55 protein-coding genes and 1 tRNA gene (2 of these 56 cut by a window edge) are annotated in these 55,518 nt (G+C 61.5%); 26 read left to right on the top strand and 30 right to left on the bottom strand.

The window, feature by feature from the left end; all coding sequences use genetic code 11:
- Positions 1–1,314, top strand: the 3' portion of a protein-coding gene (locus ABJO61_RS10745; protein WP_348328333.1) for an acyl-CoA dehydrogenase C-terminal domain-containing protein. 537 nt of this gene lie to the left of the window's left edge; only the last 1,314 of its 1,851 coding nucleotides appear in the window; its start codon lies beyond the left edge, outside the window; it ends in the stop codon at positions 1,312–1,314.
- A gap of 137 nt (positions 1,315–1,451) precedes the next feature.
- The gene (locus ABJO61_RS10740) at positions 1,452–2,219 is read left to right on the top strand and encodes an SDR family oxidoreductase (protein WP_348328330.1); all 768 of its coding nucleotides are present in this window, start codon (positions 1,452–1,454) and stop codon (positions 2,217–2,219) included.
- Positions 2,220–2,422: 203 nt separating this feature from the next.
- Here ABJO61_RS10740 and ABJO61_RS10735 read toward each other — a convergent pair whose 3' ends face one another.
- The 4 genes from ABJO61_RS10735 to ABJO61_RS10720 form a co-directional block, all read right to left on the bottom strand.
- Positions 2,423–3,505 (bottom strand): alpha/beta hydrolase, encoded by a 1,083-nt coding sequence (locus ABJO61_RS10735; RefSeq protein WP_348328327.1) that lies wholly within the window; start codon positions 3,503–3,505, stop codon positions 2,423–2,425.
- 177 nt (positions 3,506–3,682) lie between these two features.
- Entirely contained in the window at positions 3,683–4,399 is a 717-nt protein-coding gene (locus ABJO61_RS10730) for a type 1 glutamine amidotransferase domain-containing protein (protein WP_348328324.1), read from the bottom strand.
- A 318-nt stretch (positions 4,400–4,717) separates the two neighbouring features.
- Complete coding sequence (locus ABJO61_RS10725; RefSeq protein ID WP_348328321.1) at positions 4,718–5,623, bottom strand: alpha/beta hydrolase; 906 nt, start codon at positions 5,621–5,623, stop codon at positions 4,718–4,720.
- 5 nt (positions 5,624–5,628) lie between these two features.
- Complete coding sequence (locus ABJO61_RS10720; RefSeq protein ID WP_348328318.1) at positions 5,629–6,534, bottom strand: alpha/beta hydrolase; 906 nt, start codon at positions 6,532–6,534, stop codon at positions 5,629–5,631.
- A gap of 147 nt (positions 6,535–6,681) precedes the next feature.
- Here ABJO61_RS10720 and ABJO61_RS10715 point away from each other — a divergent pair, with 147 nt between their 5' ends.
- Positions 6,682–7,329, top strand: coding sequence for a DsbA family protein (locus ABJO61_RS10715; RefSeq protein WP_348328315.1), 648 nt, complete (start codon positions 6,682–6,684; stop codon positions 7,327–7,329).
- A 147-nt stretch (positions 7,330–7,476) separates the two neighbouring features.
- Here ABJO61_RS10715 and ABJO61_RS10710 read toward each other — a convergent pair whose 3' ends face one another.
- Positions 7,477–8,289: a LuxR C-terminal-related transcriptional regulator gene (locus tag ABJO61_RS10710; RefSeq protein ID WP_348328312.1), complete on the bottom strand. Its 813-nt coding sequence runs from the start codon at positions 8,287–8,289 to the stop codon at positions 7,477–7,479.
- Between the two features lie 158 nt (positions 8,290–8,447).
- Here ABJO61_RS10710 and ABJO61_RS10705 point away from each other — a divergent pair, with 158 nt between their 5' ends.
- The 3 genes from ABJO61_RS10705 to ABJO61_RS10695 are packed head-to-tail and all read left to right on the top strand — an operon-like array spanning position 8,448 to position 12,829.
- Entirely contained in the window at positions 8,448–10,163 is a 1,716-nt protein-coding gene (locus ABJO61_RS10705) for a glycerol-3-phosphate dehydrogenase/oxidase (RefSeq protein ID WP_348328309.1), read from the top strand.
- Between the two features lie 13 nt (positions 10,164–10,176).
- The gene (locus ABJO61_RS10700; protein ID WP_348328306.1) at positions 10,177–11,139 is read left to right on the top strand and encodes a diacylglycerol kinase family protein; all 963 of its coding nucleotides are present in this window, start codon (positions 10,177–10,179) and stop codon (positions 11,137–11,139) included.
- Between the two features lie 19 nt (positions 11,140–11,158).
- Positions 11,159–12,829 (top strand): FAD-binding oxidoreductase, encoded by a 1,671-nt coding sequence (locus ABJO61_RS10695; protein ID WP_348328303.1) that lies wholly within the window; start codon positions 11,159–11,161, stop codon positions 12,827–12,829.
- Between the two features lie 7 nt (positions 12,830–12,836).
- Here ABJO61_RS10695 and ABJO61_RS10690 read toward each other — a convergent pair whose 3' ends face one another.
- From ABJO61_RS10690 to ABJO61_RS10680, 3 genes are read right to left on the bottom strand one after another with little or no spacing between them, the layout of a single operon-like run.
- A complete protein-coding gene (locus ABJO61_RS10690; RefSeq protein WP_293341795.1) occupies positions 12,837–13,712 on the bottom strand; it encodes a hypothetical protein in 876 nt (291 codons plus the stop codon).
- A gap of 25 nt (positions 13,713–13,737) precedes the next feature.
- Positions 13,738–15,384, bottom strand: a complete 1,647-nt coding sequence (locus ABJO61_RS10685) for a SulP family inorganic anion transporter (protein ID WP_348328299.1) — start codon at positions 15,382–15,384, stop codon at positions 13,738–13,740.
- Positions 15,385–15,440: 56 nt separating this feature from the next.
- A complete protein-coding gene (locus ABJO61_RS10680; protein WP_348328296.1) occupies positions 15,441–17,027 on the bottom strand; it encodes an AMP-binding protein in 1,587 nt (528 codons plus the stop codon).
- A gap of 149 nt (positions 17,028–17,176) precedes the next feature.
- Here ABJO61_RS10680 and ABJO61_RS10675 point away from each other — a divergent pair, with 149 nt between their 5' ends.
- The gene (locus tag ABJO61_RS10675; RefSeq protein WP_348328293.1) at positions 17,177–17,956 is read left to right on the top strand and encodes a TIGR01458 family HAD-type hydrolase; all 780 of its coding nucleotides are present in this window, start codon (positions 17,177–17,179) and stop codon (positions 17,954–17,956) included.
- On the opposite strand, the gene ABJO61_RS10670 is transcribed toward ABJO61_RS10675, so the two are convergent.
- From ABJO61_RS10670 to ABJO61_RS10645, 6 genes are all read right to left on the bottom strand, one after another.
- Complete coding sequence (locus tag ABJO61_RS10670; protein WP_348328289.1) at positions 17,953–18,894, bottom strand: alpha/beta hydrolase; 942 nt, start codon at positions 18,892–18,894, stop codon at positions 17,953–17,955. The two genes, ABJO61_RS10675 and ABJO61_RS10670, sit on opposite strands and share 4 nt — an antisense overlap.
- Positions 18,895–19,022: 128 nt before the next feature.
- Complete coding sequence (locus ABJO61_RS10665) at positions 19,023–19,229, bottom strand: hypothetical protein (protein ID WP_348328286.1); 207 nt, start codon at positions 19,227–19,229, stop codon at positions 19,023–19,025.
- A 178-nt stretch (positions 19,230–19,407) separates the two neighbouring features.
- The gene (locus tag ABJO61_RS10660; protein WP_348328283.1) at positions 19,408–20,136 is read right to left on the bottom strand and encodes an SDR family NAD(P)-dependent oxidoreductase; all 729 of its coding nucleotides are present in this window, start codon (positions 20,134–20,136) and stop codon (positions 19,408–19,410) included.
- Between the two features lie 73 nt (positions 20,137–20,209).
- Positions 20,210–20,752 (bottom strand): DUF924 family protein, encoded by a 543-nt coding sequence (locus ABJO61_RS10655; RefSeq protein WP_348328280.1) that lies wholly within the window; start codon positions 20,750–20,752, stop codon positions 20,210–20,212.
- A gap of 9 nt (positions 20,753–20,761) precedes the next feature.
- A complete protein-coding gene (locus ABJO61_RS10650) occupies positions 20,762–22,618 on the bottom strand; it encodes an AMP-binding protein (protein WP_348328277.1) in 1,857 nt (618 codons plus the stop codon).
- An 86-nt stretch (positions 22,619–22,704) separates the two neighbouring features.
- On the bottom strand, positions 22,705–24,276 hold the full coding sequence (locus ABJO61_RS10645) for a fatty acid--CoA ligase (RefSeq protein WP_348328274.1): 1,572 nt from the start codon (positions 24,274–24,276) through the stop codon (positions 22,705–22,707).
- Positions 24,277–24,535: 259 nt separating this feature from the next.
- Here ABJO61_RS10645 and ABJO61_RS10640 point away from each other — a divergent pair, with 259 nt between their 5' ends.
- The 7 genes from ABJO61_RS10640 (at position 24,536) to ABJO61_RS10610 (ending at position 30,432) form a co-directional block, all read left to right on the top strand.
- Positions 24,536–25,087, top strand: coding sequence for a carboxymuconolactone decarboxylase family protein (locus ABJO61_RS10640; RefSeq protein WP_348328271.1), 552 nt, complete (start codon positions 24,536–24,538; stop codon positions 25,085–25,087).
- A 5-nt stretch (positions 25,088–25,092) separates the two neighbouring features.
- Positions 25,093–25,659, top strand: a complete 567-nt coding sequence (locus ABJO61_RS10635) for a carboxymuconolactone decarboxylase family protein (RefSeq protein WP_348328268.1) — start codon at positions 25,093–25,095, stop codon at positions 25,657–25,659.
- Positions 25,652–26,491 carry an SDR family oxidoreductase gene (locus tag ABJO61_RS10630; RefSeq protein WP_348330913.1) on the top strand — a complete coding sequence of 280 codons (840 nt, stop codon included), beginning with the start codon at positions 25,652–25,654 and terminating at the stop codon, positions 26,489–26,491. The genes ABJO61_RS10635 and ABJO61_RS10630 overlap by 8 nt, the downstream gene beginning before the upstream one ends.
- Positions 26,492–26,523: 32 nt before the next feature.
- Positions 26,524–27,504: an MBL fold metallo-hydrolase gene (locus ABJO61_RS10625; protein WP_348328262.1), complete on the top strand. Its 981-nt coding sequence runs from the start codon at positions 26,524–26,526 to the stop codon at positions 27,502–27,504.
- A gap of 121 nt (positions 27,505–27,625) precedes the next feature.
- Positions 27,626–28,411, top strand: coding sequence for a glutathione S-transferase family protein (locus tag ABJO61_RS10620; RefSeq protein ID WP_348328259.1), 786 nt, complete (start codon positions 27,626–27,628; stop codon positions 28,409–28,411).
- Positions 28,412–28,421: 10 nt separating this feature from the next.
- Positions 28,422–29,354 (top strand): glutathione S-transferase family protein, encoded by a 933-nt coding sequence (locus ABJO61_RS10615; RefSeq protein WP_348328256.1) that lies wholly within the window; start codon positions 28,422–28,424, stop codon positions 29,352–29,354.
- A 13-nt stretch (positions 29,355–29,367) separates the two neighbouring features.
- Complete coding sequence (locus tag ABJO61_RS10610; protein ID WP_348328253.1) at positions 29,368–30,432, top strand: beta-N-acetylglucosaminidase domain-containing protein; 1,065 nt, start codon at positions 29,368–29,370, stop codon at positions 30,430–30,432.
- A 5-nt stretch (positions 30,433–30,437) separates the two neighbouring features.
- Here the strand turns inward: ABJO61_RS10610 and ABJO61_RS10605 are convergent, their stop codons facing one another.
- Positions 30,438–31,259 carry an SDR family oxidoreductase gene (locus ABJO61_RS10605; RefSeq protein ID WP_348328596.1) on the bottom strand — a complete coding sequence of 274 codons (822 nt, stop codon included), beginning with the start codon at positions 31,257–31,259 and terminating at the stop codon, positions 30,438–30,440.
- 154 nt (positions 31,260–31,413) lie between these two features.
- On the opposite strand from ABJO61_RS10605, the gene ABJO61_RS10600 reads away from it, so the two are divergent.
- The 3 genes from ABJO61_RS10600 to ABJO61_RS10590 all read left to right on the top strand — a co-directional run bounded on the left by ABJO61_RS10600 (position 31,414) and on the right by ABJO61_RS10590 (position 34,578).
- Positions 31,414–32,043 carry a TetR/AcrR family transcriptional regulator gene (locus ABJO61_RS10600; protein ID WP_348328250.1) on the top strand — a complete coding sequence of 210 codons (630 nt, stop codon included), beginning with the start codon at positions 31,414–31,416 and terminating at the stop codon, positions 32,041–32,043.
- 49 nt (positions 32,044–32,092) lie between these two features.
- Positions 32,093–33,268 carry an LLM class flavin-dependent oxidoreductase gene (locus tag ABJO61_RS10595; RefSeq protein WP_348328247.1) on the top strand — a complete coding sequence of 392 codons (1,176 nt, stop codon included), beginning with the start codon at positions 32,093–32,095 and terminating at the stop codon, positions 33,266–33,268.
- A 92-nt stretch (positions 33,269–33,360) separates the two neighbouring features.
- Positions 33,361–34,578 (top strand): LLM class flavin-dependent oxidoreductase, encoded by a 1,218-nt coding sequence (locus ABJO61_RS10590; RefSeq protein ID WP_348328244.1) that lies wholly within the window; start codon positions 33,361–33,363, stop codon positions 34,576–34,578.
- A 71-nt stretch (positions 34,579–34,649) separates the two neighbouring features.
- Here the strand turns inward: ABJO61_RS10590 and ABJO61_RS10585 are convergent, their stop codons facing one another.
- Positions 34,650–36,452, bottom strand: a complete 1,803-nt coding sequence (locus tag ABJO61_RS10585) for a long-chain-acyl-CoA synthetase (RefSeq protein ID WP_348328241.1) — start codon at positions 36,450–36,452, stop codon at positions 34,650–34,652.
- 211 nt (positions 36,453–36,663) lie between these two features.
- Here ABJO61_RS10585 and ABJO61_RS10580 point away from each other — a divergent pair, with 211 nt between their 5' ends.
- Positions 36,664–36,954 carry a sulfurtransferase TusA family protein gene (locus ABJO61_RS10580; protein ID WP_348328238.1) on the top strand — a complete coding sequence of 97 codons (291 nt, stop codon included), beginning with the start codon at positions 36,664–36,666 and terminating at the stop codon, positions 36,952–36,954.
- A 54-nt stretch (positions 36,955–37,008) separates the two neighbouring features.
- Here ABJO61_RS10580 and ABJO61_RS10575 read toward each other — a convergent pair whose 3' ends face one another.
- The 3 genes from ABJO61_RS10575 to ABJO61_RS10565 all read right to left on the bottom strand — a co-directional run bounded on the left by ABJO61_RS10575 (position 37,009) and on the right by ABJO61_RS10565 (position 38,852).
- Positions 37,009–37,605 (bottom strand): GNAT family N-acetyltransferase, encoded by a 597-nt coding sequence (locus ABJO61_RS10575; protein WP_348330910.1) that lies wholly within the window; start codon positions 37,603–37,605, stop codon positions 37,009–37,011.
- Positions 37,602–37,970, bottom strand: a complete 369-nt coding sequence (locus ABJO61_RS10570) for an ArsC family reductase (protein ID WP_348328232.1) — start codon at positions 37,968–37,970, stop codon at positions 37,602–37,604. Before ABJO61_RS10570 ends, ABJO61_RS10575 begins: the two co-directional genes overlap by 4 nt.
- Before the next feature lie 78 nt (positions 37,971–38,048).
- On the bottom strand, positions 38,049–38,852 hold the full coding sequence (locus ABJO61_RS10565; protein ID WP_348328229.1) for a Coq4 family protein: 804 nt from the start codon (positions 38,850–38,852) through the stop codon (positions 38,049–38,051).
- A 109-nt stretch (positions 38,853–38,961) separates the two neighbouring features.
- Here ABJO61_RS10565 and ABJO61_RS10560 point away from each other — a divergent pair, with 109 nt between their 5' ends.
- A complete protein-coding gene (locus tag ABJO61_RS10560) occupies positions 38,962–39,645 on the top strand; it encodes a TetR/AcrR family transcriptional regulator (protein ID WP_348328226.1) in 684 nt (227 codons plus the stop codon).
- Here ABJO61_RS10560 and ABJO61_RS10555 read toward each other — a convergent pair.
- Genes ABJO61_RS10555 through ABJO61_RS10545 form a run of 3 tightly spaced genes read right to left on the bottom strand, consistent with a single transcriptional unit; the run spans position 39,642 to position 42,440 of the window.
- Positions 39,642–40,271, bottom strand: a complete 630-nt coding sequence (locus tag ABJO61_RS10555; RefSeq protein WP_348328223.1) for a TetR/AcrR family transcriptional regulator — start codon at positions 40,269–40,271, stop codon at positions 39,642–39,644. The genes ABJO61_RS10560 and ABJO61_RS10555 overlap by 4 nt on opposite strands.
- Positions 40,268–41,035, bottom strand: a complete 768-nt coding sequence (locus ABJO61_RS10550; protein ID WP_348328220.1) for a creatininase family protein — start codon at positions 41,033–41,035, stop codon at positions 40,268–40,270. Before ABJO61_RS10550 ends, ABJO61_RS10555 begins: the two co-directional genes overlap by 4 nt.
- Before the next feature lie 25 nt (positions 41,036–41,060).
- On the bottom strand, positions 41,061–42,440 hold the full coding sequence (locus ABJO61_RS10545; protein WP_348328217.1) for a glutamine synthetase: 1,380 nt from the start codon (positions 42,438–42,440) through the stop codon (positions 41,061–41,063).
- A 222-nt stretch (positions 42,441–42,662) separates the two neighbouring features.
- Between ABJO61_RS10545 and ABJO61_RS10540 the strand changes: the two genes are divergently transcribed.
- Positions 42,663–43,169, top strand: coding sequence for an N-acetyltransferase family protein (locus tag ABJO61_RS10540; protein ID WP_348328214.1), 507 nt, complete (start codon positions 42,663–42,665; stop codon positions 43,167–43,169).
- 4 nt (positions 43,170–43,173) lie between these two features.
- Here the strand turns inward: ABJO61_RS10540 and ABJO61_RS10535 are convergent.
- Positions 43,174–43,259, bottom strand: a tRNA-Leu gene (locus ABJO61_RS10535).
- A 157-nt stretch (positions 43,260–43,416) separates the two neighbouring features.
- Between ABJO61_RS10535 and ABJO61_RS10530 the strand changes: the two genes are divergently transcribed.
- Together ABJO61_RS10530 and ABJO61_RS10525 are read left to right on the top strand one after the other, a co-directional pair.
- Positions 43,417–43,938 carry a disulfide bond formation protein B gene (locus tag ABJO61_RS10530; protein WP_348328212.1) on the top strand — a complete coding sequence of 174 codons (522 nt, stop codon included), beginning with the start codon at positions 43,417–43,419 and terminating at the stop codon, positions 43,936–43,938.
- Complete coding sequence (locus ABJO61_RS10525) at positions 43,938–44,528, top strand: demethoxyubiquinone hydroxylase family protein (RefSeq protein ID WP_348328209.1); 591 nt, start codon at positions 43,938–43,940, stop codon at positions 44,526–44,528. Before ABJO61_RS10530 ends, ABJO61_RS10525 begins: the two co-directional genes overlap by 1 nt.
- Here the strand turns inward: ABJO61_RS10525 and ABJO61_RS10520 are convergent, their stop codons facing one another.
- Positions 44,529–45,089 (bottom strand): HNH endonuclease, encoded by a 561-nt coding sequence (locus tag ABJO61_RS10520; RefSeq protein ID WP_348328206.1) that lies wholly within the window; start codon positions 45,087–45,089, stop codon positions 44,529–44,531.
- A 109-nt stretch (positions 45,090–45,198) separates the two neighbouring features.
- Complete coding sequence (locus ABJO61_RS10515; protein ID WP_348328203.1) at positions 45,199–45,873, bottom strand: prolyl oligopeptidase family serine peptidase; 675 nt, start codon at positions 45,871–45,873, stop codon at positions 45,199–45,201.
- Positions 45,874–45,952: 79 nt separating this feature from the next.
- Between ABJO61_RS10515 and gluQRS the strand changes: the two genes are divergently transcribed.
- Together gluQRS and ABJO61_RS10505 are read left to right on the top strand one after the other, a co-directional pair.
- Entirely contained in the window at positions 45,953–46,858 is a 906-nt protein-coding gene (gluQRS, locus tag ABJO61_RS10510) for a tRNA glutamyl-Q(34) synthetase GluQRS (RefSeq protein WP_348330907.1), read from the top strand.
- 116 nt (positions 46,859–46,974) lie between these two features.
- Positions 46,975–48,030, top strand: coding sequence for an acyltransferase family protein (locus ABJO61_RS10505; protein WP_348328199.1), 1,056 nt, complete (start codon positions 46,975–46,977; stop codon positions 48,028–48,030).
- 3 nt (positions 48,031–48,033) lie between these two features.
- On the opposite strand, the gene ABJO61_RS10500 is transcribed toward ABJO61_RS10505, so the two are convergent.
- From ABJO61_RS10500 to ABJO61_RS10480, 5 genes are all read right to left on the bottom strand, one after another.
- Complete coding sequence (locus ABJO61_RS10500; RefSeq protein WP_348328196.1) at positions 48,034–48,978, bottom strand: AEC family transporter; 945 nt, start codon at positions 48,976–48,978, stop codon at positions 48,034–48,036.
- Between the two features lie 83 nt (positions 48,979–49,061).
- Entirely contained in the window at positions 49,062–49,730 is a 669-nt protein-coding gene (locus tag ABJO61_RS10495) for a hypothetical protein (protein ID WP_348328193.1), read from the bottom strand.
- Between the two features lie 5 nt (positions 49,731–49,735).
- Positions 49,736–50,854: a hypothetical protein gene (locus ABJO61_RS10490; protein ID WP_348328190.1), complete on the bottom strand. Its 1,119-nt coding sequence runs from the start codon at positions 50,852–50,854 to the stop codon at positions 49,736–49,738.
- Complete coding sequence (locus ABJO61_RS10485; RefSeq protein WP_348328187.1) at positions 50,851–51,138, bottom strand: hypothetical protein; 288 nt, start codon at positions 51,136–51,138, stop codon at positions 50,851–50,853. Before ABJO61_RS10485 ends, ABJO61_RS10490 begins: the two co-directional genes overlap by 4 nt.
- A gap of 229 nt (positions 51,139–51,367) precedes the next feature.
- Complete coding sequence (locus tag ABJO61_RS10480) at positions 51,368–53,371, bottom strand: protein meaA (protein WP_348328184.1); 2,004 nt, start codon at positions 53,369–53,371, stop codon at positions 51,368–51,370.
- Positions 53,372–53,563: 192 nt separating this feature from the next.
- Between ABJO61_RS10480 and ABJO61_RS10475 the strand changes: the two genes are divergently transcribed.
- Both ABJO61_RS10475 and ccrA read left to right on the top strand, forming a co-directional pair.
- Complete coding sequence (locus ABJO61_RS10475) at positions 53,564–54,811, top strand: acyl-CoA dehydrogenase family protein (RefSeq protein WP_348328181.1); 1,248 nt, start codon at positions 53,564–53,566, stop codon at positions 54,809–54,811.
- A 282-nt stretch (positions 54,812–55,093) separates the two neighbouring features.
- Positions 55,094–55,518, top strand: the 5' end (the start) of a protein-coding gene (gene ccrA / locus ABJO61_RS10470; protein ID WP_348328178.1) for a crotonyl-CoA carboxylase/reductase. 841 nt of this gene lie beyond the right edge of the window; the window shows 425 of its 1,266 coding nt (coding positions 1–425); the start codon lies at positions 55,094–55,096; the stop codon falls past the right edge of the window.

Raw genomic sequence — 55,518 nt, 5'->3', positions numbered from 1 at the left:
GCCGTGGAGCAGGAAGACGGCACCTATCGCATCACCGGCACGAAGATCTTCATCTCGGGCGGCGACCACGACATGACAGACAACATCATCCACATGGTGATCGCGAAAGTGCCGGACGAGGACGGCAAGCTCGCCAACGATCTCTCGACGGTGAACTTCTTCATGGTGCCGAAGATGCTGGTCGACAAGGAGACCGGCAAGATCACCGACCGGAACGGCGTGACCTGCGGCTCCATCGAAAAGAAGATGGGCATCAAGGGCAACGCCACCGCCGTGCTGAATTTCGACGACGCCGTCGCCTATCGCCTCGGCGGCCGCCCGCCGGAAAAGAAGACGGAGACCGGCGAGGTCAAGAAGTCGAAGTCGGCGGGCATGGCCGGCATGTTCGGCATGATGAACGGCGCGCGCATGGGCGTCGGCATTCAGGGCATCGCGATTGGCGAAGTCGCCTATCAGAACGGCGTTACTTACGCGAACGAGCGCCTTGCGGGGCGCGCGCTGACGGGCGCGAAGAACCCGGACGGCCCGGCGGACCCGATCATGGTGTTCCCGGATGTGCGCCGCCTGCTTCTGTCGTCGCGCTCCTTCGTGGAAGGCGCGCGCGCGCTCGCCATGTATGTCTCCATGCTGTTCTCGCTGCAGATTTTCGGCAAGGACGAGAAGGAACGCGAAGAGGCCGCCGATCTCGCGCAGCTCATGACGCCTGTCATCAAGGCCTTTTTCACCGACCGCGGCTTCCAGGCGGCGAACGACTCGATGCAGGTCTTCGGCGGGCACGGCTATGTGCGCGACCACGGCATGGAGCAGTTCGTGCGCGATGCGCGCATCAACCAGGTCTATGAGGGCGCGAACGGCATTCAGGCGCTCGACCTTGTGGGCCGCAAGATGACGGCGAAGGGCGGCCGCGCGACCATGACCTTCTTCGCGAAGGTGGAAGAGTTCATCAAGGAAAACGAGAACGACGCCGAGATGAAGCCCTTCATCGAGCCGCTCAACGCGGGCTACAAGCGCCTCGGCGAGGCGGCGGGCTGGCTGATGGAGAACGCTCCGAAGAACTACGACAATGCGGGCGCGGCCTCCTACGACATGCTGAATATTTTCGGCACGGTCGCGCTTGGCTGGATGTGGGCGCAGATGGCGAAGGTCTCGCTCGCGAAGATCAAGGCAGGCGAAGGCAACACGGCGTTCTACAAGCGCAAGCTGACGCTGGCGCGCTACTGGATGGAGCGCGAAATGCCGCTGACGAGCGGCTGGCTCGAACGCTCGAAGATGGGCGCGGAAGGCTTCATGGAGCTCGACGCCGCCGCCTTCTGAGGCTTCGCATCACTGAATGCAGGAAGGGCGCTTCGCCATTGTGATTCTGGGGGCGCCCTTTTTGTTTTTGCGCCCTTCCCCTGCGTCATATAGCTTTCGCGGCATATGAAAATCGCTATCCGTCAGGGGAAACGCATATGAAAAATCTCTTCAGCGTCGAGGGCAAGACGGTCCTCATCACCGGCGGCTCGCGCGGCATCGGCGAGATGATCGCGACCGGCTTCGTGGAAAACGGCGCGAAGGTCTATATCACCGCGCGCAAGGCGCAGGCCTGCAACGAACTGGCCGAAGAACTCTCGAAGAAGGGCACCTGCATTTCGCTGCCCTTCGACCTCGGCACACAGGAAGGGATTGCGGGCATCGCCGCCGAACTCGGCAAACGCGAGCCGAAGCTCGACGTGCTCATCAACAATGCGGGCGCGGCCTGGGGCGAGCCCATCGACGAATACACGGAGAGCGGCTGGGACAAGGTGCAGAACATCAACCTGAAGGGCGTGTTCTTCCTGACGCAGAAGATGCTGCCGATGTTGCGCAAGGCCGCGAGTGCGGAAAACCCGGCGCGCATCATCAACACAGCGAGCATCAACGGCATCGAGCCGCCGGACCTCGAAACCTATGCCTATTCCTCGTCCAAGGCGGGCGTCATCATGCTGACGCGGCATCTCGCCAAGCGGCTTGCGCGCGAGCATATCCTCGTGAACGCGATTGCGCCCGGCCCCTTCCCGAGCCAGATGATGAAGGCGACGCTGGAAACATTCGGCGATGCGATCAAGGCGGGCAACCCGCTTGGCCGCATCGGCACGCCGGAAGACGCGGCGGGCGTGGCGATCTTCCTCGCCTCGCGCGCTTCCGCCTATACGACCGGCGCAACCATCCCGGTCGATGGCGGCTCGGCGGAGGTTTGAGGCTGGAAAGGTTTCTCATCCCACCCTCCCCTCGGGGAGGGTCGAAATCAGGGAAGTGCAACGACCTGATTTCGGGGCGGGGGCTGTCCGCCGCTATTTCCCCCGCCCCGAGAAATTCTTCGTATGCTCGAATTTCTCGACCCGCCCCCAAGGGCGGGTGGGAAGTAAGTCATCGCATGTGGCAAATTTCGCTGGGATGACACTCAGTTTTTAAATCTGGAAATGAACAACCGCGCCTTCGTCCACCACTGACGGAGGCGCGTTTCCTTTTGCGGCGTATCGAAGACAGGCGCTTCGGCATCGGGCGCGAGAGCGACGGGCGGCGCATCGGCAATGACCGGCTGCACGAAGGCGGGCTCGGAAAGCGGCGCGGGTCTTTCCACCGGATGCTTCCGGCCCGTCGCACGCTCCGCCGTCTCGACAATGGCATCCGCAATCGCGGGAAGAAGCGGCAGCGGCATCTCATGCCCCATGCCCTGCATGACGCGAAGCTCGCTGCCGGGAATATTCGCCGCCGTGTCGAGCCCCGCCGCGACGGGCACCAGCGGATCGTCCTCGCCATGAATGACGGCCGCAGGCACGGCGATGGTGCGAAGTTTCGCGCGCCGGTCGCCATCCGCCATCACCGCCGCCATCTGCCGCATGACGCCCGCCGGATAATAGGCGCGCGCCGCATCGCGCGTGACCCATTCGCGCAAGGTTTCGCGGTCCGTCGGAAAACCGGGCGAGCCCAGAATTTCATAGGTCTTCACGCCGCGCGCGACGATGGCCTGCGTGTCATGCGCGGGCGGCGCGGGCGACAGGAACAGCGAATAGACGCGGGGCCGCGCGGGCGGGAGCATCGGATTGCCCGAACTCGACATGATGGAGATGAGGGAAAGCGTGCGCTCGGGAAAATCGAAGGCGACATGCTGCGCGATCATGCCGCCCATCGACGCCCCGGCAATATGCGCGCGCTCTATATGGAGCGCGTCGAGAAGCCCCACCGCATCCGCCGCCATATCGCCAAGCGTATAGGGAACGAAGGCGGACTTGCCCTGCATCAGCGAAAGGACGGCATCCGGCCAGACCAGCGCCCGGCCGCGCTCTATATGGGTGGAGAGGCCGCAATCGCGATTGTCGAAGCGGATGACGCGGTAGCCGCGCGCGGCAAGATCGCGGCAAAGCTCGATGGGCCACTGGGTGAGCTGCGCCCCGAGCCCCATGATCAGGAGGATCGTCTCGTCCTTTTCGGAACCGAAGCTCTCATATTCGATCTCGATTCCATTGGCTTGGGCTTTGGGCATGCGCCGGACGCTCCGTTACCGCACATCCTCCCTTTGAAGAGTATGGGGATTCGGGAACGCGGTGCCAAGGTGCCCCCTCACCCTTCCCACCACCGCTACGCGGCGGTGGGCCCCTTCCCTCTCCCCTGTGGGGAGAGGGTGATCCGAGCGATAGCGAGGATCGGGTGAGGGGTCGTCTTACTCCGCCGCCTTGCTCTGGAGCGCATGAAGCGCCATGAGCATGCCCTTGGCGACACCTTGCGCCGAGGCGGGGTTCTGACCCGTGACGAGACGGCCATCGCGAATGACCTTCTCCTCGAAAGGCGGAGACTTTTCGAAGCGCGCGCCGAGGCCGCGAAGTTCCGTCTCGAGCAGGAAGGGCACGACCTTGTCCTTGCCGGCCTTCTTTTCTTCCTCGTCGGTGAAGCAGTTGACGAGACGGTCCTTCACCAGCGGCGCACCGTCGGCGTCATGCGCGCCGAGAAGCCCGGCGGGCCCGTGGCAGACCGCGCCGACCACACCGCCCTTGTCATAGACTTCGGAGACGAGGCGGATCAGCGCGTCGTTCTCCGGCATGTCCCACATGGTGCCGTGACCGCCGGGCAGATAGACCGCGTCGAAATCCTTGGCGTTGAGTTCGGCGACGGGCACCGTGTTGTTGAGCGCCTTCACGGCCTCTGCATCGTCAAGGAAGCGGCGAACGGAAGCGGCCCGCTCTTCTTCCTTGTCGGGGAGGCTGCCGGGATCGGCCGGCGGCTCGCCGCCCTGAATGGAACCGAGCGTCACCTCCGCGCCGTTATCGGCGAAGACATAATAGGGCGTCGTCAGCTCTTCGTAGTGGAACCCGGTCTTGTCGCCCGTATCGCCGAGCTTGCCGTGGGAAGTTGCAACGATTGCAATGCGTTGTTTCGCCATCTCCGCTCTCCTTTCTTCTTCGGAAAGCGTCTCGCGAGCTACGCGAAACGCGAAAGCCCCCTTCCCTCCTGAGATAGGTTTAACGAGACGGAGAAAAACCCGTTCCATCGATAAAGGGTGCAGTTTCGCATAATGCCTGCCAGCACAACGCTCACGTGCCACCCTCCCCTCGGGCAGGGTCGAAATTCGTGAAGTGAGAACGAAATGAATTTCGGGGCGGAGGCTGGACATCACCGCACCCCCGCCCCGAGAAATTCTCCGCATGCTCGAATTTCTCGACCCGCCCCCAGGGGCGGGTGAGAAAAGCTGCCGCGAAGTTTACTCCGCCGCCTGCTGGCGCTCCGCCGCGCGGGCGTGGCTCGCGATGAGGTCGACATATTGCCCGCAAAGCTCGACCGGCAGGTCATGGCCCATGCCTTCGATCACGACATGCTTCGCGCCGGGGACAGACTTCGCCGTGTCCTCACCGCCGGACGGCGGAACAAGCGGATCGGCATCGCCGTGGATGACGAGGAAGGGCACGCTCACTTGTTTCAATTCATCCACGCGGCTGCCATCGCCGACGATGGCGGCATATTGCCGGATCGCGCCTTCGGGATAGTACATGTGGTCGAATTCGCGCGCGCAACGCTCGTAAAGCGCCTCATCCGTCATCGGGTAGGCCGGGCTCTGATAGACGCGGCGGCCCTTCATGCGATGGCGGATGACATCCTCGCGCTCCTCGGAAGACGGCTGCGCCTGCAACGCCTTCATCGCCTCGTCGCTCGCCTTCGGCAGATCGGGATTGCCGGTGGTCGACATGACCGAGGTGACGGAGAGAAGCCGCTCGGGATGATGGATCGCCATGCGCTGCACGATCATGCCGCCCATCGAAATGCCCATGATATGCGCCCGGCCGATCCCCAGCGCATCCAGAAGGCCGATTCCATCGGCGGCCATGTCGGCAAGCCGGTAGGGAATGGCAGGCTCCCTGCCTTCGCGCACCGCCCTGGCGACATCGGAAATCTGCGGGAGGCCTTTCAGCTTTTCCGATTTGCCGACATCGCGATTGTCATAGCGGATGACGCGGAAGCCCTTGTCGCGGAGCCCGTCCATCAGCTCTTCCGGCCAGCTCAGCATGGTGGAGCTGTAACCATTGACGAAGAGGATGGGCGTCCCGTCTGCCGGGCCGCGATCCTCGTAATTGATGGCGATACCGTTCGCCTTCACGCTCTGCATGTTCATGAGGCTTACTCCGCCGCTTTTGCCGCCGAAGCGCGCTTTGCTGAGGCCTCGATGGCATCGGCAAAGGTGCCGACCAGCGCGAGCGGGAAATCATGCCCCATGCCCGGCACTTCACGAAGCTCCGCACCCGGAATATTCGCCGCCGTGTCGCGCCCGCCCTCGACCGGCACCAGCGGATCGTCCGCGCCATGCAGCACGACCGCGGGGAGCGAGAGCTTCTTCAGCTTTTCGCGGCGGTCGCCATTGGCGACAATGGCCGCCATCTGGCGCGCGGTGCCGACCGGATAGAGCGAGCGGTTGACGTCGCGCGTCACCCACTGGCGAAGCGTTTCCTCGTCCGTGCGGTAGCCGGGGCTGCCGATCGTGTTCCAGGCAAGCATGCCGCGTTCGATGGCGGCAGGAATATCGCCTTCGGGCGCGGGCGTCATGAGGACGGCCATCGCTTCCGGCTTGCCCTGCGGCACTTCGGGATTGCCGGTGGTCGACATGATGGAGGTGAGCGAGAGCGCACGTTCGGGATGATTGATCGCGACGAGCTGCGCGATCATGCCGCCCATCGAGGCGCCCGCGATGTGAGCCTTCTTGATGCCCAGCGCATCGAGAAGACCGACCGCATCCTTCGCCATTTCATCGAGCGCATAAGGCGACTGCGCGGGCTTTCCCGCCATCAGCGCGCCGAAGATCGCCGTCATGTCCGGCATGCCGAGATCGTCGAACTTGGTGGAAAGGCCGACATCGCGATTGTCATAGCGGATGACGCGATAGCCGCGCGAGACAAGCTCGTCGCAAAGCTCCACCGGCCACATGGTGAGCTGCGCGCCAAGCCCCATGACGAGCAGGATCGTCTCGCGATCCTCCGGGCCGAAGCTCTCATATTCGATGGTAATGCCGTTCGACTTGACCTGCGGCATGGATGGTCCTCCCTGAGATTGATTGTTTCTTTGACGGCAAGTCTAGCAATGCGCTTGCAACCGGCGCATCCGAAACGATACTAATGAAAAACATTAAAGATCGGCCGGGAGAAACCGGCAAGCTTTAGCTTGAGGAGACAACGCCCCATGACCCTCGAATACGATCTCTTCTGGTCGTTCCGCTCGCCCTATTCCTATCTCGTGACGAAACGTCTCGTCGAATTCGAGCGCGACTATGACGTGAAGGCCAATGTGCGCCCGGTCTATCCGATTGCGGTGCGCATTCCCGGCTTTTTCAAGCAGGTGAACCCGATGTGGCCGCCCTACCTGATCAACGACACGGTGCGGATCGCGCAAATGGAGGGCCTGCCTTACGCCTGGCCCTCGCCCGACCCCATCGTCATGGACCTGGCTTCAGGCGAGGTGCCCGAGGAGCAGCCCTATATTCGCAGGCTCACACGCACAGGCGTGCTGGCGGCCGAACAGGGCAAGGGGCTTCCTTTCCTCTACGAGATTTCCACCGTGATCTTCGGCGGCGTGAAGAACTGGCATGAGGGCGGCCACCTGCGCGACGCGGCGAAGCGCGCCGGGCTCGACATGGATGCGCTCGACGCGCAGGCCGAAAAGGAAACCGGCCGGATCGAGACCGTGATCGCGGAGAACGAGGCGGCGCAGAAGGCGGCGGGCCATTGGGGTGTGCCGCTGATGGTTTACGAGGGCGAACCTTTCTTCGGGCAGGACCGCCTCGACCACCTGAAATGGCGGCTGGAGCAGAAGGGGCTGAAGAAGCGCTAGGCGCCAGCGTCACCCTTCTCATACCCAGAGAAATAGAACGTCATGACCCGGCTTGTCCGGGTCATCCACGTCTTCCTTCTTCATCGCCGCCAAAGACGTGGATGGCCCGCATAAAGCGGGCCATGACGAGTTTGGGGAAAGGCCTTCCTACTCCCTCGTCCCCACAAGCCCGAGCTGCGCGGCGATGGCAACCGCATGGGCGCGTGTGCGCGCACCGAGCTTCGCCACCGCATTATCGAGATGGTAGCGGACCGTCGTCGGCTTGATGCCATTGCGCTCCGCGATCTCGGCTTCTCGCAGACCCTGCGCGGCAAGCGACAGACAATCGCGTTCACGCGGCGTGAGCGCGGCGCTGTCTTCCTCGCGGGGGCGGCTCCGCTTCGCAAGCCGGTCCTGCAATGCAGTGAAAACGTGGCCCGCGAAAAGGAGTTGCGGCGCGGCGGCCTCGATGATCGCTTCGACTTCCTCAAGCGGCTGCGGCCCCGCGAAGCCGAGCATGGCGACGCGGGCAAGAGGGAGCCGCACAGGGACGACGAGGACGGAATTGAAGCCCTGCCCCCGCATCATACCCGCGACCTGCTTCTGCTCGCCGCTATAGGGCCGGCGGTGGCGGCGGTGATCGTCGTAAAGGCTGATCGCAAAGGGCATGTGCTCGAAGCGGCAGCGGATATTGAGCGGCATACGAAGCGCGATGCCCCCCTCCCAAAGGGCCGCGACGATTTCCGGCGGCCAGCCCTGCCGGCGCAGAAAGGCTTCGGCGGCAGGATCGTATAGCGGCGAGGCGACATCGCTGGTCCAGATGGCGCGGGGCATGGCGATGAGGGAGGCAATCTCGCCAAGCGCGGCCTCGGCGGCGGGAAGCGTCGCCGCATGGCAGAGCGCGAGCGCGGCGGCCTGCAATGCCGCTTGGTCGAGGCCCGGTGCGCTTTTACGCTTCGATTTGAGCCGCCCGGCTGCCATTTCCAGATCCTGCAGTTTTCGAGGGGACGCGAGCGGTTTTATATCCGATATTGCAGGGAGAAGGCGAGCCTCCCCGCCTCTGGGCCCTGCTGGACCCTGGGGGAGCGGGGAGCTAGCCTCGCCTTCCCAGTCTGAGGCCAAAAACGGATTTCCGAGAAATGCAGCGCGACCTTGCCGCCATGAGTGCCACCGAATACGACCTCGTGATCGTGGGGGGCGGCATTACCGGCGCGAGCACGGCCTGGGATGCAAGCCTTCGCGGGCTGAAAGTGGCGCTGCTGGAGAAGGACGACTTCGCCCATGCAACGACATCGGGCTCCTCAAAGCTGGTGCATGGCGGGCTTCGCTATCTCGTGAACGGCGAGTTGAAGCTCGTGCGCGAGTCGCTGCGCGAACGGCGCATCTGGGAGAATGTCGCGCCGCATATGGTGCACCCCCTGCCCTTCGTCATTCCGACCTATGGCTGGGGGATGAAGGGGCCGCTGGTGCTGGGCATCGGGCTCGCGCTTTACGATCTGCTCTCCTTCGACCGCAACTGGCTTTCCGACGACGACAAGAAGCTGCCGGGCTTCCGCCGCCTCTCCAAGGGCAAGGCGCTCGATCTCGTGCCCTCGCTCAAGCGCGAGGGGCTGACCGGCGCCATGGTCTATTACGACTGCCAGATGTTCGCGCCCGAGCGGCTCTGCCTCGAATGCATCGAGGGCGCGGTGGAATGCGGCGCGGATGTCGCGAACTACGCGGAAGTGACGGGCTTCACCACGGAAGCGGCGATGGGGCGCGGCGTGAAGGTGACGGGCGTGAGCGTGGCGGACGAGGTGACGGGCGCGACGCACACCATCCGGGGCAAGGTGGTGGTGAACGCGGCCGGCCCCTGGGCCGACAAGACCATGGCCATGGCGGACGAAACGCCCGCGCGGCGGCTCATCCGCTCCAAGGGCATCCACATCATCACGCGCGATCTTTCCGGCGACCACGCGCTCGCGGTCCAGTCCTCCATCGGCGGGCACTTCTTCGTCATTCCCTGGCGCGGCTACACCATCATCGGCACGACCGACACCGTATTCGAGGAAGACCCCGACGAACTCGGCGTGACGGAAAAGGACATCGCGGATTTTCTCGCCGTCGTGAACGATGGACTGCCGGGACTGCACCTCAAGCGCGAGGACGTGATCCACTTCTATGCAGGCATCCGCCCGCTCGTCGACACGACGCCGCAGGAAGTGCCGGGCGCCGAGACGGACGGCGAAAGCACGAAAGAAGCCGAAAAGAAGGACAGCTACAATGCGAGCCGCGCGGCGGAGGTCTATGACCATGCGCCCGAAGAAGCGATAGACGGGCTCATTTCCGCCATTGGCGGCAAGTGGACGACATCGCGCCACCTTGCCGAACAGGTGGTCGACCTCGCGCTCAAGAAACTCGGGCGCGCGGCGAAATGCGAAACGCAATGCACGCCGGTCTATGGCGGCGACATGGCTCGGCTGAAGACATATGTGGCGCGCGCGCAGAAGCGGCATCCGCATCTGGCGCCCGACATCGTGGAAAATCTCGTGAACTTCTATGGCAGCCGCATCGACGAGGTACTGGCGACGGCGGACGAGAAGCCCGGCGAGCGCGAGGCGCTGCTGAAGCGGATCGCACCCGACAACCCTGTGATCGGTGTGCAGGTGGTACATGCCGTGCGGCACGAAATGGCGCTGCATCTCGATGACGTGATCTTCAGGCGCACGGGGCTTGGCACGCTGGGCAATCCGGGCTCGCCCGTGGTGAAGCAGGTGGCGGAGCTGATGGGCCGCGAACTCGGCTGGGACGAGACGGCGCTCGCGAACGAGATTTCCGGCACGGTTCGTCTGTTCGAAACGATACCGGGGAAGTAGGGGAGGAAGGATCATGAGCGGGGGAGGAATGCCGCATGTGGCGGCGGTGGTAAACCCGCGTTCGGGCGGCGGCCGGACGGGCCGCGCCTGGCGCGTCATTTCCGAAACCATCGAAAGGGAGCTGGGGCCGGTGCGTACGCATTTCACCGCTGCCCCCTCGACACCGCATTTCCTGCCCGCCGCCGAGCTGACCTCGCGCGCGCTGAAGGAAGGCGCGCAACTCGTGATCGCGGTGGGCGGCGACGGCACCATCGACGAGGTGGTGAACGGCTTTTTCGAGCATGGGCTCCCGATCAACCCGGAAGCGCATCTCGCGATCCTGAACGCAGGCACGGGCGGCGACTTCCGCCGCACCTTCGACATGCCGGAGGAAACGGCCGAGGGCGTGAAGCGCATCGCAAGCGGCGGCACACGCCGCATCGATATCGGCAAGCTCACCTTCATCGCAGAAGACGGGCGGGAGACCACACGCTACTTCAACAATATCGCGAGCTTCGGCCTGTCCGGCGAGACGGTGCGCGCGGTCAACAATGCAACCTGGCAGAAAAGCTTCGGCGGCAATTTCGCCTTTACCTGGGCAACGCTGATGACGGCATGGCGCCACAAGCCGCGGCCCGTGAAGATCGAAACGGATGAGGGCTTCGAAACGGTCGCGAATATCGGCCTCACCGCCGTCGCGAACGGACGCTATTTCGGCAGCGGGTTGAAAGTGGCGCCCGATGCCGAGCCCGATGACGGATTGTTCGATGTCGTCATCATGCGCGATCTCGGCTTCATGGATCTGGTGAAGGGCGGCGGCGATCTTCGCGAGGGCACACATGTGAACGGCCCGAAGGTAGACGTGGTGCGCGCGCGAAGCGTCACCGCGACGCCGCTCGGCACCGAACCCGTACTTATCGATGTGGATGGCGAAGGGCCGGGGCGTCTTCCCGCGCGCTTCGAGATATTGCCCGGCGCGCTGACGCTGCGCTGCTGAGAGAAGAGGACGAACGAGAATGACCATCGACCGCACCACACTGCGCTGGAACGGCTGGGGCCCGGTGAAGCAGGAGAACCCCCTGCCCGACGATGCGCCGCAATGGGCCTGGATCGAGGAGGCGCTGGGCGTCTCGCGCCTCGCCTCGACGCCGGCCGTGGCACTGCACGACGTCCGGCTGCCGCATTCGCGGCTTTCGGAGGAGCTGCTCGGCAAGCTGCGCAACATTTCGGGCGACAACCAGGTGCGGACCGACGATTACGAACGCGCCTTTCATGCACGCGGCAAGAGCTATCACGACCTGCTCTATCTTCGCGCGGGCAAGCTCGACATGGCGCCGGACGCGGTCGTCTATCCCCGCAGCGCCGACGAAGTGCTCGCCATCGTGAAGCTCTGCGCGGAGGAAGAGATCGCGCTCATCCCCTTTGGCGGCGGCTCGTCCGTGGTGGGCGGCGTCAACGCCATGCCGAAATCGCTCGGCGGCGCGGTGCTGACGCTCGACACGACGCTAATGACGCGCATCATCCAGATCGACAAGGTATCGATGACGGCGCGGATCGAGGCGGGCATCTATGGGCCGCATCTCGAAGAGCAATTGCAGAGCCATGGCGTGACGCTCGGCCATTATCCGCAGAGCTTCCAGCTTTCGACGCTGGGCGGCTGGATCGCGGCACGCGGCGCGGGCCAGCAGTCGAACCGCTACGGCAAGGCGGAGAAATGGCTCGTCTCGGCGAAGCTCGCAACGCCGAAGGGCTTCTGGACGACGGAGGCGACACCCGCTTCCGCCGCGGGGCCGAACCTCAACCAGCTCGTCGCCGGATCGGAAGGCACGCTCGGCGTCATCGTGGAGGCGACGGTGAAGATCCATGACCTGCCGGAGCGGAAGGACTATCGCGGCTATCTCTTCAAGACCTTCGCACAGGGCGTCGAGGCCGCGCGCCGCATCAACCACGCGGAAATCCCCGTTGCCATGGTGCGGCTGTCGGATGCGCCGGAAACCTATTTCTTCCAGGCGCTTTCATCGTCCGGGTCGGGCGGACTGAAATCGAAGCTGCAGCGCATGTACCTCAAGATGAAGGGCTTCAACGATGCGCCCTGCGTCATGCTGATCGGCCATGAAGGCGAGAAGGAAACGGTGATCTGGGCGCAGGAGCAGACGGAAGCGGTCTGCAAGCGGCTCGGCGCGCTGGCGCTGGGCACAGGGCCCGGCAAACGCTGGTATCACGGCCGCTTCAACGGACCTGCCGTGCGCGACCCGATGATGGATCGTGGGCTCGGCGTCGAGACGCTCGAAACCTCGACGCGCTGGTCGAACATCGCGAACCTGCATGACAAAGTGGTGGGCGCGATCACCGATGCGATTGCCGCCAACGTGCCGGAGCAGAATGCGCGCGGAATCGTGATGGCGCATGTGAGCCACTCCTATCCCGACGGCGCGAGCCTCTATTTCACGTTTGTTTTCCCGCGCCAGCTCGACCGCGAAGTCGAGCAATGGCAGGCGATCAAACGCGCGGCGTCGGACACGATCGAGATGAATGGCGGCACGATCAGCCATCATCACGGCGTCGGCGCGGATCACGTTCCCTGGCTCGGCGAGGAGAAGGGCGAGATCGGCATGTCGATCCTCAAGGCGACGAAGCGCGAGATGGACCCGAAAGGCGTGATGAATCCGGGGAAGGTGTTGGGGTAGAAGACGGTCAGAGCTTACCGGAAAATTCTCCGAACTCCGGAATGCCGGATTGCCAGTCACGAACCAAGAACTCTCGGGACGAAGTCATACACACCTGCATAGGCTGGCATTTCACAGGTGCCTGACCAATCACATTCAGTTCACTGTCGAGAAGAGCGACATCATTGCTGTAGGGCCGGGCGACAATACACAAGCCATCGATCTGAGCCTGATACTCTCCGACGAAGCGTCGCTGGAATCCGTCTCCTCCATCCTGAAGCCGCACCTTTTGAGTGGTGCGGCGCGCACTGGCGTCGACAAGACAAAGAGTGTCGTAGTCGCTTGCAAGAAAAGTTGAGCCCGAAATCATCGACATTCCCGGATTGCCACCGCTTCCAGCCAAGACAATAGAACCAACCGGAAGGTTGGTGGCCACGTCCACGATAACGAGCTTCGAACTGCGCTGAACCGAAACGACAACTTCCTTTCCGCCGGACACCGCGAGGCAGTCAACAAGCCCCTGATAGCCGAGATCGTAGGTCTCCGCATTGTACCAGCCGAGGTCGATGTCCTTGACCTCACCAAGTAGGTATTCAACCAGAAGAACTTTTTGCCCTGTCAATCCTTTGACGACGCATGCTCGATCGACCATGCGCCAGACGTCCATGTCGCCATCAAGAACGGGGCCAGTGGCGTCAAGCAGGACCGAAGAAAGAATTTCTTCAGGACGGCTGACGTGGCGCACCGAAGCGACAACACCCGCGCTCTCGCCGTGGGTGACGCGGAAAAACCCGTCCCTACCGCCGCGCACACCGACGAACTGAGCGCCGGGAACCGGGATAAGGGTTTCAGCTCTGGACTCAAGATCACAGCACCAGATCGCGCCGTGATCGATCCAGCCCATGCTGCCGAGTACTCTTTTTCGAGTTTCATCCAATATCATTGCGCGCCATTTCGATGGCGGTGGCGAAATCCGGCGCGCGGGTGACGCGGGCAAGAACGCCCATATCGCCCAGCACGCGCTCGGGCTGCGGCTGGAGCGCAGTGACGATGACCTTCGTGCCGTTCCGCTCGCAGCGCTCGATCATGGTTTCGAGCGCGGAGACGCCCGTGGCATCAATGATCGGCACGGCGCGCATCCGCAGGATCAGCACTTTCGGCGTGGCGCCGATCCGGTCGAGCGTTTCGCCGAGCCGCATGGCGACGCCGAAGAAAAACGGCCCGCGAATGAGGCTCGCCGCAACGCCGGGCGGAAGCTCGTATTCCTGCATGGGCACGAATTCATGCGGTGTCGTGTCGCTTACATCTTCTTCGACGAGATGAAGATCGGCCTGCACCTCGACCGCCTCCGACATGCGGTGCATGAAGAGGACGGCGGCAAGGACCACGCCAACCTCGATGGCGACGGTGAGGTCGACCAGCACGGTGAGTGCGAAGGTGATGAGAAGGACGGCGCGGTCGCCGAAGGGCGCGCGCATCAGATGCCGGAACTTGTCGATCTCGGACATGTTCCACGCGACGACGAGCAGCACGGCGGCAAGCGAGGCGAGCGGAATATAGGCCGTGACGGGCCAGGCAACCGCCATGAAGCCGAGCAGGAAGACGGCGTGCAGCATGCCGGCGATTGGCCCGCGCGCGCCCGCGCGAATATTCGTGGCCGTGCGCGCGATGGCGCCCGTTGCGGGCAAACCGCCCACGGCGGCGGAGGCGCAATTCGCGACGCCCTGCGCGACAAGCTCGCAATTCGAGCGATGACGGCGGCCCGTCATGCTGTCCGCAACCATCGCCGAGAGAAGCGACTCGACGCCGGCGAGGAAGGCGATGGTGAAGGCGCTTGGGAAAAGCGCGATCAGGCGCTCCATCGAGACGTCCGGGAAAGCGGGCAATGCAAAGGAAGGCTCAAGCCCCGCGAAACGCGAGCCGATGGTGTCGGTGGGGAGCCCGAAAAGCCAGACGAAGAAGGAAGCGGCCACGACCGCGATCAGAAAGCCCGGCCAGTTGGGCCGCTTGCCCTTCAGCCAGACGATGAGCGCGAGCGATCCGGCCGCGACGAGAAGCGTCTGCACGGTGGTACTCGGCAGCGCCTCGCCAAGAGCCCATATCTTTTCGACGAATTCCGCCGGTTCGTTCGCGAGGGAAAGACCGAGGAAATCCTTGATCTGGCTTGTCGCGATAATGACCGCGATGCCCGCCGTGAAGCCGGTGACGACGGGCTCGGGAATATATTTGATGAAGGTGCCGACGCGCAAAAGTCCCGCGCCGATCAGCAGAAGCCCCGCCATTGCACTGGCAAGAACGAGCCCGTCATAGCCGTGGACCGCGATGACGTTGAAGACGACAACGACGAAGGCGCCGGTCGGCCCGCCGATCTGGAAGCGGCTGCCGCCAAGCGCGGAAATAAGAAAACCTGCGATGACGGCAGTAATGAGGCCCTTGTCGGGCGTTGTGCCGCTGGCAATGGCAAGCGCCATGGAAAGCGGCAATGCGACGATGGAAACGGTAAGCCCGGCGATGAAGTCGCTGCGGAAATCGGCAAAGCGGTAGCCTTCCCGAAGCACGGTGACGAGCTTCGGCACAAAGAGTTGCGACGGTGATGTCTTCGCGCTCGTGGCCCCGGCCCCTTCTTGTGCTCCTAGTCCCCATCGACGATCTTGCGGAGTTCTGCTTTCGCGATCTTCTCGAGGGTCGAGCGCGGGAGCGCATCGACAATCCGAATGTCGCGCGGACGCTTGAAGTCCGCAAGCCCTTTGGCGCAGGCTGCGTCGATCTGCGCGGCGAGATCCTTCGGCGCCGCCGCCTCGCCGCCCGGCACGAGAACGAAAACGGCAGGCACTTCATCGAGCATTGGATCGCGCTTGGCGACCACCGCACATTCCTGAATGCCGGGGACGGTCATCACGACGCGCTCGATCTCGGAGGCAGCGACATTCTCGCCGCCGACCTTCAGCATGTCCTTGTCGCGATCGGCAAAGGCGATGAAACCGTCCTCGCCCAGCGTCACGCGGTCGCCGGTGACGAAATAGCCCTGATCGTCATAGGTCTTGGCGGTCGCTTCCGGGTTGTTGAGATATTCGAGGAAGAGTGAGAGACCTGGCACGCCGCGCACGAGAAGATTGCCCGTTTCGCCCGGCGCAACGGAGACGCCATTGTCGTCGAGGATCGCGATTTCATAAGCCGGAGAGGGCTTGCCGATGGACATGGAGCGGTTCGGCAGATGAATGTCGCCGACGATGCCATGCGTGATCGTTTCCGTCATGCCCCACCAGCCGATGGTCTTGATGCCGAAATAATCATCCGTGGGCGGCGCGGAAACGCCGTTGCCCCAATAGCGATAGGAATGGGACTTCGGCAGTTCCTGGCTCATCAGCGCACGCAGGCAGAACGGCACCATCGAGGTCCATGTGCAGCCATGTTTCTGCGAGACAGGCCAGAAGCGCGAGGCGGAGAAACGCGGCTGGAGAACGACCGTCGCGCCCGCCCAGAGGGCGGCGAGCACGGAATAGGACTGCGCATTGGTGTGGAAGAGCGGCAGATAGGTGAGATGCACATCCGATGCACGCAGGTCTTCATGCATCGCGCAGAGCTTTCCGCCCCAGAGCGCATTCGCATGAGTCCAGACGACACCCTTGGGCCGCGACGTCGTGCCCGACGTGTACTGAACGCCGACAGGCAGCATCGGCTCCGGCGCGCGCATCGGCACATCCGTTATGTCGCCATAGAGCGCAACGAAGCTTTCTGACTTCGGCGGACGGTCTTTCTCTTCCGGTTCAGCGCCATTATCCGTTTCGGTAACGGCAAGCCATTTTATGTGTTTGCACGAGAGGGCAACGAGCGCGGCAAAGCGCGGCTGCGTGATCGCGCCGACGACTTCGGCATGTTCGCTGAAGTAGATGAGGTCGTCTTCGACCGAGCGCGCATTCGTCGTGACGGCGACGGCACCGAGATGAGCGCAGGCATACCAGGCGATGAGGCTTTCGGGACAATTGTCGAGATGGATGAGAACGCGCTCGCCCTTTTTCACGCCGCGCTTCTTCAGGCCCGCCGCGACCTGCTTCACCTCATGCTCGAAGCGCGCATAAGACCAGGTGTGCGCCTCGCCCTCGAAAGGTTCCCAGATAAGAAAAGGGTGATCCGGCCGCGCAGCGGCATGAACGCTGAGAAGATGCGGCACATCGAAATTCGAGAACGGATGAACGAGCGGCGAACGCAGCGCAGGCATGTCTCTCTCCCCCGGAATGTTCCTTGTTTGCTTTCCCGTCATATATCCCATGCTTGTGCCCGGTTCCATTCCCGCCCTAGACTTTTGACCGGGGGTCAGAGAGGGAGGAGACGGCGGGGAGACGTGCAACACGACGAAAGGGTCCGTGCATGGCGCCAGAAGCGAAGCCGCTCCGCGATATAAAGGGTCTTCTGATCGATGTGGGCGGAGTGCTCTATCAGGGCGATGAAGCCATTGAAGGATCAGTGGAGGCCCTGAAAGGCCTGCGCGAACGAAAGCTGCCCTTCCGCCTTTTGACCAACACGACGCGAACGTCGCGCGCAAGGCTCGCGGCAAAGCTCAAGGGCTTCGGCTTCGATGTGAATGAAGCTGAAATCGTGACGCCCGCGAGCGTCGCAGGCGCCGTTCTCGCACGCGACGGCGCGAAACCCCGTCTTCTTGTCCATCCCGACCTGGTGCCCGATTGCCCGGCGGAAGCAGCGGAACCCGACGCCGTGCTGATCGGCGATGCGGGCGAGCATTTCACCTTCGAGGCGATGAACCGTGCCTTCAATGTGCTGATCGAAGGCGGGAAACTCTACGCGCTCGGCAAGAACCGTTTCTTCCGCGGAAAAGACGGCTATGAACTCGACGCCGGCCCCTTCGTCGCCGCGCTCGAATTCGCGGCGGAAGTCGAAGCCGTCCTGATCGGAAAGCCCTCGCGGGCATTCTTCGAAACAGCGGCGAAGGACATGAACCTGACGCCTGAAAACGTCGCGATGGTGGGCGACGATGTGGAAAGCGACGTGGAAGGCGCCATCGCGGCAGGGCTTGGCGGCATACTCGTGAGAACAGGCAAGTTCCGTGAGGCGGATGGCGAGCGCGCAAAAAAAGGCGGCGCTCATGTCGCCGCCTCTCTTGCTGCTGTCGTCGAAGAACTGAGCGCCTAGGCGAGCGCTTCCTTGAGCGCCTTCGCCGCCGCCTTCACCGCATCGCGCGACACATCGAGCGCGCCTTGCAGGTTGAAGAAGCCGTGGATCATGCCTTCGTAGTTCACATATTCGACATCGACGCCCGCCTTCTTGAGAGCTTCGGCGTAAGCCTTTCCCTCGTCGCGCAGCACGTCGTAACCGGCAGTGACAACATAGGCAGGCGGCAGGCCCGCAAGCGACGACGCGCGAAGCGGTGCCGCATAGGGGTTCGAGGGATCTTCGCCGGCGGCGAGGACATAATGGTTCCAGAACCAGTCCATGCCTTCGGCTTCAAGGAAATGACCTTCCGCGAAATCCTTGTAGGACTGTGTGCCGCGCGGGGCGTCCGTCACCGGATAGATGAGCAGCTGGAAGGCAATCTCCGGCGTCTTCTCCGCCTTCGCCTTGAGGCAGACGGCGGCGGCGAGATTGCCGCCCGCGCTGTCGCCCGCAACCGCGACGCGGTTCGGGTCGATACCGATTTCAGACGCATTCGCCTCCACCCACTTCACCGCCGCATAGGCATCGTCGAAGGCGGCAGGAAAGGGATGTTCCGGCGCGAGGCGGTAATCGACGGCAATCACCTTGCAGCCTGCCTCGTTGGCGAGTGTGCGGCAAAGCGCGTCATGGGTTTCAAGGTCGCCGATGACCCAGCCGCCGCCATGATAATAGACAAGCGCGGGACAGGTGCCGCCGGCCGCCACCGGCGTATAGAGGCGGACGGGAATGTCACCCGCCGGGCCGGGGATCGTGCGGTCCTCGACCTTGCCAATGGCAACGCCCTGAAGATCGAGCATACCGGCCATCGCGCGATACATCTCGCGTCCGCCCTCCGGCGGCAGGTCGATGAGGCGAGGCGCATCGGGATCGGCGCCAAGCTGATCGAGTAGCGCCTTTGCCTGTGGATCGAGTGACATGCTGGTGGTCCTCCCCGCCTTGTTTTTGTCGCGAAGGCCCCTTTTATCCGCCGGGAACCGGGCGCGCCAAGCGGCAAATTGGCAGGAGGGCCCAGAGAAGGGCCGAGAGAAGGGCCGAGAAGAAGACTCTAGTGAAGAACCTCGCCATCGCGGCTGCGGCGGCCTTCCACCATGTCCTCGACCACGACCCGGAGCATCCGCCAGGCATCGGCGCGCATTTTCTCGCCGATCTCCTCAAGCTCGCAGACCGCCGTATCGGCATAGGAAAGCGCCTTGCGGCCATGCGTATCGACCATATAGGCGGCGAGGAGGTTGATTTCGTGATCGGTGATCATGTCTCGGGGTCTCCGGTTGGACTTGTTTTGCCAACCGGATTGCAACCGCCGGACCAAAGAGAGGATGCAAATAAAATCAATAGCTTAAGAGAAAGCCGCCCTGCCCGTGCCGGAGGGCCCGGCAAGCTTTGCCGGAACGAAAAGGGCGGAATGCGGCCGATTTTGCCGCCGCCTTGCCCTACCAGGGTTCGGCATGGGTGCGGATGTCGATTTCGAAGCTCCAGGCGGAGCGCTTCTGGCGGTGAAGCTGAATGAATGCCTCGGCAATGCCTCCGAGATCGATCAGGCGGCCTTCCTGCTCCCGCAGGGCCGCATAATCCGGCACCAGCGTATGCAGCTTCTCGCCGGAAATGCCGCCATCGATCACGACATGCCCGACATGGAGACCGAGGGGGCCGAGCTCCTTCGCAACACTCTGCGCAAAGGTGCGAAGTCCGCCCTTGGCGGCGGAAAAGGCGGCGAAACCTTCCTTGCCGCGCATGCTGGACGATGCGCCGGTGAAGAGGATCGTACCCTCACCGCGCGGGCTCATATGGTCGGACGCCTCGCGCGCGAAGAGAAAGGCGCCGAAGGTGCAGACCCGCCAGCAGCGCTCGAAATAGTCCGCCGTCATGCCCGAAACCTTGCCCGGCATGTTGTTGCCCGCATTGTAGATGGCAAGTTTCACAGGCCCCGTTTGCTCGGCGCAGTTCCACAGGTCGATCATCTGCGCCTCATCCGTCACGTCGCAAAGGAAAGCCGTCGCCTGGCCGCCTTCCGCCCGGATCGCCCCGGCGACGGCCTCGAGCTTTTCGAGCGTGCGGCCCGCGACGAAGACATGCAGCCCCTCGCCCGCCGCACGGTGAGACAGCACCGCGCCAAGCCCCCTCTCAGGCCCGACGCCTGCGACGATTGCCGTTTCGACCATGATCATCCTCCCGCTTCAGCATCCTGAAGCAGGATACATAGTCAGTTCGGAAAGAGAACCAAGAGAAGAAATATCAACCGGCGAAGCCGCCTTCATCGAGGAAACTCTGTTCCTCCGGCGTCGTCTCGCGCCCCACGACCCCGTTGCGATGGGGAAAACGGCCAAAGCGGCGGATGATATCGGCATGCTCAATGGCAAATTTCATCGTTTCGGGATCGTCGAGACGCTGCGCGAAATAGACGAGACCGCGCTCCTGCGCTGCGAGATCTTCCGAATGCATATAGGGCATGTAGAACCATTTGCGCGCAGTGACCGGCGTCTCGACGTCCAAACGGCGGCGCACGGCCTCATCGGCAAGCGCAAGCGCTTTCGCATCCTGCGTGAAGGCGCGATGATCGTTGCGCCAGAGATTGCGGGAAAACTGGTCGAGCACGAGGATGAGCGCGAGCATGCCCTGCGCATCCGCCGCCCAGCCATCGAGCTTGCCCGCAGCGGCTTGCGCATGCGTCTCGCCGAAGCGGCGGCGGATTTCGGCGTCGAAGGTGTCGCTCTTCTTGAACCATTTTTCCGGTCCGGCTGCGAACCAAAAATCGAGAACGTCGCGCGGACGGATCATGGCAACACCTCAAACCACAATCACATCTTCAGGCACCGGGTCCTGATAAAGACGCTCGACAAGATGGGCGCGGCGCGAAGCCGTAGCCGCCTGGTTCACATAGCCCTTGTCGGTGATCTCGTGCCCGTCGATCGAGGGCGGCTCAAGCATCAGGTGAATGCGCGCGATGCGCGTGGACGACCCGCCGCCCGCCTTGTTGTGTTTCTGAAGCGCGGCGCGCAGATGCTCGACAACTTTCGGGTGTGAGATGACCGCCTGCGGGTCCGCATCGTCGGGGAGCCCCGCGATCTTCCGCGCGCCTGCGATATTCGGCCAGGCGAGCAGCGCAATATAAGGCTTGTCGAGACCGCAGACGACCGCGTCCTGAACGAGCGGCGTGCAGGCACCAACCGCATCGGCGCGCAGCGTACCGGTCGAGACCCATGTGCCCGAAGACAGCTTGAAGTCTTCCGTCACGCGCCCATCGAACACAAGGCCGAGCTCCGGTTTCGTCTCATCAAGAAACTTTGCCGCATCGCCGAGGCTGTAGAAACCTTCTTCATCGAAAACTTCCGCCGTCTTTTTGGGATCGTTAACATATCCGGGCGTGACGGTCGGTCCCTTTACGCGCACTTCGAGCTTCGCCCCATTCGGCACGAGCTTCAGCGTGATGCCCGGAACAGGAAGACCGACGAGACCGACGCGCTCCGTCACCCAATGGACGACGGTGATGCCTTGCGTCTCCGTCGCGCCATACATAGTGGTGAGCGGAATGCGCATGCCCGTCTCCGCAACCGCAAGCGCCTGCATGCGGTCATATATGTCGCTCGACAGCGTTGCACCGCCATAGCCCATATATTCGAGGTTCTTGAAGAAGCTCGCACGCAGCGCCTCGTCGCGCTCCATCGCGTCCGCCAGCATCGCGAAGGCGACAGGCGCGGAGCCGAAGACGCGCGGGGAAACCTCACGCAGATTGGCAATCGTCTGGTCGAACATGCCGGGAACGGGCTTGCCCGCATCGAGATGAACCGTGCCACCAGACGACATATTGCCATTGAAGCCGATATTGCCGGCGGAAATATGGTTCCACGGCATCCATTCGAGGCTCTGCGGAATTTCGTTCGGGTCCGGCTCTTCGCTGCGGAGCGCTTCGCCCGCCGCGACCTGTGCCACCATCATGCGATGCGTCTGGACAACGCCCTTCGGCATGCCGGTGGAGCCGGAAGTGAAGAGATATTTGGCAACCGTATCGTGGCCGATCTTTTCCATCGAGGCGCGCACGGCATCGTCCGGCGCAGTCGAGACGAGGTCGTCATAGGAGGTCGCGCCGGAAACGCTGCCCGACTGCGTGACGATCTCGGCGCCATCGCCAACGGCGGCAAGCGCCTTAGCAAAGAGGTCGCCATTGTCGGCAAAGATCATCTTCGGCTGCGTGAGAGCGACAACATGACGAAGCTTCGCAAAGTCGGAACTCATCAGCGAATAGGGAACGCTGACCGGTGCGACGGGCACGCCCGCCTTCATCGCGCCCAGCGTCATGACGGCATGGGCAATGGAATTTCCCGACAGGATCATGAGCGGCGTCGAATTGTCGAAGCCGCGCGCGAGAAGGGCGGCGGCGACGGCATCGGCCTTCGCGTTGGCTTGCCCATAGGTGATGAACCGCCAGGCGCCATCGGCATCGCGCTCGCCGATGAAGTTGCGCTCGGGGTGTTCGGCGGCACGCTCTTCGAGAATATGCGGCACGCTGCGCTTCATCTCGGGCAGCGGATGATCCGATGAGATATAGATCGCGCCGTCGTCACCGCGCTTCACGCTCACCTTCGGCGGTTTCTGCTTCAGCGGCTTGAACGGCGCGGGGCTTCCCATGTCCTCTGCGAGGCTCATTGCATTTCTCCACTATGAATGTCTTTCAGGGCTCGCCGGTTTTGACGCGGGCAGCCCGGGTTCTTTGATTTCGAATTCTGCGCCCGTCAGTTGATCATGCGGGTGCGGCCTTCCCAGTAGGGAGCGCGCAGCTCACGGCGGAGAATCTTGCCTGAGGGATTGCGTGGCAGAGCCTCGATGAAATCGACGGATTTTGGCACCTTGTAGCCGGCGATGCGCGTCTTTGCGAAAGCGATGATGTCCTCGGGACTGGCCTGCTCGCCGGGCTTCAGCACGACGATGGCTTTCACTGCCTCACCCCATTTTTCATGCGGCACACCGATAACGGCGGCATCGGCAATGGCCGGATGACCGAAAAGCGCGTTCTCGACTTCGGCGGGATAGATGTTTTCACCACCAGAAACGATCATGTCCTTCACCCGGTCATGGATGAAGAGATAGCCGTCCTTGTCGAAGAAGCCCGCATCGCCTGAATGGAACCAGCCGTCGCGGATCGCATCTTCCGTCGCCTCGGCGCGGTTCCAGTAGCCCTTCATGACCGAGCCGCCGCGAATGACGATCTCGCCGACATCACCGACCGGCACATCCTCGCCGTTTTCGTCCACGACGCGGATTTCCATGTCGGGGCTGACGATACCGCAGGAACGGAGCTTTCCTTTCGCCGGATCATGCGCGTCCGGCGGCAGGCTGGTGGCCCCGCCCGCCGTTTCCGTCAAGCCGTAGAGCTGAACGAAGCCCGCGCCCTTGAATGTGTCTTGCGCGCGGCGAAGCACATCTTCCGCAATGGGCGAGGCGCCATAGAGAATTTGCCGGAGGCTCGAAACATCGGTGGATGCGATATTCGGCTGCTGCAGAAGGAAGAGAATGACTGCGGGCACCATGAAAGCGATGGTGAGCTTTTCGCTTTCGACAAGCTGCAGGATCACTTGCGGATCGACATCCTTCAGGATCACGTTCCGGCAGCCATGCAGATTGCCGAGAATGCCGATATTGACGCCCGCGACGTGAAAGAGCGGCATACAGACAAGAACGACATCCCTCTCGTCCCAGTTCGCCCAGCCTGCCCCCTCGCCCTGCCTGAAGATGGAAATGTAGTTCGCATTGGTGAGCTGCACACCTTTCGGATGGCCTGTCGTGCCGCTCGTATAAAGCTGGATCACATCATCGTCCGGCGCGGCGGGCAGCATCGGATCTTCGGGTTTGGCCGCGTCGCGCCAGTCATCGAAGGATTGCCAGTCGTTGCGACCGCCATCGAGCGCGATCACCTTGCGCACACCCGGACATTCCGGCAGCACCTTTTCGACAATGTCGTAGAACTCGGCACCGACAAACAGGATTTCGGTCCCGGAGTCGTTCAGCACATAGGCGACTTCCGGCGCGGCAAGACGCCAGTTGATACCGACGACCACGGACTTCGCCTTGAAGGCGCCGTAGAGCATCTCGAAATAGCGGTCCGAGCTTTTGCCCATGAAGCCGATGCGGGTATCGGGCTTGCTCCCGTCCTCGATGAGGGCCTGCGCCACCTGGCTGGCGCGCCGGTCAAGCTCGGCATAACTCGTCTCCCGGCCCTCGAAGACCTGCGCGACGGCATCGGGCCGACGAGCGGCCTGCGCGCGCGTAATATCGGCAACACATTTAATACGTTCGGCGTCGAACATGATATCGATCCCTCCCCGGTCAGGCCGTTTTGGCACTTTCTCCCGCTGCGCGCGCAAGCCCTCCGCCCGGCGCTTCGGGTCCATTTGGCGGCCCTTTTCGGGCTCTGTTGCGCGCCAGTGTAGCTGCCCTTTCGGGCGGGGCAAGCAAAGCCGGGCCGCACACGGGCACGATATGGCAGCCGATGCGGCTGGACGCAGCGTCGGCGCGGGTTAGACTGCCCGGCAAAGAAAACACCATTCAGGGAAGGAACAAGCGAGCATGGCCCGCATCCCCTATTTCGACCCCGCCCAGGCAACCGGACGCGCCGCGAAGGTCTATGAGAAGCTGCCGAACCTCAACATCTTCAGGATGCTCGGCCATTCGGGCGACATGCTCGACGGCTTCATCAAGCTCGGAAACGAAATCCTGATCCACGGGGAACTCGATCCGGTGCTGCGCGAAATCGCCATTGTGCGGACAGGCGTGCTGCGCGGCTCCTCTTACGAGGTTTACCAGCACGAGGCGATCTCCCGGAAGCTCGGCATGTCCGACGACCTCATCGAGGCGATCCATGAAGGGCCGGAGGCAAAGATCTTCGACGAAACGCAGCGCGAAGTGATGCGCTTCACCGATGATGTGGTGAAGAATACGCGTGCCTCCGACGCGACCTTCAATCCGCTGGCCGAAAAGCTTGGCTACAAGCAGCTCCAGGAACTCGTCATCGCGATCGGCTTCTATTCGCTGGTCTCGAACTTCCTGGAGACCTTCGATGTCGATATCGAGGAGCCGGGCCACAAATCGGGCCTGAAGCTGCCCGGCGTTGAGGCCTGACAGGGATGGCGCGCATTTCCTATCCAGATCCGGCGGCCCTGCCAAAGGCAAACCACGAGCTGCTGCAAGACCTGCCGCAGCTCAATATCTTCCGCATGCTGGCCGGGAGCGGACCTTCTTTCGTGCCCTTCATGGCGCTTATCAACGCCTATCTGAACGAGGGCCTTCTCGATGCGGAACTGCGGGAACTCGTGATCCTGCGTGTCGGGCATCTTTGCGCATCGCATTACGAACAACATCAGCACCGCCGTGTCTCGCGGATGCTCGGCATGAGCCCGGAGCGGATCGAGGCGGCGGAAGGCACCCTTCCCTCGCCCCTCTTCAGCGAGACGGAGAACGCCGTGCTCGCCTTTACCGATGACCAGGTGGCGAATGTAAAAGCGGACGGGAAGCTGTTTGCCGCCGCACATGTGCATCTGGGCGATGCGGGCATGCAGGAACTCGTCGTCATTATCGGCGTCTATCTGCTCGTCTGCCGCTATCTCGAAACATTCGAGATCGACCTCGAGGAAACGGACATTGCGACAAGCGGCCTCGACGAAATCAGGCGGAGCATGAAAAATCATGGTTGAGAAAGAAGGCTATATCCGTCCGCTTTCGCCGGAATCCGAAGGCGAGGCACCGGGACGCGGAAGGCTCACGGGCCGGCGCATCCTCGTGGTGGGCGGCGGCCAGCAAGTACTCGACGCCGCGACCGATCCAGTCGGCAATGGACGAGCCATGTCGCTTCTCTTCGCGCGGGAAGGCGCGGAGGTCGCGGTTGCCGACATGAACCTCAAGTCGGCGGAAGATACGGTCGCGCAGATCGTGAAGGAAGGCGGCAAGGCCCACGCCATCGAAGCAGACATATCGAAACCCGGCGACATCGAAGCGATGATCGGCGAAGCGGAAACGGCACTCGGCACACTGAACGGGCTGGTGCTCAATGTGGGGATCGGTGTCGGCGGACTTGGCCTGCAGGGTGCGGAGCCGGACGCCTGGGACAAGGTACTCGCCGTAAATCTGCGCGGGCCCATGCTTTGCTGCAAGGCGGCGCTGCCGCAGCTCGCGGACGGCTCGCCCATCGTTTTCATCTCCTCCATCGCGGGGCTTGTCGCCGGGTCGCGGCTACCCGCCTATGACGCATCGAAGGCGGCGCTTGGCGGGCTGATGCGCCATGTCGCGCTTGAGGGATCGCGGCGCGGCATCCGCGCGAACATCGTGGCGCCCGGCCTTGTCGATACGCCGCTCGGCCGCCTCGCGACGCAAGGCCGTCCATCACGCGGGCGAACGCCCGTCCCTTTCGGGCGGCAGGCGACGGGATGGGAGATCGCCTATGCGGCGCTCTTCCTCGTCTCCGATGAAAGCGTCTACATCACGGCACAAACGCTCGCCGTCGACAGCGGCATGACGGGCATTTCCTGAACGGAAATTGACAGCTAGCGGGGGAGAACATCATGGGTCTGGGCTTGAGCCGGTTTCAATACACCAAGGGACTCCACGATCTCGGCAATGGCGGCTATGCCTGGCTGCAGCCTGACGGCGGCTGGGGCTGGTCGAATGCAGGCCTCGTGGTCGATTGCGGCGAAAGCTTCCTGATCGACACCCTGTTCGACGTGCCGCTGACGAGGGAGATGCTTGGCGCGATGCGCAAGGCCGAACCTAAAGCGGCGGCGAAGATCCACACAGTCGTCAACACGCATCACAATGGCGACCATTGCAATGGCAACGAATGCTGCCACGGCGCGGAAATCATTGCGCACAAACTTGCCGTCGAGGGTATGCGCCATGAGCCGCCCCAGCTTCTCGTTGGCTTTCTCGACATGGCGCCGCAGATGGGCGACCTCGGGAAATACGTGACGCAGTGTTTCGGTCCCTTCGACTTCAAGGGCGTAACGCAAACGCTGCCCACCGTAACCTTCGAGACCGAACTGACGCGGCATGTGGGTTCGAAGGAAATCCGCATCATGCATGTCGGCCCCGCCCATACGCCCGGCGATGCGCTCGTCTATGTGCCCGCCGACAAGACAGTCTTCACCGGCGACATATTGTTCATCGAAGGGCATCCCATCATGTGGGAAGGTCCGGTTTCGAACTGGATCGATGCCTGCGACAAGATCATCGCGATGGATGTCGAGACGGTGGTACCGGGCCATGGCCCCATCACCGGCAAGAACGGCGTGAAGGCCGTGCGCGACTACCTCACCTATATCCGCGACGAAACGCGCAAACGCTACGATGCGGGGCTGCCGGCTTTCGAGGCCGCGCTCGACATCGACATGACGGACTATGACAGCTGGGGCGATGGCGAGCGCATCGTCGTGAACGTCGCAACGCTCTACAAGGAATACTCGGACGACGACACACCGAACGACGTGCCGACGATCTTCGGCCAGATGGCGGAACTCACGAAACGGCAAGGTCGCCTTCGCGGCTGACGCAGGGTAATCGGGCGCCCCCCGGTGCAAGGCGGAACGTCACGCATCCGTGATCGTTGCGGCTGTGGACAGGTGCTCGCATGCACCCGATGATCCGCGCCACGCCATTCGGGAGAAAATCATGGTTATTCTTTACGAACACCCGCTCTCGCCTTACGCGCAGAAGGTGAAAATCTCCGCGCGCGAGAAGAATCTCGATCTCGATCTGCGGACACCCGACGGCATCGGCGCCGGGGGCGCGAAGGGCGAATTCGCCGCCGCCAATCCGCGCGCCGAAGTACCCGCCCTCATCGATGGCGACACCCGCATCTTCGATTCGACCATCATCCTCGAATATCTGGAAGACAAGTTCCCTTCTCCCGCCATGCGGCCGGCAACGCCGGAAGCGCGCGCGAAAATGCGCATGATCGAAGAGGTCTGCGACACACATTACGAGGCGATCAACTGGGGGCTTGGCGAGATTGCCTATTTCCGCCGGGCCACAGGGGACAAGGCCGCGGAGATACAAGAGCACGCTTCGGAACAGACAGCGAAAATCCAGAGCTGGCTGACGAAGCAGCTCGGGAATGGCGACTGGTTTGCCGACCGCGCCTTCGGCTGGGGCGATCTCTCCGTCGTGCCTTACGTGAATGCCTCCGTGGGCTTCGGCAACGGGCCGGACGAAGGCTCACCGCTCGGCAAGTGGCTTGCGCGCGCCAATGAACGCCCAAGCGTTGCACGCACCGCACAAGAGGCGCTCGACAGCGTCGCGGGGATGCAGCAGGTCGCGGATATTCTCGAGCAGGGGCTCTTCAAGCGTGAGTATCGCGACCACCGTCTCGAATGGATGATGAAAACCGGCGGGCCCGAGATCGTTCTCGACGGCCTGAAGAAAAACAACATCCGCTTCAGCTACGAATTCGAATAGGGAAAAGAACATGGCCGCGACCGCGCAATCGATCATTTTCCACCAGTACGACATCTCGCCTTTCTCGGAGAAGGTGCGCGTGGCATTCGGCATCAAGAGCCTCGAATGGTACGCTTGCGACGAACCGGTGATCATGCCGAAACCCGACCTCGTCGCGCTGACAGGCGGCTATAGGAAAATCCCCGTCATGCAGATCGGCGCGGATGTCTATTGCGATACGCAGATCATCTTGCGCGAACTCGAAAAGCGGTTCCCCTCCCCGACGCTCTTCCCCGGCGCCGACAAGGGACTCGGCTGGGGCACAGCCATGTGGACGGATCGTGTTTTCTTTCAGGCAGCGGTCGCCATTATCTTCGGCGGCGGCACGCCTCTCGCCGACGATGCCTTCATAAAGGACCGCGAACAGCTGACGGGACGGCCCTTCGACATCGAGGGCATGAAGGCAGCATCGCCGATGATGGCTGAACAGTTCCGCGCGCAGCTTGGCTGGCTCGAAGAACAGCTTGCCGATGGACGCAAATTCCTGATCGGCGACGAACCGGGCCTTGCCGATGCGAGCGCTTTCTACAATCTGGCCTTCGTGCGCTGGACGAGCCCCAATGGCGTAAAAATCATTGAGACATTCCCCGGCGTCCTCGCCTGGGAAAAGCACGTGGCAGACATCGGACATGGCAAGCGGCAGGAAATCTCCCGCGAAGAAGCGCTCGACATTGCGAAGGCTGCCACAAGCACGGAAGAGGCAAAAGCCGATCCCGGCGAGCCGAACGGCTTCAAACCCGGCGACGCAGTGACGGTGATGGCGGACGACTATGGCCGCGATCCGGTCATTGGCGACCTCGTTTCCTCTTCGGCCCAGCACATCGCCATCAAGCGGAACGATCCGCGGGTCGGCGACGTTGTGGTGCATTTCCCGAGGGCAGGCTTCCTCGTCATGAAGTCATGATAGTCTTGAGCGCATGATTCCCGAGCTTGGCACCATCGAAGGTTTCTACGGACGTCCCTGGGACTGGGAGGCGCGCGCCGCCCATGTGAGTGCCCTCGCACCGCATGGCTATCGCTTCTATCTCTACGCGCCGAAAGCCGACACGTTTCTCCGCCGCCGCTGGAACGAGCCGCATCCGGCGGAAGAAGCCGAACGGCTCACTGAGCTTGCGGCGCATTGCCGGGCGGAAGGTGTGCGCTTCGGCGCGGGGCTGAGCCCCTACGAACTCTATCTCGATTTCGACGATGCGGCGCGCGAGGCGCTGGCCCAAAAGCTTGCATGGCTGGACGAAATGGGGATCGACGACCTCGCGATCCTGTTCGATGACATGCGCGGCGATCTGCCGGGGCTTGCAGAAAAGCAGATCGAAATCATCGAATGCGCGGCGGAGCGAACGAAGGCGGGCAGGCTCATCATTTGTCCGAGCTACTATACGGACGATCCGATTCTCGACCGCGTTTTCGGCGAAAGGCCGGAGGGCTACCTCGAAGCGCTTGGGGCGCGGCTCGATCCCGCAATCGAAATATTCTGGACGGGACCGAAAGTCTGCTCGAAGGAAATTCCCGCCGCTCACCTAGCCCACGTTACCGAAACGCTGAAGCGGCGCCCGTTCATCTGGGACAATTACCCGGTGAATGATGGCCAGCGCATGTCGCCCTTTCTGCATCTGCGCGCCTTCGAGGGACGCCCAAGGGAAGCAGGCGAGCATATGTCTGCGCATGGCGTAAACCCGGCGTCCCAGCCCTGTCTCAGCCGCATTCCGATGCTGACGCTCGAAGCAAACTATCGCGGCAGCATGGATGAGGCCGATACGGCATTTCTCGCGGCCGCAGAAGCCGTGTGCGGCGGACCGCTTGCGCGAATGCTTGCAGACGACCTGCCACTTCTGCAGGGCAAGGGGCTCGACGGCATGACGGACAAGGAAACGGCGGCGCTGCGAAATCGCTACGCCGCCGCCGATCATCCTTGTGCCCGCGAAGTCGTCCAGTGGCTCGATGGCTACTGGCGCATCACAGACGAAATCGTCCAGACGCAATAAGCGTCTCAGCGTGCCGTCATACCGCCATCAATAACGAGTTCCGAACCCGTCATGTAGCGCGACTCGTCCGACGCAAGGAAAACGATACCCGCTGCAATGTCGGCGGGAATACCGGCATAGCCAAGCGGTGCACCGACCGTCGCGATAGCGTTCGGATCGATCGTGTTCGCTCCTTCCGGCAGTTGCAGCACGCTGGAAGAAACAGCACCGACGCCGCCACCGCCCTGCGGGATTTTCTGCCAGATCGCCGTGTCGATAATGCCGGGGTGAACAGAGTTCACGCGGACACTCATCTGCGCCTGCGCACATTCAAGCGCCACGGCCTTTGAGAAGAGCCGGACGGCGCCCTTCGTCGCACAATAGCCGGCAAGACCCGGCGCACCCTGAAGCCCCGCGACCGAGGAAATATTGATGACCGAGCCGCCGCCCGAAGCCGCGATAAGCGGAATGCCGTGCTTCACGCCAAAGAAGACGCCATCGACATTGATCGCCTGCTGGCGCTGCCAATCCTCATAGCTCATTTCGAAGACAGAGGCGCCGATGCCGATTCCCGCATTGTTGACGAGAATATGGAGCCCGCCGAATTCGTCCTTCGCAGCGGCAACGATTTCCTTCCAGCGCTCTTCGCTGGTCACGTCCTGCTTGTGAGCGCTCGCCGTGCCGCCCGCCTTCACGATGATATCGACCGTTTCCTTGAGGCCCGCCTCATCGACATCGGTGACAACAATCTTGGCGCCCTCCGCCGCGAGCGCAACCGCCGCACCCCGTCCGATACCGCTTGCCGCCCCCGTAACCAGCGCGACCTTGCCATCTACCCGTCCCATGATTTTCTCCCGGAATCTTCTTATGATTTGTACCCAGAGTCTTAGGGTATGAGCCCTAGCCCCGCAACGCCCCACCCCATTCCGGCTCCCGCGAAAAATGCGGACTTGTGAAAAAATATACCAAGGTCTAATTTCGTTGTAAGGAGACGGCCAAAGCATGACGAAGCTTCTGAAATCGAAAATGGCCCCCAAGGCGGAAAACACTCCGCGCCGCGCGGGCAAGAAAGAGCGTACGCGCCAGGAGATCTACCGCTCCGCGATGCGGCTCTTCGCCGACAGCGACTATGACAATGTCACCATTGAAGACATCTGTGCGGCCGCAGGGATCGCCAAGGCGACTTTCTTTCTTCATTTCGCCGGGAAATCCGCCCTTATCACCGCCTTCAACGAGGAAATAACGCATTCGCTAGCCGAGCGGCTGGCGGGCCACACGGGAAGCGCCGAGGAGGAACTGCTGCTTCTCGTTTCCGTCCTGCGCGAAGCATGGGAGCTGAACGCGCCGGTCATGCACAAGATGCTGCGCGACTTCCTCGACCAGCCCGCGCTCGTCAGCAAGGCCGCCGCCGCGAACGAAAGCGTGCTGGACCTTGTGACGCGCATCGTCGCGCGGGGACAGGAACGCGGCGAATTCGTGACTTATTGCCAGCCGGAAGTGGCCGCTGTTGCGCTTGTTGCCGCCTGGAGCGCCTTTACCGCCTGGTGGCTGCAAAACCCTGAATCGGATACGGACGACATCAATCGCGGGCTTCTCGATTTCCAGCTCAACGGCCTCAAAAAGAAGGCGTGAGCCGCACTCGACAATCGAAACGCACTATCGAAAAGACAGGGAGAGACAAATGGGCAAGCTGCGCAGCGGCATATTTCTCGCGCCATTCCATCCGGTGGACGAAGATCCGACATTGGCGATCCGGCGCGACATCGAACTCGTGGAATGGCTCGACAAGCTCGGCTTCGAGGAAGCCTGGATCGGCGAGCACCACTCGGCAGGCTATGAAATCATTTCAAGCCCCGAACTCTTTATTGCCGCTGCCGCCGAGCGTACTCATCGCATCAAGCTCGGCACCGGCGTGGTCTCCCTTCCCTATCACAACCCGCTGATGGCGGCAGATCGCATCATTCAGCTTGATCACCAGACGCAGGGCCGCGTTATGTTCGGTGTCGGCCCCGGTCTTCTTCCCTCCGACGCCTACATGCTCGGCATCGAAGTCGCCAAGCAACGCGACCGCATGGTGGAAGCCCTCGAAGTGATCCTGCGCCTCTTCAAGGGCGAAACGGTTACCGCCGAAACCGAGTGGTTCTCGCTCAACAAGGCAAAGCTTCAGCTTCGCCCCTTCAGCGACCCCTACCCGGAAGTCGCCGTTGCAAGCTCCGTGACGCCATCGGGCGGCAAACTCGCCGGCAAGCACGGGCTCGGCATGCTCTGCGTCGCAGCAACGAATACCGCCGGTTACGATGCACTTGCGATCAACTGGGAAGTTGCCAACAAGACCGCTGCCGAAAACGGCACGACCATGGACCCCTCGAAGCTCCGCCTTGTCGGTCCCATGCATCTTGCAGAGACGCGCGAGGAAGCACGCGAGCAGGTGAAATACGGCTTCGAGAAGTGGCGCCGCTATTTCGGCTCCATTAATCCGATGGGCCTCGACGCGCAGGGCGACAAGGATCCGATCGATGCCATGATCGAAAGCGGACAGGGCATCATCGGCACGCCCGACGACGCCATCGCACAGCTTGAGCGGCTGCAGGAAAAAATCCCGGGCTTTGGTGCCTATCTGATGCTGGCGCACAACTGGGCGAATTTCGAGAACACCAAGCGCTCCTACGAGCTCTTTGCCCGCCATGTGAAGCCCAAATTCCACGGTGCCAACACGGCCCGCGAGGAAAGCCTCGCCTGGGCCACGGAAAATGCCGGTGAGTTCATCGGTGCGGCCACGAATGCGGCCATGGCGACCATCGCCAAGCACCATGCCGAAGAAGAAGAAAAAGCGAAGAAGCGCGGCGCCGCGGACTGATCGCAACAATATTTATAGACAAAAGGCTCCATCGGCATTCCGATGCACACAAAGAAATCACGCCAATAAGTCACAACCGAGGAAACACATTCATGCCAGGACAGAAAATGCGGTTTGGCGCCTTCATCGCGCCTTTTCATCCGCTGAACGAAAACCCGACCCTCGCCCTCGAACGCGACATCGAACTCGTCCAGCTGATGGACAGGCTCGGCTATGACGAAGCCTGGATCGGCGAACATCACTCGGCCGGCTACGAACTGATTGCGAGCCCCGAACTCTTCATCGCGACGGTCGCCGAACGCACACGCAACATCAAGCTCGGCACCGGTGTTTCCTCGCTTCCCTATCACCACCCGCTGATGCTTGCCGACCGCATCAACCAGCTCGACCACATCACGCGCGGCCGCGTAATGCTCGGCGTCGGCCCGGGCTCGCTTCCCTCCGATGCCTTCATGATGGGCATAACGGTCGCAAAGCAGCGCGACATGATGGACGAAGCGCTCGACGTGATCGTTCCGCTGTTGCGCGGTGAGAAGGTCACCGCAAAGACAGACTGGTTCGAACTGAAGGACGCGCAGCTCCAGATGACGCCTTGGTCGCGGCCTTCGGTGGACATCGCCGTCGCAAGCCAGGTGTCGCCCACGGGAGCGACCGCCGCAGGCCGTCACGGTCTCGGCCTTCTCTCGATTGGCGCAACCTCTGCCGGCGGTTTCAACGCCCTGTCCTCCAACTGGGCGATCTGCGAGGACACGGCAAAGGACAACGGCAAGACCATCGACCGAAACCAGTGGCGGCTTGTCGGCCCGGTCCATATCGCCGAGACGCGCGAAAAGGCCCGCGAAAATGTGCGCTTCGGTCTTGAGCAGTGGCTCTATTATTTCCGCGAAGTGGCCGCTCTCCCGCTTGCCCCGACCGACGGTTCCGACCCTGTCGATGCGCTGATCGCTTCGGGCATGGCCGTGATCGGTACACCCGACGACGCCATCGCGCAGATCGAGCGCCTTCAGGCGCAGTCCGGCGGCTTCGGCTGCTTCATGCAGCTCGCGCATAACTGGGCCAATTGGGAAAACACCCAGCGTTCCTACGAACTTATGGCGCGCTATGTCTTCCCGAAGTTCCAGCAGCTGAACGACAACCGCGAGACCTCGCTGAACTGGGCCCGCGACAATCGTCCGACCTTCATGGGCGAAGCCATGATGGCTGTCGGCAGCCGTGTTGCACAGCATGTCGAAAAGAAAGGGACCGAAAACATCCGTCCAGAGATTCTGGATGCGATGGGCCTTAACAAGAAGAGCGACGCCGCAGAGTAAACCTTCCGGCGAGCAGATACAGAAAGGGCGGCTCGAAGGAGCCGCCCTTTTTATTTCCCTGAGATGCCGCTCTAGAGCCTGAACTCACCCGCACAAATCTTGCCGTAGAGATGCTGGTCGACAGGCACGTATTTCTTCTGCACCGGACAGTTGAAGAAGATCGGCTCCGCTATGACCGAAGGGTCGAAGCCTTCCTTCACGAGTTCCACCTTGCGGTGCTTGAAAGTGCCGGTGACTTCCATTTCCGGCTGGATACGCAGGAAAACCGGCACGGCATAGTCCGGCAATTCCTTCAGCATCTGTGAATGGAACTTGTCGACATCCAGCGTACCATTCTCCGCCACGATAGAGGCCATGCCCGCGCGGCCATCTGCTCCCGGCACATGAACGCCATAGACATTGGCTTCCTTGACGCCCGGGAAAACGGAAATTGCCTCCGCAACTTCCGAGGTCGCGACGTTCTCGCCCTTCCAGCGGAACGTATCGCCGATACGATCGACGAAATAGAAATAACCGAGCTTGTCCTGACGCAGAAGGTCGCCTGTGCGAAACCACATATCGCCCTTCTCGAACACATCGCGCAGAATCTTCTTTTCGGTTTCTTCCTTTTTGGCATAGCCATCGAAACGGCCCGTCGGCTGCTCCGGGTCGTCGGTAATCTTGCCCAGTGCCTCGCCAGCCTCACCCGGCGCCGCCTTCATGCAGAAGCCGTCCTGACCCCGCACCGGCTGCTCATTCTCGATGTCGAACTTCACGATCTCGACATTGAACTTGGCCTTGGCCCAGCCGGGAACGCGCCCGATGGCGCCCGGCGTACCGTCGAAATTCATCAGCGCCACATTGCCTTCCGTCGCACCGTAGAATTCGAGGACGCGCGGAATACGGAAACGCTTCTGGAAAGTCGTCCAGATCTCGGGCCGCAATCCATTGCCGACTGCGAGGCGGATCTTGTGCTTGCGTTCCTTGGGGTGCTTTTCCGTGTTGAGCAGATAACGGCAAAGCTCGCCGATATACTGGAAGAGCGTCGCCTTATACTTGACGGTATCGTCCCAGAAATGCGTCGCCGAAAACTTGCGCCGCAGAATGACCGAACCACCTACGGTCAGCGTCGTGCCGATGGCGCATACACCGCCCGCCGAATGGTAGAGCGGTAGCACCACATACATGCGGTCCTTTTCGGTCGCTTTCGCGCCTGCCGAAAAGGCCCCCATCATGGTCCTGAGGCGAACATGCGGAATACGCGCCGCCTTCGGGTTGCCCGTGGTGCCGCTCGTGTAGATGAAAAGAGCGTCGTCGTCCTGCGTCACATCCTTGCGAAGATCGGACGGCAACCGCTCGTCGGACTGCTGGGCCAGCGCCGCGTCGAGATCATGGGCGCCCTGTATCGGCCCGCCCGTCGCCCAGACCGTCATCGGCCTTTCAAGCTGATCGGCTGCCGAGGAGTAATGTTCGGCAAGCTCGGCCCCGAGAACGACGTGATCGGCGTTCGAGATGTTGAGGCAATGCGCCAGCGGAGCCTTTATCAGGTTTGTATTGATGAGAGCAGCCGTTGCCCCCGCCTTGATGATCCCGAGCCATGCGATGAGATATTCCGGCCGGTTCTCCATCATCAGCGCCACGACGTCGCCACGGCCGAGCCCCTGCTCCTTCAGCCAGCGCGCATAACGGTTAGCCTCGGCATTGTATTCGCGGTAGGTGAGCTTCCGGTCCTCGAAATAGATGGCGATGTTGTCGGGCTTTTCTTCTGCCAGCGTTTCGATCGTGTCCGAGAAGGTGCGGGTGGTGTCCTCCCTGATCTCCTTCAGCTTTCCCAGCGAACGGAGCGCGGCTCGCACGAAGGTGATTTCGTTGCCGATCCGTTTGACAAGACCCATCTCTGCCGTCCTTCCCGATTAAAGTTATGCGAATTTCTCGCTTGCTTCTGTTATGCCTGCCACCCCGCGGAAGCGTCAAGAAAAGCCGGTTTTTCGCAGCGTAAAATCGACGTTATCACGGCCCGGCGTGACAGGAGCCGGATGCGGCGGCATTATGCGCACCGCAACAAAATTGGGCTTCGGGGAAACCCGGATGGGCGGCGAAAATACGATGAATCAAGAAGAGGGCGAGGTTCTGCTCGACGTGATCGGCCAGCGCTGCCCGCTGCCGGTCTTGCGCGCCCGAAAACGGCTGCTCCGGCTGGAACCCGGCAGATTGTTAAGGGTATTCGCGAGCGACCCCGTCGCACGGATCGACATGCCGCATTTTTGCGCGGAGGCCGGGCACGAGCTTTTGGAGACGAGAGACCGGGGAACATGGATCGAGTTCCTGATCCGGCGGGGAGAAAATGTCCGGGAGCCGGACGAGGCGCTTCTGTCGAAACCCGTCAGCGACCTGTAAAAAGAACCTGCGGGTCATGCAGGATCGCCTCCCCCACCCAAATCCAGAGCCCCATTACAGGCCGAAATCACAGGCCAGGACCGCGTAGAGAAACTCGTCCGACCACTCACCCTGGATATATTTGCTGCCGCTAAACACGCCCTCACGGCGCATGCCGAGTTTTTCCATTACCCGGGCGGAAGCCTTGTTGCGCTGGTCGCAGGTAGCAATGATCCTCTGCAATCCCAGGTCGGCAAAGCCCGCATGGGCAACGATTTGAGCCGCCTCAAGCGCATATCCTTCGCCCCAATAGTCCGGATGAAGAACATATCCGATTTCGGCTGTACGGTTTTCCCAGTCGACAAGCTTGAGTCCCACACCGCCGATAAGGCGCTGGCCGGCACCGCGCCGCCCCTCTCCTTTGCGAACGATTGCGAGATCGAAATTATGCCGGGGGCTTTCTTTCTGGTCATCGAGATAGGCACGAATTGTCTGCTTGCTCTGCAGCGTGGTGTTTGGACCCCAGACGAGAAATCTCGTTACCTCCTCGCGTGAGGAATAGGCATGGACAGCTTCAAAATCGCGAGCGGTGAAATCACGCAGAATGAGCCGCGGCGTCTCCAGCGGCAGATCGAGCATCGGCCCGCCGGTGTTCCGGCGCCGCATTTTCATTTGCCCGCCGCCTTCTGGACGGCAGCCTTTTGCGGCTCGCGGAAGCCGACAATCAGGCCTTCTTTGCCGAAGTCGAAGACGGGACGCTTGATCAGCGTCGGGTTTTCACTCATCAACCGAACGGCGTCAGCCTCGCTTACATCAGCCTTTTGCTTTTCAGGAAGGCTGCGCCAGGTCGTGCTGGCCTTGTTGAGAAGGGCTTCCCAGCCGGCAGATTTGACGAAACGCCTTACATCCGACGCCTCAACGCCATCGGCGCGAACATCGTGAAACTTGTGAGGAATATTTTCGGCTTCCAGCCACTTCAGTGCTTTGCGGCACGTATCGCAGTTCTTCAATCCATAAACGGTCAGCACCGGCCCCATCCCCTTTCAATCTAGCTCTCGCAAGCATAGCGGGGACGGCGCCGGTGCCAAAGTCCGTCAGAACCTTAGGGGCCCGGATCAGGCGGCGAGCTTCTGCTCCTGTTCCGCCCGCATCTCCTTGAAGGCCTTTTCCGCGGCAAGGGCGAAGGGCTGAGCTTCGCGATAGGCTGTCGGGGTCTCGATCTTGAGCAGTTCCCGAACTTCGGAAAGGGGTTTGGAAAGCATGGCCTCCCAATCGGTCTGGGGCAACCAGGCCGCTTTCTTTCCGTTACGATAAGCCTCGCGAAGAACGCGCCAGACCTTCACGTCAGGGACCGTTTTGCTCGTAATTCGCGCACCCACCAGCACAATGAAGCCGATACCGCGATTGCGCGTCTGTGCGTAGGTGAAGGCGAGCAAGGCAAGTTCTCCAAGCCCGTCTCGGCCATAGCCGCTGGTCACATGCCAGAGATCGTGCTGATCGCGCAGACGGTAGCCAAAAATGCGCTCGGCCTCGGTACGGCCTTCGCGCTCCGGCACGACCTCGCTTGCCTCCACGAGACCATCGGCGGTCAGGTCTTCTTCCGCCATGAACTCGTAATAGGTGTGACCGAGAGTGCCTTCCGGCAGGCTTGAGAGATATTCGCGCTCGTTGAGGGCGGTAATCAGGTTGCGCTTCTCATTGAGAATGCGCTGCCCCGTTTCCGTTTTCACGAAACGGTTGAACTGCCGGTCATTGGCGCCGCCCGAAAGGGCGTCGATAATGCGGAAGACCTGACTCGTATCTTCCTTGTCGGCAATGAGGGCACGGATCGCGCGCAAAGCCTTGAGAGGCTGAATATGCTTGCGCTTGCGCTTCGCCACATCGGCGCCGTTAAACTCTGTTGGGCTTGCAATCGTCATGGGTTATGTCCCGTTGCTATAGTAAGCCTGCTGCTATCAGCCTTGACCTGATATATAGGAAGTACTGACATTCTTGTCAATATATTCGGCGTCGCAAGAGGAGTTTTGTGTGTCCAGCGTTGCAAAAAAACCGGCAACGGCCGGCAATGCCTTGGCCAAAACGGCTGAAAAGCCGGTCCAGAAGCGGGTCCGCCGCACGGCCGACGAAGCACGCCGCCTGATCCTCGACGCCGCTGAGAAACGGCTCGCCCGCCAGGGCCCCGAGGGGCTGAGGCTGCAGGACATCGCCCGCGATGTGGGAATTTCCCATCCGGCGATTCTGCACCACTTCGAAAGCCGGGAAGGTCTTGTCCGCGCGCTTATCGCACGGACGAACAAGCAGCTTCGCGATTCATTGCTGGGTGCACTAGGCGACGGAGACGCAAGCCGGGACGCCGCAGACCATATCGGGCATGTCTTCGAGGCCTTGAGCGACAAGGGTACGGCACGGCTTCTTTCCTGGCTGCTGCTGACCGGCCGCGCGACCGAAGAGTCCGACGCGCACAACATCATGGGCGAGATCGTGGAAGTGCTGCAGGACCGCCGCGAGGAATATGCGCGGGAAACGGAAACTGCCGCGCCGGACAAGGAAGATACGCTCTTCATCGCCATGCTGACCGCGAATGCAGCCTTCGGCGAAGCGATTGTCGGACGGCAGCTCGCGGAAGCGGCAGGGCTCGACCAGGATGGCATCAAGCGCTTCCGCAAATGGTTTGCGAAGCTCATCAACGATCATCTGGAAACCGAACGCTAACGCAGCTTGCCCTGCAGCAATCCGCGCATCAGTTCGATAAGGCGCTCTGAATCGACGTCCGGTCGAATGACGCGGGCCACCATGATTCCATCCAGAAAAACGGACACGAGCTGCGCGAGATCTTCCGCTTCTCCCGCTCCCGCGCCTTCGTCTTCGAGAGCATGGGCGATAAGCCCCGTCTCCGTTTCGTAAAAGCGCGAGATTGCCGCATCCGTCTGTTCCGACCGCTGCCCGGAATGCGCATAGTCGAGAATGACCTTCAGAAAGCGCGTGAGTTCGCCGAAGAGAAGCAGATTGCTCGATAGCCAGGCATCGAGATCCCCGACCCCGCCCTTCTCTTTCTTGATCTCGTCATAGGCTGCAAGCGCATCGGAAAGCGCCTTCCTGACGGCAAACTGAAAGAGATCTTCCTTGTCTTCGAAATAGTAATAAATGAGGGCAGGATTGATGCCGGCTGCCTCTCCGAGATCCCTGTTGGAGACTGCCGCGACACCCGATTGTGAAAAAAGTTTGAGCGCCGCCGCCGCAATCGCATCGCGCTTCGCTTCGTTCGGCCCCTCTGCGGCCGGTCTCCCTACTTTGCGGGCAGGCTTCTTGCCGTCCTGCCGCTTGCCTTTCGACGTCACACTTTTCCGCCTTTCACAGGCTCGGGAATTTCCGGCCAGTCCTCATGTTCGGCCTGCTCAAGCAGCTTTTCGAAATCGCCGGTAATTGCGTCGAGCATTTCGCGGCCCAGACTAGCAGAGGATTCGCTCGGACGCCCCACAACGCCATTCTTCGTAACCGCAGGCATGGGATAGCGCCAGACAAGACCGATCGTGACGTCCTCGACATCTTCCGCTTTCTCCATTTCGGCACATTCGGGATCCAGCGCAAGCATCATCGAGGTCTCTGCAATATTCGCATGGATGTCGGCGGCATCCAGCGTATAGAGCCGGAGCGCCTCTGCCGAGATTTCCCAAAGCCCGCGCGTCGCGAAGCGGGCCTGCGGATATTCATAGCGCAACCGCAGTATCGCACTCTCGATCGAGGGCCCGTTGGTTGCATGCCCGGAAATAAAGATAAGCCGGTCGATGCCATTTGCCTTTATCGCCCAGGAAGCGACTTCGCAGAGCACCGTCGTCAGCGTTTCAGGTGAAAGCGAAAGCGTGCCCGGCCATGCATCCGAATGGCCGTAGGAACAACCATAGGGAATGGATGGCAACAGCAATACGTTTCGCCTGCGGCAAGCTTCAGCGCAGATCGCCTCTGCGAGCATCGTATCCGTGCCTGTTGCGAGGTGAGGCCCGTGCTGCTCGGTGGCGCCGATGGGCAGAACAGCAATGGTGCGGCCCTTGCCCGAAATCGCCTCACCGACCTTCGGCCCCGTGGATTTCGCCCATGATGTCATGGCGTTTCTCCTTTTCTGCGGCAGATCAGACAGCGGTGAGGAATCGGTCACGCTCGCTCGTCGTCACCGTGTAGAACTGCGCATCCCATTCCTTGCGCTTCTGGGCGACGAAGATGTCCACGAATTCTGCGCCAAGCACATCGCGCGCGAAGCTGCTTTCATCGAGCGCATCGGATGCTTCAAGAAGTGTACGCGGAAGGCGGTGGACATTACGCCCCTGCGAACGGATATCGCGCGCAAGATAGAGGTTGTCGTTAAGCGGCAGCCCCGGATCGCCCTTCCGGTCGAGGCCGTCGAGACCCGCATGAAGACTCAGCGCCGAAGAGAGATAGAAGTTCGCGCTCATGTCCGGCGCACGATTTTCGATGCAAGGCCGGTTCATCGGCAGGCGCAGCATCGCCGAGCGGTTATTGCGGCCATAGGCCTGAAGCACCGGCGCCCATGACATGTCCGGCATGTCGCCCTGCGCAATCAAACCTTTGTAGGAATTATAGCTGGGGCAGGTGAAGACGCAGAGCGCCTGCGCATGGTCGAGAAGCCCCGCCACGAAATGAAGTGTTTCGTCCGTCGCATCGAGCCCATAGCTTTTCGCCAGTTCGCCTGCCGGGCGGGCGGAGGTATCGAAGAGATTCTCCTTCGTCTCCATGTCCATGAGCGACATGTTGTGATGCGCCCCTGAGCGAAAGTCATTGCTGAAAGGCTTGGGCATGAAGCTCGCAACCGCGCCGTGCTTGCGTGCAATGCACTTCACCATGAAGCGGAAAAAGGTGAGCCGGTCAGCCGTGGTCAGAACATCGGCATAGCCGAAATCGATTTCGAACTGACCATGCCCGCCCTCCTGGTCGAAAGAATAAAGGCCCCAGCCGAGCTCTTCGACATAATGCGTGAGTTCTTCGAGAAAGGGGCCGGCGAGTGCCGTCTGGTGAAGGTCATAAGCCGGTGTCGATCCCTGAAAGACCTCGTCCTGAAACGGCAAAAGCCTGTCTCCGTCGCGGCGCAGCACATAGAACTCCGGCTCGATACCCAGATTGAAGACAAGTTTCCTCGCCGCCGCCTTCTCCGCCGCCCGCTTCAGGATCACACGGCTGCAATTTGCGTAAGGTTCGCCGTGGAAATACATGTCGCTGGCAAACCAGCAATAGCGCTTGTCCCAGGGAAGGATCGTGGCGCTTGCGAGATCCGGCACGGCAGCGCATTCGTCGAAATGCGGGCCGACAAGTCCCATGCCTTCCAGCGCGCCGACAGTGAACAGCTCCGACCCGCCCATCATCTGCGCAAGGTGGCTGACGGGTACGCATTTCGCTTTCGAGACGCCATGAACATCCACATAGCTCGCATAGCAATATTCAACGCCCTCGCTTGCGAGTTTCTTCTGAAGCTCTTTTGCCTGTTCCATCTCGATCATTCTGAAATCCCTTCCACCGGCTCTCGGGGCCGCACACTGCACATGTGGCCCGGCGCCATGCCCTGGCCTGATGTCATGACCTGATGTCATGACCCGGGGAAAATCATGCCCTTAATTTAATTGATTGGTCAATTAAATTATTTATCCCTGAATTTGGCGCCTCGCTGATAGGCTCTCAGCAAGGACAAATGCCCTGGGCTTATTGCCCGACCGAGGTTTCCAATGACGCTGGTGTTGCCTTCCATCCGCCCCGCTGAAGAGGCCGATCTGCCCGGCATTCTCGCGATCTATAACGACGCCGTCGCGAACACGACATCGATCTGGAATGAAACGGAATCGGATCTGGAAGGCCGGCATATCTGGTGGCGTGGGCGCACTGCGCAGGGTTTTCCGGTGCTCGTCGCCACGGTACCGGACGGCATAGCGGGCTACGCAACCTTCGGCCCGTTTCGCCCGCATGAGGGCTACCGGCACACTGTCGAAAATTCCATCTATGTACGCGCGGATTTGCGTGGGCGAGGCATAGCCGGAGCCCTGATGCCGCCCTTGATCGAGGCGGCTGAGAAACGCGGCCTGCATTCAATGATTGCCGGAATCGAGGCGGAAAACCGGGCATCCATCCGTCTCCACGAACGCTTCGGCTTTCGCGAGGTCGCGCGCATGCCGGAGGTCGGCACCAAGTTCGGCCGCTGGCTCGACCTTGTGCTCATGCAAAGAATGATCGGCTGAAAATTGGTGCCCCTGGCCGGACTCGAACCAGCACGTTGTTGCCAACAACAGATTTTGAGTCTGCCGCGTCTACCATTCCGCCACAGGGGCACTGAAGCGTCGGGCGCGCATCATAGTGGGCCGTGCCTCACCTTCAATGGAAAAGAAAGGGCACCTCCAAGGCTGGGGCCCAAGGCTAACATCCAAGGCCAGCAAATGCGGCGACAAGGCGCGGGACAGCGGCTCCCGGCCATGCTTCAATGCCCCCATGCTGGACCGGATACCATCAATAGCCATTCCCTGGATTCTGATCGCCGCGAGCGCCGCGACGATTGGCGGCGCCCTCTTTTTCCAGCATGGCCTGGGCTATGTGCCTTGCGAGCTTTGCTTTCTCGGCCGCCAGCCGCATTACTTCGCGATAGGCGCGGCCCTGATTGCAGGCATTCTCTCCCGCGAGGCAAATATCGGTATCGGCGTCCTCGTCTTTCTCGCGTTATGCGTCGCCGCCTATCTCACGGGCGCAGGCATCTCCGCCTATCACGCAGGCGTTGAGTATCACTGGTGGGAAGGCCCCGAGACTTGCGCCGGGGGCAGCCTCGTTTCGAACTCGCTGGAAGACCTGCAATCGGCGCTCAGTGGCGGCGCGAAGCCGCCGCGCTGCGATGAGGCGGCATGGTCGGTTTTCGGCGTCTCGCTCGCCGGATTTAATTTCCTGATTTGCCTGGCTCTTGCAGCCCTTTCCGCGCTGCCCCTCGCGCGCTATTTCCGGGAAAGCAGAGGAGAAATCTGATGACCGGCAAGGAAACCAAACCGAAATCGCCACGCGTTTCCACGCAGCCCGGCCGGGCGCGTGAAGACGCCATCGAGGAAATGATTCGCGTCGATCACGCAGGCGAATATGGCGCCGTGCGCATCTATGAAGGACAGCGCGCCGTCTTCCGCGCCCTGCCCCACAAGCAGGAAATAGCCAATGCGCTGGAACGCATGGCCAAGGACGAGGAAGTGCATCTCGCGCGCTTCAATGAACTCGTCAACGAACGGCAAGTCCGCCCCACGGCGCTTGCGCCCGTCTGGCATGTCGCAGGCTTTGCATTGGGCGCGGCGACGGCACTACTCGGCGAAAAGGCTGCACATGCCTGCACCGCTGCGGTCGAGGAAGTGATCGACGACCATTACAAGTCGCAGGTGAACCGCCTCGACCAGATGGGCGAAGAGGAAAAGCCGCTACGCGACACGATCGAGAAGTTCCGCCTGGAAGAAGTCGAGCATCGCGATGAAGCCATCGCGGCAGGCGCAAAAGAGGCGCCGGCCTATCCGCTGCTCTCTGGCACCATCAAAGCCGCCTGCCGTCTCGCCATCCGAATTTCCGAAAAAGCCTGATCAGGGTTCCAGCTCGCTATCCCAGTAGAGATAGTCCTGCCAGCTGTCATGCAGATAGTTCGGCGGGAACGCGCGTCCGTTCTTGTGCAGGTCGGTAACCGTGGGGCGGAAGGGAAACTGCATGGGATGCATCTCCGTCTGCGCCAGCATCTTGCCGCCCTTCCTCAAATTGCAGGGCGCACACGCCGTCACGACATTTTCCCATGTCGTCTGTCCGCCGCGCGAACGAGGGATGACATGATCGAAAGTAAGTTCGTGCCGCGCACCGCAATACTGACACGTGAAGCGGTCGCGCAAGAACAGATTGAATCGCGTGAAGGCGGGAAACCGCGCGGGCTTCACATAGGATTTCAGGGAGACGACGCTCGGCAGCTGCATCTCGAAAGTCGGCGAGCGCACCTGCGTCTCATAGGACGAGACGATGTTCACGCGGTCAAGAAAGACCGCCTTGATTGTATCCTGCCATGACCAGAGCGAGAGCGGATAGTAGCTCAGCGGCCTGTAATCCGCATTCAACACAAGGGCCGGACAGGCGTCCGGCGTAGCAAACGATCCTTGCACGCCAACCCTCCTGGGGCCGAAAGCTACCCAGCGCAGCGGGCCCCTCTTTCGAGAGTTTACTATATATGGTGCAACGGCTTTGTGAAGCCGCCACGGATTGCCGTGAAATTTACCCGGCAACGGCCGAAGCCGGCCGCCGCCCCGCAAAGGCATCGGCGATGAAACGCCCCCCAAGATCGAGCCCTGTCTGGTCGATACCATGGCCAAGCCCGGGCGAGACATGCCACCGGACCGCCAGCCCCGCTTCGCCAAGCGCCTGAACCGCTTCATGCATCCGGGAAACCGGCAGCATATCGTCGGCATCGCCATGGACCATGAGAACAGGCGGTGCAGACCGCACTTCATCCGCCAGCCGCTCCGGCATGGCCAGCGCACCAGAATAACCCACGATACAGACAGGCGCCACTGAACGCCTGAGCCCGACATGCAGCGCCATCATCGTGCCCTGGCTGAAGCCGACAAGAGCGAGGTGCGAAGCATCGAGACCGTGGAGCGAAAGCTGCTCATCAATGAAGCGGTCGAGTATGGGTGCCGCCGATGAAACACCGCGGGCAATTTCCGACGGATCGAGCCTCGTGATGGGAAACCACTGATATCCCATCGGATTTCCATCGCAGGGCTGAGGCGCATTGGGTGCGACGAAAGCCGCGTCCGGCATGACCTGTTGCCAGTACGGGGCAAGAGAAATGAGATCATTCCCGTCCGACCCGTAGCCATGACACAAGATCACGAGTTGCCGCGTGGTACCGCTTTTTGCCGCTACGCTCGGTCCGGTCAGCGTCATTCCTCTTGCCTCCTCTTTCGCAGCGGGCCACCACAGGCTATCAATGCCACACCCTAAGCCCCCCGGAGTTGTCGTTTCAATGCAGGATGACATGAGCGGGCGCGAGGTCCTTCGCTTCGCGCCAAGCCCGAACGGATGGCTCCACCTTGGCCATGCCTATTCCGCCTTGTTCGCGTTCGACATGGCGAGACGGCTCGGGGGACGTCTTCTTCTTCGCATCGAGGATATCGATGTCGGCCGTTGCCGGGAGGAGTATGTGGAAGGCATCTACGAAGATCTCGCCTGGCTTGGCATCGAATGGGAAACGCCGGTGCGACGGCAGTCGGAACACTTCTCCGACTACGAGGCGGCATTGCGCAAACTTCGCGACATGGGCCTCGTCTACCCGTGCTTTGCAACACGCAAGGAGGTCAACGATGCGATCCTCGCCAGCGGCATTCCGTTGCAGGCATGGCCGAGCGACCCCGACGGCGCCCCGCTCTATCCCGGCATCTGCAAGGACATGCCAAAAGCACGTCTGAACGAATTGATGTGGGAGGGGCGTTCCTATGCGTGGCGCCTCGACATGGAAAAGGCGATGCGCGAAGCGGTCCGTATCAATGGCGGCCCGATTACCTTTCGTGAGGATGGAGAAAGCCTTCGCGGCGATACCGGCCTCCTCTCCATTGAACCCGAGCTTTTCGGCGACGTCGTCATCGCGCGCAAGGACGTACCGACGAGCTATCATCTCGCCGTTACCGTGGACGATGCCCTTCAGGGCGTTACCCTTGTAACGCGCGGTCAGGATCTCTTCCCTGCAACCTATATTCACCGCATCTTGCAGGTGCTGCTGGGCCTTCCCGCGCCTCGCTACCACCATCACGGTCTCATTCGCGACGACACCGGCCGCCGCCTTTCAAAAAGCGCGAAGGACATGGGCCTCAAGGAACTGCGCGCCAAAGGCACCACGCCTGCCGGCATAAGACGCATAGTTAGCCTGGATTAACCATAGCCGCCGACCGGTTACGGCTGGCGCGGAACCTGCTTCCTTTGCTTGAAACCCGGTCACAAGTCCCGCGTGGGGACGGAAACCGTATTTTTCCGAGCCACAGGAGCCCCCCAATGGCTGGCGAGAACGCTGCAACTGTTTCGAAACAACGCATCGACTGGATCGACGCGGCGAAAGGCCTGACGATCATTCTGGTCGTGATGGAGCATACGACCTTCGGCGTTCAGAACGCCGTTGGGCACTTGCCGCTTGTTTTTGGCACCATCGCCGAATTCGCCAAGCCCTTTCGGATGCCTCTCTTTTTCCTCGTCGCGGGCCTTTTCGCCTACAAGGCGCTTTATGGCGACCTTCGGAAGTTCGCTGACAGCAAGATTGTCCATTTCGCCTATTTCTACGTGCTCTGGTCGGTCATCCAGATCGGCACAAAAATCCTCATACCGCATGAAGGGGCCTGGGCGGTCACCCATGTCGACCTCCTGATGATCCCGATCCAGCCCTTCGCGGTACTCTGGTTCATCTATGCGCTGGCACTCTTCTTCATGACCCTTCGCCTGCTCAGAAGCGCACGTCCCTTCTTCATTTTCTTCTTTGCCGTTGCACTCTATTTCACGCAACTCGATACGGGCTGGATGCTGCTCGACGAATTCGCCTGGCGCTTCGTCTGGTTCGTTGCGGGTGTCTATGGCGCCAAGCAGGTATTCGAGATCGCCGACTGGGCCCGCGCACAGCCCGCAAAAGGCCTCGCCCTCGGGCTGCTGCTTCTTGCCTGCGTTGCCAGCGTCGTCTTCTCGCGTCTGATCGATATTCGTTCGCTCGAACTGCTCATGGGCTTCGCAGGCGGCGCCGCCGCGGTAATGCTGGTGAGCATTCTCGCCTCGGCAGGATATGCAAAGCCGCTCTCCTGGGTCGGCAAGCACTCGCTTTATATCTTCCTGTCGTTCTTCCTGCCCATGGCGGTGATACGTGTGGGCATGGTGAAGCTCGGCTTCGAGAATGGTGACCTCATTACATTCATCGCGACGACTGTCGCCGTCATCTCTCCGATCATCGTCTTCCGCCTGCTTGAGAAGACGCCGCTGAGCTTCCTCTATGTGAGACCAGATGCATTCCGCCTCACTGCCCCGCAGAGCTTCAAACCCAGCATCGTGATGGCCGCCGGTGGCGACTGAAACTCAGAGGAACCAGCCAAGCAGGACCGTCAGCGTAATGAGGCTGACGCCGGTCGAGAGAACAACAGTGCTCGATGCCGCGCCCGGTGCAGCCTGATAGCGGTTCGCAAGGATCGAGGAGTAAACACCGGTCGGCATCGCCGCGAGCAATGTTGCTGCCGCTACCCATAGCGGCTCCATTGCAAAAACGAATTGCGTCATCGAAAACACCAGAGCCGGATGCACGACCAGTTTGAAGAAAGTCGTGACCGACGCCGCGCCGACCGAGCGGTGAATGCTATAGCGGGTCAACATCGCGCCAAGCACGAAGAGCGCACAGGGAATCGCCGAACGCGCCAGCATTTCGAGCGCCGTATCGAGAATACCGGGAAGCGGAACGCCGAGTTGCCCGTAAATGACGCCGCAGGCAATACCGATGATGACGGGATTGCGCACGGTATTCAGAAGGCCTTCCTTCAGAATTGACCCGAAGCCGGGTTGGCGCCCGTCAACCCGCACGCGGGTAAGCTCCAGCAGGAAAGTCGCAATGGTGAAGAGAATGATCCCGTGAAAGGCGAGAATGAGGAACACAGGCGTTCCTGCTTCCGCGCCCAGCCCCGTGAGAATGATCGGCAGGCCGAGCATGATCGTATTGCCCTGCCCGCAACCGAAACCCAGCATCACGGCGTCGGCTTTCGGGCGGCGCAGAACATAGAGCGCAATCAACGAGCCCGCTGCCCAAACGGCAAGCATGGCGCCGTAATAGGAAACCCATAAGCCCCAGGGCAGCGCCGATGGAAATTCGGTATTGGCGAGGTTGCGGAAGAGCAGCGCCGGCATCGCGAAGGTGAAGACATAAGTATCGAGCCCGTCGACACCGGTATGACTTATGAGCTTCGTCCGCGCGCCTGCATAGCCGACTGCGATGACCGCAAAGATCGGCAGCACAAGGGAAAGCGCGACTTCCATGGAATTTTCCGGGAGAAACAAGCGGCAGGAAAGAACGGGCGCGGACATTATCCTTCCGCCACCACAACGTCAAAAGACGTCACTTACCAGTCATAAAGGCCCGTGAATTTCTCGAAACCTGCCGCTTCGGCCCAACTCGCCCATTGCTCGCGCACACGCCTGGTCGACGTCGGACTGCCGCCGCCCTGCCCTACGCCCAGCATCGTCAGTTCGGCACAACCGGGGTAGAGGCGCTCCGGCGTGGGCAGCGAGCCCCCGCTCACAAGCTTCGTATATTCGGAGTCCTCGAACCCGTCCGTCAGCAGGATCACATGCACTTCGGATGCCTGACAGTCGACAAGCTGCGACATATTTTCGAGAAAGGAGACGACGTTTGTATAGCCCTGCGCCTGCAGCTTTCCCTCGTCGATGAGGCGCGGAATAGCGGCGATGATCGCCGACATGCCTTCAGCAACAGCCTGCGGCTTCGACCGGGCCGAGATCACCTCGTCGATTTTCAGCGCATTGGCGCCCGTGTCGTAGGAGCCGAAAGTCCTCAGCATCACACGCGACCTGAGCGGCAGATGCTCGATCTCCCCTGCCGCCCGCTGCGCGACGCGCGCGGCGTAAGCCTGGTCTTCCACCAGCGGATTGCTCTTCGACATATCGAGACCGATGATGACGGTCTGCGGTCGCGGTGCCTCCTGTGCCTTTGCCGGCGACAAGACAAATGCGAGAGCCATCGCCACAACAGCGCCGAATGAAACACGCATGGCGATCATTCGCCCGCTGAACCGGTGGGAATTCGCAGCGCGCTGCGCGGGGGCAGAACCTCGCTGATCGGCTCGCGTACGGGCTCAAGCCGCGCCGGGCCTGCCTTCATGGCGTTGCGCGAACGGCGCTCCCACCAGTCATCGAAGAGCTTTTCGTAACGGCCGAGACAGCGTGAATCCTCGCAAGCCTTGAGCCGGTTCGTAAACTGGCTCTGCGCACCATTGGCAAGCGCCGGCGCCGGACGGCGGCGGCCAAGCAGGCCGCGTCCGCCCGAATGATCCGCCTGCGAGATTTTGTTCCCTTCGCGGCGGGCCTCGTCCAGACCCTGCTCATAGGAACGGCACTCGCGCATGAGGCCTGTCCAGAGAAGGTGGCGCCGGTTCTCGGGCCCTTCCATTTCCGAAAGTGAGTGACGGTTACCGTCATGCTCGGCCTCAAGCGAGGCAAGGCGTTCCATCGCCGCGCGGCGATGCTTGAAATCGCGGGCATGGAAGACGCGGCGAAGCGAAGAGACGGCGTAGTGAAGACAAAGGGCCGCGACACCCGTTACCACAAGAAAGACGATACCAAGCGAGGCGAGCCAGGCCACCGGCTGCCAGCCGCGCATCTGGTCGATCTCGCTCGTGGTTCGCACCGTTTCCTGCGTTGCCTCGGTCGCAATGCCGAGACCTGCCAGCGCATTTCCGAGCGATGAGCCGACACTGCCATCGCTCGTCGCGGCGATACCATTGGGCAGCGACATCAGCGCAAGCAAAAGTCCGACGCCAAGCAGCATGGTCAACGCCAGCACGAAGACAATACGAACGAAAAGCGCCTTGCCCATGGGTCCGAGCTGTTCGTAGAGGATATGCGCCGCCACGGTGGCGAAAAGCACCTGCATCGACTTGAAAGCGACGGAAGAGCCAAGCGCACCCGGAAGCTCCAGGAATTCATTGGCAAGAGCGCGGGTCCAGAATTCGCTGACGATCATGTAATCGACGACAAGCGCGCCGAGGGCAATGAGCGCAACGAGGACGAAAGCCATGAAATAGAAACTCGCAAAACGCGCTTCGCGTTCGCTCGCCACATAGTTGCGCGTGATCGCGGCGCGCATGTCATCGGAGATGAGAGAGACGCCGCTCATGCCTTGGCCCTCCGGCTGAAGAAGCCTTTTTCCTTCGGTGCCTCATGGGCCGCACCGTCCAGCGGCGCGGCGAGCTGCTTTGCCATTTCATTGATTTCGCGCTCGATCGTTTCCTGCCGTGCACGGCGGCGCGCAAGCTCCGCGGCGTAGGCTGCGTCGAGCTCGGAGAGCTTTGAAAAGACATGAAGTTCCGGCAAAGGCTCGGCGTTGCGTCCGTAGTGCCACGCGGTCTGGTCTTTTTTCTGACCACCCTGCCCGCTCGTCGTGTCGAAACCGTCGCTCATCAGCCGACCCCTTCCTCACGCACCCCGCATTAACGAACTATTAACTGTAACATTCTGGGCGGCGGGAGCGGAGTCCGGAAAAACGAAGAAACGTTGAAATATCAGCCGCCACAGGGACTTCATAAGCCCCGTTTGCATTGTGCCATTGAAGGACTCCAATGCGGCGGAAACATTATGGGAATATGGCAAGAATGTGATCCGCATGAGAAAGTGCGGAGAGACGCCGGGATCAGGCTGCTTCCTCGGTATTGTAGTCCACGAGACGCACAACCTCCGCCATGATGTCGTTGATCTGGAAGTCCTTCGGCGTGTAGATCGCAGCGACGCCTGCGGCACGGAGCCTTTCCTCGTCATCGGCCGGAATGATGCCACCGACAACGACCGGAATATTGCCGAGCCCGGCCTCTTTCATCCGCTTCATCACATCCTCGACCAGCAGCACATGACTGCCGGACAGGATCGAAAGGCCGACGACATGCACGTCGCCGTCCTGGGCGGATTTCACGATCTGCTCAGGCGTGAGACGGATGCCTTCATAGACAACGTCCATACCGCTGTCGCGCGCGCGCACCGCAATCTGCTCTGCACCGTTCGAATGACCATCAAGACCGGGCTTGCCGACCAGGAACTTCAGCTTGCGCCCGAGCTTCGAGGAAACGGCATTGACCATTTCGCGCACAGGGTCGAGATCGCCCGGCGCATTGCGCGCGGCACGGCTGACGCCGGTCGGTGCGCGATATTCGCCAAAGGTTTCGCGCAGCGCTGTGCCCCACTCGCCGGTGGTGACGCCCGCCTTTGCGCAGACGATGGATGGCTCCATGATGTTGCGGCCTTCCTTTGCCGCCGCCCGTAGATCCGCGAGCGCCGCCTTGACGGCCTCGCTGTCACGCGCCTCGCGCCATTTTTTCAGCGCCGCAACCTGCTCCGCCTCGACACCTTCATCGACGACGTGGATTGAGCCCGCACCTGTGGATAGCGGTGACGGCGACGACTCTTCGTATTTATTGACGCCCACGACAATCTGCCGCCCCGCCTCGATTTCTTCGAGACGCGCCAGGTTCGACTCGACGAGACGTTCTTTCATATAGGCGCTTTCGACGGCGGCAACGGCACCGCCCGTCTCTTCGATACGCGAAAGCTCCTCGCGCGCCTCCGCTTTCAGCGCCTCAACCTTCGCATCCATCACCTTCGAGCCCTCGAAGATGTCGCCATATTCGAGAAGGTCCGTCTCATAGGCGAGAATCTGCTGCGCGCGCAGCGACCATTTCTGATCCCAAGGGCGCGGGAGACCAAGAGCCTCGTTCCAGGCGGGAAGCTGCACGGCGCGTGCCCTCGCATTTTTAGACAGCGTGACCGCGAGCATTTCGAGCAGGATGCGATAGACGTTGTTTTCCGGCTGCTGCTCGGTGAGGCCGAGCGAATTCACCTGCACACCATAGCGGAAGCGGCGAAGCTTCGCGTCTTCGACGCCATAGCGATCACGGCATATCTCATCCCAGAGATCGACAAAGGCGCGCATCTTCGCAATTTCGGTAATGAAGCGCACGCCCGCATTGACGAAAAAACTGATACGGCCAACGACCCTGGAGAAATCCTTCTCCGGCACCTGTCCGCCTTCTTTCACCCGGTCGAGAACGGCGATTGCCGTCGCCAGCGCAAAAGCAAGCTCCTGCACCGGTGTCGCCCCCGCTTCCTGCAGGTGATAGGAGCAGACATTGGTCGGATTCCACTTCGGAACTTCCGTGTAGGTGTAGGAGACGACATCCGTCAGCAGGCGCATCGACGGCGCGGGCGGGAAGACGTAGGTGCCGCGCGAAAGATATTCCTTGATGATGTCGTTCTGAACAGTGCCCTGAAGTTTCTTGCGGTCCGCGCCATGCTCGTCGGCCACCGCGATATAGAGCGCCAGCAGCCAGGCTGCCGTCGCATTGATCGTCATGGAGGTGTTCATCTGCTCCATGGGAATGCCCTCGAAGAGGGCGCGCATGTCGCCGATATGCGAAACCGGCACACCGACCTTGCCGACCTCGCCCTTCGCAAGAACATGGTCGCTGTCGTAGCCGGTCTGCGTCGGCAGATCGAAGGCGATGGACAGCCCCGTCTGGCCGCGCGAGAGATTGGTGCGGTAGAGTTCGTTCGAGGCTTTCGCCGTCGAGTGACCGGCATAGGTACGGAAAATCCAGGGCTTGTCCTTCGCCGGACCGCCTGCACCGCTTTCACTACCCTTGCTCATCGCTTTCCCTCGCGTCCACCGGCATTTCAATGACCCATTATCACAGGCTTTGCTGCGCCGCAAAAGAGCCAAGCTCTCAGATGCCCGTCCAGCCAATCCGGCGTGGGCCGTTCGCAATGGATTTCGCAAAGCACCCGGACGCGCTACCCTGCCGCCATCGAAACTGAAAACACATAGGGATGGATAGAGTTTATGTCAGATCATGAGCAAGACCTGTTTCAGCTCGCCATGTCGGAGGAGGCGCGGCCTCTCATGGCGGCGGTAAAGAAGCACATTGCCGAAAATGTCGACCCAATCACGGAGGAATTCTTCCGCCTCCATGACGAGAAGACGGACCGCTGGAGCTGGCATCCGCGCCAGCTTGAGCTGCTGGAAGGCGCAAAGAACAAGGCCAAGGAATCCGGCCTGTGGAATTTCTTCCTGCCGGAATCCGAAATCGGTTCGGGTCTTACCAATCTCGACTACGCCTATATCGCCGTCGAACTCGGCAAGTCGCCGCTCGCATCGGAATCCCTGAATTGCAGCGCGCCGGACACGGGCAACATGGAAGTGCTCGAACGCGTCGGCACCCCGGCGCAGAAGAAGAAGTGGCTGGAACCGCTTCTCAATGGCGAGATCCGTTCGGCCTATGCCATGACCGAACCCGACGTGCCGAGCTCCGACGCAAAGAACGTGCGCACCAGCGCCGTGCTCGACGGCGGCGACTGGGTGATCAACGGAGAGAAGTTCTACATTTCCGGCGCAGGCGACCCGCGCTGCAAGATCATGATCGTGATGGTGCGGACAAGCCCGGACGCCCCGCCCAGCAAGCAGCAGTCGCAAATTCTTGTGCCGATAGACACACCCGGCGTCGAGATTCTCGGGCCGATGAAGGTCTTCGGTAAGGACCACGCGCCGCACGGCCACATGCATATCCGTTTCAACAATGTCCGCGTACCCAAGGAGAACATCCTTCTCGGCGAAGGCCGCGGCTTCGAAATCAGCCAGGTGCGCCTCGGGCCGGGCCGCATCCATCACTGCATGCGCTCGATCGGCAAGGCGGAAAAGGCTCTCGAACTGATGGTGAAGCGCGCCGCGACGCGCGAAGCCTTCGGCAAGCCGATTGCGAAGCTCGGCGGGAACCTAGAGATCATTTCCCGCGCGCGCATCGAGATCAATGCGATGCGCCTTGCCGTGCTTCAGGCCGCCCGAGCCATGGATGTGCTGGGCAACAAGGAAGCCCGCGTCTATGTCAGTGCCGTCAAGGCGATGGTGCCCGAGAAGGTTTGCCTCATCATCGATCAGGCGATCCAGATGCACGGCGCCGCAGGCATCTCGCAATGGACCCCGCTTGCCGACATGTATACTGACATGCGCCATCTGCGCTTTGCCGACGGCCCCGACGAGGTTCACCACATGGTCGTCGGACGCGCCGAGGTCCAAAAGCACGGCCTCTGGTAAGACAGACCAAGGGACCGCACAGGAAAAGGCGCCGGAGAAATCCGGCGCCTTTATCTGTTTGAATGCATTGTCCTGTCCCGCGACGTCTCTTTCCGCCGGGCATAATGCGGATTTTTACTCCGCATTATGTGCTCCACCATGTCAAGTAAACCGCGGGAAACGGCCATTTCCAAAGAGGCCGGCTTATATTGCAGCGCAAAATGCCCTTGCATCCGCAGCGTCAAATGCCAATGATCCGCGCCAAGCCAGCGGGCAGAAAGAGAACGGCGAGAGAGGTATATTATGGCGTACACGGAGAAAAAAGATCTCTACGAGGTCGGCGAGATCCCTCCACTGGGGCACGTACCGAAAAACATGTACGCCTGGGCGATACGCCGCGAGCGGCACGGGCCGCCGCAACAAGCCATGCAGGTCGAGGTCGTGCCCACATGGGAGATCGACTCGAACGAAGTTCTCGTCCTCGTGATGGCGGCGGGCGTCAACTATAACGGCGTCTGGGCAGGCCTCGGCACACCCATCTCCGTCTTCGACGTTCACAAGCTGCCCTATCATATCGCAGGCTCGGATGCGTCCGGCATCGTTTATGCGGTCGGCTCCAAGGTGAAGCGCTGGAAGGTGGGCGACGAGGTCGTCATCCATTGCAACCAGGACGACGGCGACGACGAGGAATGCAATGGCGGCGATCCGATGTTCTCGCCGACACAGCG

It is taken from the genome of Parvibaculum sp., assembly GCF_039973015.1.
GTDB lineage: Bacteria > Pseudomonadota > Alphaproteobacteria > Parvibaculales > Parvibaculaceae > Parvibaculum.
This window is presented reverse-complemented; position numbering and strand designations above follow the sequence as displayed.

What these genes read in the sequence shown, in the direction of transcription:
- ABJO61_RS10550 (WP_348328220.1), bottom strand. Translation starts at nt 41,035, where the DNA reads ATGACATCATGGGCGAAATCCACGGGGCCGAAGGTCGGTGAGGCGATT.
- ABJO61_RS10585 (WP_348328241.1), bottom strand. Translation starts at nt 36,452, where the DNA reads ATGGGTCTTGTCAAACGGATCGGCAACGAAATCACCTTCGTGCGAGCC.
- ABJO61_RS10515 (WP_348328203.1), bottom strand. Translation starts at nt 45,873, where the DNA reads ATGACGCTGACCGGACCGAGCGTAGCGGCAAAAAGCGGTACCACGCGG.
- ABJO61_RS10660 (WP_348328283.1), bottom strand. Translation starts at nt 20,136, where the DNA reads ATGGTCGAAACGGCAATCGTCGCAGGCGTCGGGCCTGAGAGGGGGCTT.
- ABJO61_RS10595 (WP_348328247.1), top strand. Translation starts at nt 32,093, where the DNA reads ATGGGCAAGCTGCGCAGCGGCATATTTCTCGCGCCATTCCATCCGGTG.
- ABJO61_RS10620 (WP_348328259.1), top strand. Translation starts at nt 27,626, where the DNA reads ATGGTTATTCTTTACGAACACCCGCTCTCGCCTTACGCGCAGAAGGTG.
- ABJO61_RS10670 (WP_348328289.1), bottom strand. Translation starts at nt 18,894, where the DNA reads ATGTCACTCGATCCACAGGCAAAGGCGCTACTCGATCAGCTTGGCGCC.
- ABJO61_RS10700 (WP_348328306.1), top strand. Translation starts at nt 10,177, where the DNA reads ATGAGCGGGGGAGGAATGCCGCATGTGGCGGCGGTGGTAAACCCGCGT.
- ABJO61_RS10640 (WP_348328271.1), top strand. Translation starts at nt 24,536, where the DNA reads ATGGCCCGCATCCCCTATTTCGACCCCGCCCAGGCAACCGGACGCGCC.
- ABJO61_RS10675 (WP_348328293.1), top strand. Translation starts at nt 17,177, where the DNA reads ATGGCGCCAGAAGCGAAGCCGCTCCGCGATATAAAGGGTCTTCTGATC.
- ABJO61_RS10575 (WP_348330910.1), bottom strand. Translation starts at nt 37,605, where the DNA reads ATGAAAATGCGGCGCCGGAACACCGGCGGGCCGATGCTCGATCTGCCG.
- ABJO61_RS10710 (WP_348328312.1), bottom strand. Translation starts at nt 8,289, where the DNA reads ATGGCAGCCGGGCGGCTCAAATCGAAGCGTAAAAGCGCACCGGGCCTC.
- ABJO61_RS10655 (WP_348328280.1), bottom strand. Translation starts at nt 20,752, where the DNA reads ATGATCCGTCCGCGCGACGTTCTCGATTTTTGGTTCGCAGCCGGACCG.
- ABJO61_RS10480 (WP_348328184.1), bottom strand. Translation starts at nt 53,371, where the DNA reads ATGAGCAAGGGTAGTGAAAGCGGTGCAGGCGGTCCGGCGAAGGACAAG.
- ABJO61_RS10600 (WP_348328250.1), top strand. Translation starts at nt 31,414, where the DNA reads ATGACGAAGCTTCTGAAATCGAAAATGGCCCCCAAGGCGGAAAACACT.
- ABJO61_RS10505 (WP_348328199.1), top strand. Translation starts at nt 46,975, where the DNA reads ATGGCTGGCGAGAACGCTGCAACTGTTTCGAAACAACGCATCGACTGG.
- ABJO61_RS10650 (WP_348328277.1), bottom strand. Translation starts at nt 22,618, where the DNA reads ATGAGCCTCGCAGAGGACATGGGAAGCCCCGCGCCGTTCAAGCCGCTG.
- ABJO61_RS10645 (WP_348328274.1), bottom strand. Translation starts at nt 24,276, where the DNA reads ATGTTCGACGCCGAACGTATTAAATGTGTTGCCGATATTACGCGCGCG.
- ABJO61_RS10730 (WP_348328324.1), bottom strand. Translation starts at nt 4,399, where the DNA reads ATGGCGAAACAACGCATTGCAATCGTTGCAACTTCCCACGGCAAGCTC.
- ABJO61_RS10680 (WP_348328296.1), bottom strand. Translation starts at nt 17,027, where the DNA reads ATGCCTGCGCTGCGTTCGCCGCTCGTTCATCCGTTCTCGAATTTCGAT.
- ABJO61_RS10590 (WP_348328244.1), top strand. Translation starts at nt 33,361, where the DNA reads ATGCCAGGACAGAAAATGCGGTTTGGCGCCTTCATCGCGCCTTTTCAT.
- ABJO61_RS10635 (WP_348328268.1), top strand. Translation starts at nt 25,093, where the DNA reads ATGGCGCGCATTTCCTATCCAGATCCGGCGGCCCTGCCAAAGGCAAAC.
- ABJO61_RS10495 (WP_348328193.1), bottom strand. Translation starts at nt 49,730, where the DNA reads ATGCGTGTTTCATTCGGCGCTGTTGTGGCGATGGCTCTCGCATTTGTC.
- ABJO61_RS10500 (WP_348328196.1), bottom strand. Translation starts at nt 48,978, where the DNA reads ATGGAAGTCGCGCTTTCCCTTGTGCTGCCGATCTTTGCGGTCATCGCA.
- gluQRS (WP_348330907.1), top strand. Translation starts at nt 45,953, where the DNA reads ATGCAGGATGACATGAGCGGGCGCGAGGTCCTTCGCTTCGCGCCAAGC.
- ABJO61_RS10725 (WP_348328321.1), bottom strand. Translation starts at nt 5,623, where the DNA reads ATGAACATGCAGAGCGTGAAGGCGAACGGTATCGCCATCAATTACGAG.
- ABJO61_RS10540 (WP_348328214.1), top strand. Translation starts at nt 42,663, where the DNA reads ATGACGCTGGTGTTGCCTTCCATCCGCCCCGCTGAAGAGGCCGATCTG.
- ABJO61_RS10705 (WP_348328309.1), top strand. Translation starts at nt 8,448, where the DNA reads ATGCAGCGCGACCTTGCCGCCATGAGTGCCACCGAATACGACCTCGTG.
- ABJO61_RS10630 (WP_348330913.1), top strand. Translation starts at nt 25,652, where the DNA reads ATGGTTGAGAAAGAAGGCTATATCCGTCCGCTTTCGCCGGAATCCGAA.
- ABJO61_RS10720 (WP_348328318.1), bottom strand. Translation starts at nt 6,534, where the DNA reads ATGCCGCAGGTCAAGTCGAACGGCATTACCATCGAATATGAGAGCTTC.
- ABJO61_RS10735 (WP_348328327.1), bottom strand. Translation starts at nt 3,505, where the DNA reads ATGCCCAAAGCCCAAGCCAATGGAATCGAGATCGAATATGAGAGCTTC.
- ABJO61_RS10610 (WP_348328253.1), top strand. Translation starts at nt 29,368, where the DNA reads ATGATTCCCGAGCTTGGCACCATCGAAGGTTTCTACGGACGTCCCTGG.
- ABJO61_RS10715 (WP_348328315.1), top strand. Translation starts at nt 6,682, where the DNA reads ATGACCCTCGAATACGATCTCTTCTGGTCGTTCCGCTCGCCCTATTCC.
- ABJO61_RS10580 (WP_348328238.1), top strand. Translation starts at nt 36,664, where the DNA reads ATGAATCAAGAAGAGGGCGAGGTTCTGCTCGACGTGATCGGCCAGCGC.
- ABJO61_RS10485 (WP_348328187.1), bottom strand. Translation starts at nt 51,138, where the DNA reads ATGAGCGACGGTTTCGACACGACGAGCGGGCAGGGTGGTCAGAAAAAA.
- ABJO61_RS10475 (WP_348328181.1), top strand. Translation starts at nt 53,564, where the DNA reads ATGTCAGATCATGAGCAAGACCTGTTTCAGCTCGCCATGTCGGAGGAG.
- ABJO61_RS10545 (WP_348328217.1), bottom strand. Translation starts at nt 42,440, where the DNA reads ATGATCGAGATGGAACAGGCAAAAGAGCTTCAGAAGAAACTCGCAAGC.
- ABJO61_RS10570 (WP_348328232.1), bottom strand. Translation starts at nt 37,970, where the DNA reads ATGGGGCCGGTGCTGACCGTTTATGGATTGAAGAACTGCGATACGTGC.
- ABJO61_RS10565 (WP_348328229.1), bottom strand. Translation starts at nt 38,852, where the DNA reads ATGACGATTGCAAGCCCAACAGAGTTTAACGGCGCCGATGTGGCGAAG.
- ABJO61_RS10740 (WP_348328330.1), top strand. Translation starts at nt 1,452, where the DNA reads ATGAAAAATCTCTTCAGCGTCGAGGGCAAGACGGTCCTCATCACCGGC.
- ABJO61_RS10490 (WP_348328190.1), bottom strand. Translation starts at nt 50,854, where the DNA reads ATGAGCGGCGTCTCTCTCATCTCCGATGACATGCGCGCCGCGATCACG.
- ABJO61_RS10690 (WP_293341795.1), bottom strand. Translation starts at nt 13,712, where the DNA reads ATGGGCTGGATCGATCACGGCGCGATCTGGTGCTGTGATCTTGAGTCC.
- ABJO61_RS10665 (WP_348328286.1), bottom strand. Translation starts at nt 19,229, where the DNA reads ATGATCACCGATCACGAAATCAACCTCCTCGCCGCCTATATGGTCGAT.
- ABJO61_RS10530 (WP_348328212.1), top strand. Translation starts at nt 43,417, where the DNA reads ATGCTGGACCGGATACCATCAATAGCCATTCCCTGGATTCTGATCGCC.
- ABJO61_RS10615 (WP_348328256.1), top strand. Translation starts at nt 28,422, where the DNA reads ATGGCCGCGACCGCGCAATCGATCATTTTCCACCAGTACGACATCTCG.
- ABJO61_RS10625 (WP_348328262.1), top strand. Translation starts at nt 26,524, where the DNA reads ATGGGTCTGGGCTTGAGCCGGTTTCAATACACCAAGGGACTCCACGAT.
- ABJO61_RS10695 (WP_348328303.1), top strand. Translation starts at nt 11,159, where the DNA reads ATGACCATCGACCGCACCACACTGCGCTGGAACGGCTGGGGCCCGGTG.
- ABJO61_RS10525 (WP_348328209.1), top strand. Translation starts at nt 43,938, where the DNA reads ATGACCGGCAAGGAAACCAAACCGAAATCGCCACGCGTTTCCACGCAG.